Origin of the sequence: Aminipila butyrica (assembly GCF_010669305.1) — a bacterium.
Taxonomy (GTDB): Bacteria; Bacillota; Clostridia; order Peptostreptococcales; family Anaerovoracaceae; genus Aminipila; species Aminipila butyrica.
Genome location: NZ_CP048649.1, coordinates 1,899,886 through 1,957,556 on the forward strand (window position 1 = coordinate 1,899,886; position 57,671 = coordinate 1,957,556).

Consider the following 57,671-nt stretch of genomic DNA (forward strand, 5'->3'; position numbering starts at 1 on the left):
GATTCTGGTTTGCTTTAGCCTGACGAATAGCTTGACCTTCCGCCATCAGCGCCTGATGAAGGGTTTCGTCAAAGGCACGAGGAAGAGGAACATCTCCCAGACTGGTCAGCTGTTCCAGCATCTCCTGCAAAATTTTTACAGATTGCTGACAAGATGTACAGCCTTCTATATGACGTGCCATCTGTGCCATCTGTTCGGGATCTAACTGATGATCTACATAAGCAGATAACAATTCTTCTACTTCTAAACAAGTCATGGGATATCTCCTTTCCTTAAAAAATCTGTAATCTTTTTTAGTCTCTTATTTGTTAGACAACAAATAAACTTTTTTGTTCCCGCTTTAGCAAAATAATTTAGCCTAAACTATGTTTTGCCACTTATGTATACTTCTTTGAGCCGCTGACGAGCTCTGGACAAACGAGACTTCACCGTACCGATAGAACATTCCAGCGTATCGGCGATCTCTTCATAAGATAGCCCGGTGACATCCCGGAGAACAACAATCCGCTTGTGCTCTTCTGGAATTCGTTCTAAACATTGAAGCAGGTACGAACTGTGTTCTCGATTTAAGAGGACATCTTCTGGGAGGGGCTGGTTGTCAGGCAGCTCCAATTCGCCCCCTTCTTCTTCCTCTCGGATCGCCAGCGGTCTCTCCTGCTGCCTGCCTTTGTTCTTTCGCAGCGAATCGTAGCAGGTATTGACCACAATTCGGTAGACCCAAGTTTCAAACTTGCTGTCCTCCTTAAATTTGTCTAAATGGCGGAAGATCTTGATAAAGCTTTCTTGAAGTACGTCCAAAGCATCCTGCTCATCTTTCACATATCGAAGAGCTAAGTTGTAAGCCTTTCCCTTGCACGACAAAATAAGGGCTTCAAAACTGCCCTCATCTCCTTCCTTTGCTTTTTTTATCAGGTTTTGTTCTTCCTCAGAAATCATGTGTCCTGCTCTTTTCAACAATGCCGTTTTATGGTAAAATAAATAACTAAGATGAATGTTCATCAATCTTTTAATTGTAGCTGTTAATGAAAGAAATATTGGGCTTGCGCCCACATTTTCTCCATTATACCAAATACCCCATTGGGAACACAAGGAGATTATCAACATGTATGATTATCACACCCATTCTTTTTTCTCGGATGATTGCAACATCCCCCTGGAGCGTATGATTGCTTCTGCTATAGCAAAAGGGGTAAAAGAGCTGGCTGTCACCGACCATTACGACCCGGACTATCCAGATTCCGAATATCCTTTCATCCTTGATTTCGATGCCTATCATAAAGCACTGATTCAAGCCCAAGAGCAGTATAGTCCTCAGATTCAGATTATCAAGGGTCTGGAAATAGGCATTCAGCATGGGGAGACTATGAACGCCTGCCAATCTGCGGCCCAAGCCTTTCCCTATGATTTCATCTTAGGTTCCTTCCACTGTACCGATCACAAAGATTTATACCAAGGGTACTTCACAGCGGACACCGACATTCCCAAGGCTTTTGAACGATACTATGAATATGCCTACGAATGTTTAAAGGAATACCGAGACTTTGATGTTATGGGGCATATCAACGTGGTGGATCGCTATGTGCCCTTTGAGAAGATTCCCTCCTACAAGCCTTACATGGAACTGATCCGAGCGATTCTCCAGCTGCTCATTGAAAACGGCAAGGGCATTGAGTTCAATGCTTCCTGCTACCGCTATTTAAAAAATGGAAGGACCACCCCTACTAAAGAAATTTTACAAGCTTACAGGGAATTGGGTGGAGAAATTATTACTTTTGGCTCAGATGCCCACAACCCAGAGTCTATTGCCGACCATTATCAGGAGAGCCTAGAACTTCTTCGAACTGTAGGTTTTAAATATCTTTCCACCTTTAAAGAGAGACAAGTCCAATTTCTTTCTATATAATCACTAAAATTTATGAGATTTGGCATGCTATAGATAAATAGAAACAGCTGCCAATCATCCCAAGAATATGAAGGAGCATTGTTCATTTATGGTTTACTTGTTAAACATTATTATTATTATTTTCTTAGTTTACTTTAACGCTTTTTTTGTGGCTACAGAATTTGCCATGGTTAAGGTTCGTCGCTCTCGTATTGAGACTCTGGTTCGGGAGGGAAACAACAAGGCCAAACATACCCTCACCGTGGTGGACAACCTCAATGCCTACTTGTCCGCCTGCCAGCTGGGCATTACTTTGGCTTCTTTAGGACTGGGCTGGGTCGGAGAACCCGCCGTGGCTAAAATGCTGGAGCCGTTCTTTGAATGGCTAAATATATCAGGAGCTATGGTCCATTCCATCTCCTTTATTATAGGCTTTTCTCTCATTACGGCCGTTCATATCGTCCTGGGAGAGCTGGTGCCTAAGTCCCTGGCCATCATCAGTGCTGAAAAGCTGGCCCTGTATACAGCTTTGCCGCTGATTCTCTTCTACCGGGCTACGTATCCCATCATGTGGGCCTTCAACCACACCACAAACTTTATCCTGAAGATATTTGGACTGTCTCAGGCCAACGAGCACGAAGAGGCTCATACCGATCAGGAAATTAAGTTGCTGGTAGAGGAAAGCTACAAACACGGTCTGGTGGATAAGACGGAAATGGCACTAATCGATAACATCTTTGACTTTTCTGAAAAGACCGTTACCCATGTGATGATTCCCCGTACGGACATGGAGTGCATCTTTCTGGAAGACCCACTAGAGGAAATTCTGGCTTATGTGCTGGATAAGCAACGAACTCGTTACCCTGTATGCCGCAAGGATAAAGACCACGTGGTGGGATTCCTTCATGCTAAGGACCTATACAAGCAGGAACTCATCGGCAGCTCCCACCAGATCGATTCGATTATTCGGGATGTGCAGTTTGTGCCAGAATCCATGTCTATCAGTCAGCTATTAAAAATATTTAAGTTAAAAAAGACTCAACTGGCCGTCATTGTGGATGAATACGGCGGTACCTCTGGTCTGGTAACCTTGGAGGATATCTTAGAGGAAATTGTTGGCGATTTGCAGGACGAGTTCAATGTGGAAATGCCAGAAATCATCAATCAGGAGGATGGCAGCTATATCGTAGACGGTAAGGTTCATTTGGAAGAGCTGGAAGAACTGCTGGGCTTATCGTTGGAAGACGACAATGTCGATACCTTAGGTGGATGGATTTATTCCAGGCTGGAAGCAAATCCGAAAGCTGGAGATGAAATTTCTTACGAAGGTTATAAATTTGTTATTTACAGCTGTGATCAACGGCGGATTCGACAGGTTCACATCGAGGCCCTCTCTCCATCTCAGACTAGCACAGATAGTGAATAAAGACCAAATGCTTTCTAAACGCTGCTAAGCAAAGAGTTTACACACAAGCGTATCGTTATCAGAGGCGATACGCTTGTTTTCGTTTTCAAACCCTCTACTATAACACCAGACTTTTAGATCGTGTTATGATCGTGCAATAGAATGGCGGTGAAAAAATGAACACATATAAGACATCGGAAATTGCAGCTTGTATTGGAGTCCATCCCAATACCGTGCGGCTTTATGAAGAACTTAAACTAATCCCCAAACCAGCCCGTAAAGAAAATGGCTATCGTGTCTTTACAGATTTTCATTTGGAGCAGATTAAGTTTGCCAGAATGGCCCTAAAGGTTGAGGTCCTGCAAAATGGTCTGAGAAAACAGGCGATTACGATTATTAAAACTTCCGCCCAGGGAGATTTTAATCAAGCTATTTCTTTGACAGAGTCTTATCTGCAACAGATAAGACTGGAGCAGCGAAATGCTGAAGAAGCTATAACAATCACTGAAAGCCTTTTGTCCGGTGATAATCCGCAGACGGATACCATACTCTTAACCAGAAAAGAAACTGCTGATTCCTTACAAACCTCCATCGACTCCTTAAGAAACTGGGAAATGAACGGGTTGTTGACAGTAAAGCGGAAGCAAAATGGCTATCGCGTATATGCTGGGGAAGATATTCGACGGCTGAAAATCATCCGCTCCTTGCGTTGTGCCAATTACTCTCTTTCAGCAATTTTGCGCATGTTAAATGCCCTCTCGGCCAATCCCCAAGCAAATATTCGGCAAGTAATTGATACACCAAAGCCAAATGAAGATATTATTTCTGTATGTGATAAGCTGCGCTCATCACTGCATTGCGCTGAACAAAACGCCATGCATATGCTTACTCACCTTAAAAAGATGAAAAAACAATTCTAAGCAAACCCTACACTTTAACACCAGACTTTGTTCTGGTGTTATTCTTTTTATACAAAGAAAAGGAGGAATTTAAATTGATGGAAACAATGATTGAAGTAAAAAACCTATGCAAAGCTTATACCCAGATCAAAGCCATAGAGAATATCAATATCTCTCTTTGCCGCGGAGATGTGTTTGGCTTGTTAGGGGCAAATGGTGCAGGTAAAAGTACCACCATTGAATGTATTTTAGGAACAAAAAAGCAAGATAGCGGAACCGTATCTATTTTAGGCATGAACCCGCAAAAAGAGCGTAAAAAATTGTTTGAGCAAGTCGGGGTTCAATTTCAGGAAGCCAATTATCAAGATAAAATAATGGTATCTGAACTTTGTGAGATTACCGCTTCCCTTTATAATACCTGCTTGAATTACAACATACTTTTAAAACAATTTGGACTTTCTGACAAATTAAAAAGCTTCGTCAGTGACCTTTCAGGAGGTCAGAAGCAACGACTTTTTATCGTGCTGGCACTGATTCCAAATCCTAAAGTTGTTTTCTTGGATGAGCTAACCACTGGATTAGACACAAAGGCACGACGAGAGGTGTGGAGAAGTCTTCTTGAATTAAAAGCAAAAGGCATTACCATCTTTTTAACCTCGCATTTCATGGACGAAGTAGAAGCTCTTTGCAATAAAATTATGATTTTGAACAAAGGAAAAAATATTTTTTGTGGAACGGTACAAGAGGCAATCACTGCCAGTCCGTGTGAAAACTTTGAAGACGCCTATCTTTGGTATATAGACGAGGAGGATGAAAATGAAAGCATTTAGAACCTTGCTAAAGACAGAAATCCGCTTATCTCTCCGCGGATTGGACATGTTTATTTTTGCGATTTGTATGCCTATTGTTGTCATGATTCTATTGGGAACGTTGTTTGGCAACAAACCAGCCTTTGATGGTGCAGAATATACATTTTTAGAACAGTCTTTTGGCGCAGTATCCACCATTGCCATTTGTGCTGGAGGCGTGATGGGACTTCCTTTAGTCGTGTCGGATTACCGAAGCAGAAAAATATTAAAGCGCTTCAAAGTCACGCCCACCAGTCCTGCTCTTATCTTGGCCGTGCAGGTTACTATTTACGCACTTTATTCGGTTGTTTCCTTGGTCCTCCTCTATGTCACCGGTACCCTATTTTTTGGTTATCAGTTACATGGCTCATGGCTTCACTTTCTCGCAGCTTATTTACTGGTTATGCTGTCCATGTTCAGCATCGGTCTGCTGGTGGGAGGAATTGCACCAAACAGCAAAATAGCAAGTGCTGCTGCCAGTCTGCTGTATTTCCCAATGCTTATTTTCTCGGGAGCAACGCTGCCCTACGAAGTGATGCCGGTTGCACTGCAACATCTAGTGGAGATCTTACCCTTAACTCAAGGAATAAAGCTTCTCAAAACTGTTTCTCTCGGTCAGCCAATAGATGGGGTTTTTATTTCTCTCACGGTGATGCTTGGCATTGCATCAATATGTACCATCGTTTCTATCCGCTTTTTTAGGTGGGAGTAGCGTTTCCCAGTTCAGGGAGCTTCTGTCATGATAGCGGCGTGATGGGGCTTGTTGATTTTTATGCTCATGGATTCAAATGCTCTGGAATATAATATATATAGGAGGTGATTATTTGAAAATCAAATGGAAACTACTTTTAATTTGCATAGCCATTCCACTAATGGTAGGTGGTATTGCGGGGTTTATTTCACGAAACAGCATGAGTGCTTTTGAAGCTCTAAATAAACCACCCTTGTCCCCTCCCGGATGGGTCTTCCCCGTGGCATGGACCATCCTCTATATTCTAATGGGCATCGCTTCTTATCTCATCCTCACATCAGATGCACCACAAAAAAGGATTAATAAGGCTATGAAGTTATATGTTTTACAGCTTTTCTTTAATTTCCTTTGGACTTTTTGGTTTTTTAATTTAGAATTATATCTTTTCGCTTTCATTTGGCTGGTGGCTTTATGGCTCTTGATTTTAATAACAATCCTATCCTTTTCACGGATTTCAAAGCCAGCGGCCTATTTAATGGTTCCATATCTTCTGTGGGTAACCTTTGCCGGTTATCTAAACCTTGGTATAGCCCTTCTTAATTAAATCGCTGCCACCCGTAAAACGGGTGGTTCGATCCAGGCTATAAGCCTGTAATACTGGCCAGCGTCTCAAGGCGCTGGCTTTAACTACGTTCAAGCCACATTGCCCTTGCCCCTTTTGCTACCCCTCAAAGGGGCTATTTGAATGGGTCTGTATATTCCCTAATGCTTAATTTATCCATTGCCATATCATGCTTTTCCTGTTCTTGAATATATTTCTTTATTGTTGCTTCATTTAATCCTACAGTACTTACATAATATCCTTCTGCCCAAAAGTGTCTATTTCCAAATTTATATTTTAGATTTGCATGCCTTTCAAACATCATCAATGCGCTTTTTCCTTTGAGGTATCCCATGAAATTTGCTACACTTATTTTTGGCGGTATGGATACCAAAAGATGAACATGATCTGGCATCATATGACCTTCAACGATTGTCACCCCTTTATATTTACAAAGTAGCTTTATTATTTCTATCAGACTTTGACGATATTGATTATAGATCACTTTTCGTCTATACTTTGGAGTGAACACAATGTGGTACTTGCACATCCATCTTGTGTGCGCTAAGCTATTCACCTTAGCCGCCATAAAAATCACCTGCCTTTGCTATTTTGTGGCTTGAACAACCTTATTATAGCAAATAGGTGATTTTTTTGTATAACAGCTGACGCGTACCCGCATAGCGGGTAGTTTTATGTTTCGCTCACTTCGTGTGCTCAACAGGCTTATAAGCCCAAAATAAAATAAACGCCTGTACTGCGGCGATGCTCCCTATTTCATAATTGGGGAGCATCAATCAGCAGACAGGCGTTTTTATTGTATAAAAAGTGTCTTGATGAAGAGATTTCCTTTAGCAACCTTTCTCCAAGTCGCAGGCTGCTTTCAACCCGTAGGCGGGTTTAGCATGCCGAACGGCGTTATTGATCGCCTTAGCCATCACCCGAGCGGCTAACACGCCCAATGCCTCAAAAGAGGCGTCTACCTGGCCGGTAGCCATGGTGAAGATGGTGTCTCCATCTGCGGATGTGTGGACAGGACTGATGGTCCTAGCATACCCATCGTGACAGATAGAAGCCAGTTTGTTGGCTTGAGGTTTCGTCAGCTTGGCATTGGTGATAATGCAGCCGATGGTCGTATTTCCGCTGAACACGTTTCGGGAAGCTGCAATCTGATTCAGCATGATTTCCTCCGTACTGGCCAATCCAGTTCCGTCTTCGTTTAAGATACCCGCAATTGGCTTGCCTGTATCCAGGTCTAGCACATCACCCAGGGCGTTAACGGCAACTACCGCGGCACACTGCACATCGCCGGCCTGCAAGGCATAAATACCCAGACCGCTTTTCATCAGCCGATCCATACCGAGAAACTTCCCTACCGTAGCCCCTGTTCCGGCTCCCGCATTTCCCTGTTCCGGCTGATTCCGCTCAGAATCCACACAAGCCTTATAGCCCATATCCTTATCCGGACGACAGGTACTATCCCCTACGACCAAATCAAACAACGAAGCCCCGCACACAATCGGCACGACTCCGACCCCCACATCAAAGCCTACCCCCTTTTCTTCCAAATAAGCCATCACGCCAGAGCAAGCATCCAAACCATAGGCGCTGCCGCCGCTGAGCATAACCCCATGAATCTGCTGAACCATATTTTCTGACCGCAGCAAGTCCGTCTCTCTGGTAGCCGGGCCTCCTCCACGGACATCCACACCGGCCCAAGCCCCCTCCTTGCAGAGGATAGCCGTACAGCCTGTCCCTCCTTCTACGGACTGAGCATGGCCCACCTGAATTCCTTTTATGTCACTGAGGCTTATTTCTTTGATATCCATGTTTTTCATTCTCTTTTCCTCCAGGACGATGGCTTCGCCCGTTTTCCGCCAGCGGGCCAGACCCGCTCACTCTAAACTACTACATCTTCCTACTGCATCAGATTATATTAAGCAATGATGCGAATTGCTACAATTAAAGCGAGGATAACACCTACCACCGCTTCGCCGCCCAGCAGTCCTGAAGCGATAATAGAGCCGTTGCCCCTTTTCTCAAACTCAGGAAAAACCTTGTCTGTCAGCAGTCGAAGCATGCCGCCGATAAAAGCCGTAGCCGACAAATAAAATGGCAGATAAACGCCCAGACCTAAAGTCATTACCGGAAAGTTCAGGCAGTACAGAATCACTGCTGCCACCAGGCCGATGACAAAAGCCGGCACATGAGAAATACCACCCACCATGGCTGCCACGGCACTAGCCTGAGCTGCCGGAAACATTTCGGAACCAAAGACATCAGAACCGTAAGCGTTTACGATGACCAGCAATACAGCCACCGAAACGATAGCACCTACCAGAGAACCAATGGCTTCGGCAATCCACTGCGCCTTCGGGTCGGTCTTTAACACATGACCCGCTTTAAAGTCGTTCATGATATCGCCCACTAAACCGCAGGCTACAGCCACGGCTGCCGCCACGAAGAAGGCTTCCGTCTGTCCAATGGCAGACACCGCCTTAGCAGCCAAAAGAACGATGATACCGAAAATCTCCATAGGGTTGATACCAGACTGCCCTACGCACTGAGCCGACATGGCTGTGGCTACCCACACCCCCAGAATGGTGATAATGGAAGCCACTACCCCCAAGTGTGCAAATACCGTGAAAAGAAAGGCAATGATGACCATCGTAATAGGCGCCCAGCGCATATGGATAATACTGTCTCCTGTGCCGTCCTTTTTGAACATGGCACCGAAGATTTCCTTAGACTGTGGGAGGATACCTTTGACGATGATGCCAATGCCGGTTCCTACCATCAAGCCGATTCCCAGGGAAGCCTTGATAGAAGCCGCTGTAGCTCCATCCCAGATGCCAAAATACTGGCCCCCTATGAGAATGCCGAAATCACCTATCACCGCGCCTAAAAACCACATGCCGATGAACACCGGGCCGATTATGTAACCCACTGAAATCAGCATAGGAGAAAGCCAAATACCTCCTGAGGACCCATAGGCCATCATCTTTCCGCTCATAAAGGTAGCTGGAATCTTTTGGAATTGATCCCGCAGCAGGGTGAAAAGCGCACCAAAGCCCAGGGAGGCAAAGAGCATAACCGCCTTTTTTCCGCCAGCATCCCCTATGATGAGAGCTTCCGCTGCCGCTTGACCCATAGGATAAGGAAGTGCTTTGGTGATGACAAAATATTTACGAATCAGTGCTGTAAAAATCAAGCCCAGCAGCACGCCGCCTACGGTAATGACTACTAACGTTACTGGGCTCAACTCCGCATCCTTGTTCAGGATCCAGATTCCCGGCAGGGTGAAGGCCAAACCACCTGCCACCATGGCTCCCGCCGACATAGCTGTGTGGGTAACATTAATTTCATTGATGTTGGTATTGCCGCAGGCTTTCAAGGCAAACATGGAAACCAAGGCCACGAACATGATGGGCCAAGGCAGGGAACTGAGCTTTAAGGCCACGAACATGGAACTCATCGTTAAAATGATGGCTCCGATAACGCCGATAATCAGGCCTCTGGCTGTCAGCTGTTCCTTGAAAGAACTAGCGTACTTTACCTTGCTGTTGTTTGAAGACATTTTTTCCTCCTTAAATGTACAAATGTCCGCCTTTTCCTGTATTAGTTCCTTACTTAGTAAACTAAAAAAGCAGCCTTATTATATAAGCTGCCCATATTTTTGAAACTGAAAACACAAAAAACAAAAAGCTTTCTGCATCTTTTTTACTATCTCAGTCCCATTCCTTAGGATATAGGCTTTGTGGTGTAAAATTAAACAATAACGAATCCTGTGGTACAGTTAATCACTTATACTGTCCACGTTAGTCAATATAGCACAAATAAAAAGACAATTCAATACTTTCCAGCAAGAATTGTCCATCTTCTATCGATTATTTCCCGGCAAACGCCATTTTTTGCATGAAAAATCCCGACATGCCGTCAGGTGATAATTCACACCCTATCAGTTGATAGGGGGGTATCCTGCTCCCGCTTCTGCCTTCCACTGCAAAGGAGGCTTGACATCAGCTGCAGAGACTCGGATTCCCAAGGTCACAGTGTAGGTTGAATTATTCGACCTTAACGAACACTTCAGGATTTCTTGCATTTATATTATATGACTATTATACTATTTCATTCAGATTTTGCAAGAGTGAACCGTTAATATGTTTTGGAAAACCAAGAAAAATTTTGCTTTAAACCTTATAGACCAGCCAATATTTTCACGATGGCTGATACAATCAAGATGACAATCCAAATCATTTTACCTATATTAGCCGTATCCTGTTTTTCCGAACTGGCAACACGCTTTTGCGCAGTAGAAATACTGGACTTCTTTTGTTCTCTAGCTTTGGTATTCACCGTTCGAATCGGTTCATCTAGCTTGTTGAAGTAACCGCTGTATACATCTTGAAGCTTTTGCTTATTTACACCCAGAAGCTTTTCGAAGCCAGTCTGCTGGGTGGTAGAAGAATGCCAAGAACGGTTGTGCTGTTCTCCGCCTCTTGCAGCGGATAGGTTTGCCAACAGGTTGCGCCACTTTTCTCTCAGAGAAATTGCATCATAAATTTCACAGGCATAATGATTATACTCCCGTTTGGTAGGCCTCCCGCAGTTCGTGCAGAAGACTACATTTTTTCTTGTTTCTTTCCCACAGTGTATACAGTGCATAAGCCTTTCCCAATCTCCCTTTCTGTCCCTACATGCCAGAGAAGTTAAAATATGGTTTATTCAAACTCTTCCAGGTCTATAGAACAGTTGTGATGAACCTTCTGAACGTCATCGTTGTCCTCCAAAATATCAATCATCTTCTTGAGCTTCTTGATATCATGCTCATCCGATGGTGCGGACTCCATGGAAGGAACATACTCGATATCGGATTCCAGCAGTTCATACCCAGCAGCAGTCAAAGCACTGTGTACATCGGTGTAAACAGCAGGCTCTGTCTGAATTTCAAAAGCATCCTCATGAACGACCATGTCTTCAGCACCAGCTTCCAGAGCGGCCTCCATCAAAGTATCCTCATCAATTGCGTCAGTCTTTTCGATAATCAGCACGCCTTTTCTGGCAAACATATAAGATACGCAGCCTGGCGCTCCTAAATTTCCACCATATTTATCAAAAGTGGAACGAACAGCTGCCGTCGTTCTATTTTTATTGTCGGTTAGTGCTTCCACGATGACAGCCACGCCACCGATGCCATAACCTTCAAAGTTCAGCTCTTCATACGTCTCGCCTTCCAGCTCGCCCGTCCCCTTTTTTATAGCTCGGTTAATGTTATCGTTTGGCAAGTTAATGCTCTTCGCTTTTTCGATAGCCACCTTCAGAGCGGCGTTGTATTCTGGATCTCCACCGTTTTTAGCTGCTACTGTAATAGCTCTGGCGTATTTTGTAAATATGGCAGCTCGCTTTGAATCCTGTGATGCTTTGCGTCCTGCAATTGTGCCGTGTCTTCCCATGGAGACACCTCCTAACTTCTTTAAATTTCAACTCAAGTATTATACTACTTTTTCTTCGTCATTGCAATCGAACTTTTCCATATTTTTATAAGCAGTAGCCATCATCAGCTTAATTCGGTTCAACTGATTTACGTCGCTGGCGCCTGGATCGTAGTCCACCGCCACAATATTGGCGGAGGCATTGTACTTTCTCAAGGCTTTCATCATACCCTTTCCGGTAACGTGATTAGGTAGGCAGCCAAAAGGCTGGAGACAAATGATGTTGCCTACCCCACTGTCGATTAATTCCAGCATTTCTCCTGTCAGCAGCCAGCCTTCTCCGCATTGGTTTCCTAGGGAAATCAGCTGCTGGGCCTTTTTGGCCGTATCTTCGATGAAATGCGGTCCGCTGAATCGTTGGCTCTCCTCCAGCGCTTGTCTGGCCGGTTGACGGAAGCCCTCAATAAGTTGAATCGCTAACTTGTTTAAAACCATTGTACTGTACTTGCCGGACAGATGCTTAAAGTTAAACTCTTTGCTGTACATACCGTAGAGGAAGAAATCAATGAGGTCTGGAACGACCGCCTCTCCCCCTTCGTTTTCAATAATGCTGACAATGTCATTGTTAGCCGTCGGATGATATTTGACCAAAATCTCCCCGACGACACCAACCTTTGGCTTTTGAATGTCCAACAAAGGTAAGTTATCAAAATCATGAACCATCTGCTTTAGCAGGCTTTTAAAGTGAACAACGCTGCCCCCGCGAATGTTTTTTATGGCAATATGTGTCCATTTCTTGTAGAGACGTTCCGCAGAGCCCGCCTCTTCTTCATAAGGTCTCGTGGCATAGAGCATGCGCATGAGGACATCTCCATAAACGGCACCCATGAGCACCCGCTTAATTAGAGGGAATGTCAGTTTAAAGCCACTATTTTTCTCCAGACCCACGATATTAAAGGAAATGACCGGCACCTGTTCCATCTTTAGATCAATCAGCGCTTTTCGCAGCATGGCCACGTAATTACTGGCCCGGCAGCCCCCTCCGGTCTGGGACATGAAGACGGCCGTTTTATCCAAGTCGTATTTGCCGGATTTCAGTTCAGAAATAACCTGACCTAGAGTTACGATGGTGGGATAGCAAGCATCGTTATTGATATAGCGGAGCCCTTCATCCACTGCATGTTTATCTACCGACGGCAGCAGGCGCACGTTATACCCGCTTTTTTCCAGTGCCGGGGAAATAAACTGAAAGTGAATCGGCGACATCTGCGGAATCAAGATGGTGTAATTCTTCCGCATCTCCTTGGTAAAGGCCTTTCGCAGGAAGGTGTGCTCCCCTTCCACATAGGAAATATTGTTCTTATCCCGTTCTTCAATAGCCGCTTTTAAAGACCGAATACGGATTTTAGCCGCGCCTAAGTTAGTTCCTTCGTCGATTTTAAGGACAGTATACATATTGTTGCTGGCCTTCATAATCTCTTCCACCTGGTCGGTAGTTACTGCATCCAGGCCACAGCCAAAGGAGTTCAGTTGCACCAGTTCCATGTCGTCATCTCGGCTGGCAACCAAGGCCGCTTTATAAAGTCTGGAATGATACATCCACTGGTCCAGTACCCGGATAGGCCGCTTCATTTTAGCCAGATGCGCCACCGAGTCCTCTGTGAGCACGACCATGTCAAAGGAATTAATCAACTTATCGAGGCCATGATTAATCTCTGGATCTAAATGGTAGGGTCTTCCCGAAAGAATAATGCACTTTTTCTTATTCTTCTTCGCATAGCGAATGGCGTTAGCCCCTTGCTTCTTAATGTCATCCTTAAAGTGCTTATCCTCTGCCCGCCCTTTCTTGACGGCCTTGACCACCTCTTGATAAGAAACGCCCAGTCCTTTGAGCCGGCTGTACAACTCCTTGATTAAGCTCGGGTCATTATCATACGGCAGGAATGGATGGCTGAAGGTGACACCATTTTCTGCAAAGATTTCGTCCATGTTGTTGCCGATAACCTCCGGATAAGTGGCTACTACAGGGCAGTTGTAATGGTTAGGTGCACTTTCATCTTCATTGAGTTCATAATTGATGCTTGGATAGAATATCCACTTCACCCCCTGATCCACCAGCCATTTAATGTGCCCGTGAACCATCTTGGCCGGATAGCAGGCCGTATCGGAGGAAATAGTCTCCATCCCCCGCTCATACAGAAGTTTAGAAGACGGCGGTGAAAGTACCACCCGAAAGCCCAACTCGGTAAAGAAAGTAAACCAGAAAGGATAGTTTTCATACATGTTCAGGACTCTCGGCAGACCTACTACGCCGTGCTTGGCATAGGCATCTGCGGTAGGTTCATAGGAGAACAGCCGCTTATACTTGTACTCGTACAAGTTAGGCAATTCCTCTCGGTCGCTTTCCCGTCCAACTCCCTTTTCACAGCGGTTGCCAGTTATAAACTTCTCGCCACTATTGAACTTGTTGATGGTAAGCAAACACTGGTTTTCACACTTTTTACATCTGGTGTGAGAGTTCATCACGGTGAACAGCTCCATGTCCTCCAGCTTAATGATGGAAGACTCCGTTCCCTCTACATAACGTTCCTTGGCAATCAACGCTGCGCCGTAGGCACCCATGATACCTGAAATATCTGGCCGGACTACATTCTTTCCCAGAATGAGTTCAATGCTCCGAAGAATGGCATCATTTAAGAAGGTTCCCCCTTGGACCACAATCTTCTCTCCAGTTTCATCGGCATTTCTCAATTTTATAACTTTATAAAGCGCATTTTTTATGACGGAAAAAGACAATCCCGCAGAAATATCACCAATAGTAGCCCCTTCTTTTTGGGACTGCTTTACTTTGGAATTCATAAATACCGTGCATCTGGTACCTAAATCTACCGGAGTCTTAGCAAAAAGAGCTTCTTTGGCAAAGCTTTTCACGTCCATGTTGACCGATTTGGCGTAAGTTTCAATGAAAGAGCCGCAGCCAGAAGAACAAGCTTCGTTGAGCATAATATTATAAATCGCCCCATCTCGAATCTTCATGCACTTCATATCCTGTCCGCCGATATCCAAAATGAACTCTACTCCCGGCAGAAAGGCTTCCGCCGCTTTATAATGGGCGATGGTTTCAATCTCGCCTAAATCTACCTTGAAGGCGGCACGAAGCAAGCCTTCTCCATATCCAGTAGCCGTAGCATTAGCGATAGCCAGGTTGTCTGGCATCAAGCCATACAACTCCTTCAGCATAGCCATAGTCGCTTCCAGCGGTTTTCCCTCATTGCTCCGATAAAAAGAATAGAGCAAATTATTTTCGCTGTCAATCAGTGCTGCCTTGGTGGTGGTAGAGCCAGCATCAATACCTAAAAATAATGGTCCTCTGGCTTTTCGGATATCCTTCCGCCTTATTTTATCTCTGCTATGCCGCTGTTGAAATTCTGTGTAGTCATTGAAATCTTTGAAAAGAGGATTTGTGTGCTTGGTTTCAGATAGAGCAGAAGGGTTGGCGTTCTTCAAGGATTGAAAAACGTCGTGGATATATTTCATATCGTACTTTTGTGCAATCAGAGCAGCTCCGATTGCCACAAAATATTGAGAATCCTTAGGAAAGATAATATTTTCCGGCTTCAGCTTCAAGGTTTCGATAAACCGTGCCCGGAGTTCTGAAAGAAAGAAAAGGGGTCCCCCCAGAAAAGCCACATTACCTTTAATGCTTCTGCCGCAGGCCAATCCGCTGATTGTCTGATTGACCACCGCCTGAAAAATAGAGGCAGACAAGTCCTGAATGCTGGCCCCTTCGTTGATTAGAGGCTGAATGTCCGTTTTGGCGAAAACGCCGCAGCGCGCCGCTATGGGATAGATTAACGTATGTTCCTTGGCCGCTTCGTTAAGGCCCGAAGCATCTGTGTTCAACAGCACCGCCATCTGGTCGATAAAGGCTCCCGTGCCCCCAGCACAAGTCCCATTCATCCGTTGCTCTACGGTAGCCCCAAAGAAGGTAATCTTGGCATCCTCACCTCCTAGCTCAATAGCTACCTCGGTCTCCGGAACCATGGTTTCAACCGCCTTGCTGCAAGCTACTACCTCCTGCTCGAAAGGAATGTCCAGCAACTGAGACAAAGCCAGGCCCCCTGAGCCGGTAATCGTCATGTGTACCTGTTCATTGCCTACCTGCGCATAAAGTTCTTCCATCAGTTGAGATACTTTTTCAAAGATATTGGACATGTGTCGTTCATATCTCTTAAATATTATATTGTTATTTTCATTCATCAGCACGACCTTTACGGTGGTCGAGCCCACATCAATACCTAATTTCATATAAGCAATCCCCTCCTCGGTTTTTGTTTATTATGGAGTTTGCGAAAACATGCAGGACATATGCCTGGCGGAAGGTAACCCCCTAGGGGCAACCTTCATTCCGTCGGGCAGGCTGTGCCTGCATGTAATCCGATTATTTTATCCAAATGAATATGTCTGGGCCGCTAGGCCGCTTTATATATGTACCCATTGTATCATATATTCTATCTCATAAGAACAAACAATTTTTATCAAATTGTATTTATAACTGGTAAACCACTTGGTAATTCACGCCTGCAGCCTCCCGGTCCTGGGAGTCCATTTCCACCAAATCAAAGATTAAGGTGTCTCGAATCAGATGCTTCCACACCGTATAGGTAGCTTGAATAAAGGAGGCGTTCAATGCCCTTTTTTCTGTGATTAGAGGACAGGAATAAGGCAGTTCCGACGTGGACCAAATCAGCTGTAACCGACCTTCCTCAGACAAATGGGGGGCCAGCGGAAAAAATCGGCATTGCAAGGGCCGGCTTTCCCTTGGGCAAACGGGCGGAGTCTTGCAACGGACAAAGTAGACTTTACCGAACCAGGAATCTGGAAAATCGTAATCTTCCGCATATTCCACGCTCCACTTCAGCCATTCTTCCTTCATGGTAAACAGCTTTTCCTCTCCTGGCAGGAGATAAATGCCTAAATCGTAGTCTAGGCCTTCTTCCTCCTGACTGTCTCCGCCGCAGGTGCAGCAAGCTGCCCCGCAGAGAGCTCCACAATCTTCCGTAATAGGTGATACCCGGTCCAGCAGCCGATAGATGGCTTGATATGTTTTTTTCTTAATATTACTCTTCATATTGCCTTCCTAATGGTTCAATTTCTTTCTTATACAGCCGCTTTACAAATATTACAGAGTAGATAAGGCCTAGGACCTCCGCCATAGGCCAAGCCCACCATACCATGGTAAGCCCCCCTATTTTCAGCATCAGCCAAGCTAGAGGGACAATGCCGATTAATTGGCGAATCAGCGCCTGCCACATGCTCAGCATACCGTTTCCCGTAGCTTGAAAGATGGTGGAAGTTAAAATACCAAAAGCAGCTGGCAAAAAGCACAGGCAGATGATTCGAAGTGCTGGCACACCAATCTCCAGCATCTGCTCCGATGCGCTGAACAAGCCTAAAAGCTGTGCTGGAAGGGTCAAAAACACCACCATTCCCACGAACATAATGACCAGCGCTACCAGAATACCAAACTTGTAGGTCTTCATGAGCCGCTCCTTGTTACGCGCGCCGTAATTGTAACCCATGATAGGCAAAGCCCCCTGATTCAAGCCGAATACTGGCATGAAGATAAAGGACTGCAACCGAAAATAGCTGCCCAGCACCGCCACTGCTGTAGCGGAAAAGGCCAGTAATCCATTGATGAAAAACAACATCACCGACCCGATGGACTGCATCAGCATGGCTGGAAATCCGACGTTATAGATGGCCTTTATGATATCCTTTTCAAACTTAAACCCCTTCACCTGTACACTCACCTGATGTTTTTTCTTAAACAGCAGATACAAGCCCATGCACATAGCTATAAACTGACCGATGGAGGTAGCGATGGCCGCTCCCGGCACCCCCAGCTTTGGAAAACCGCCAAACCCTAAAATTAAAAATGGATCTAGGACGATGTTGATGATGGCACCGGTCAAACTGCATGCCATCGGTAAAAGCATGCTGCCGGTAGCTTGAAGCACCTTTTCCGTGTTAACCTGTATGAACACGAACAGGGAGCAAACCATAGTAATCATCAGAAACAGCGAACCATTTTCCACGATATATGCGGAATCCGAATAAGCAGATATGTACATCTTCGATAGGAACAGTCCTAGTATAGCAAATACTGCCCAGTTGATAAAGGCAATGCGGAATCCGTGACTAGCTGCTTTATTGGCTTCCTCAAACCTTTTAGCTCCCAGTCTTCTGGCTATAAGAGAATTCACCCCTACGCCGGTACCCACCGCCACCGATACCAGCAGCATCTGGATGGGAAAGACTAAGGTTACCGCCGTCAAAGAGGCTTCATCAATCATGGCCACAAAGATGCTGTCGATGACGTTGTACAGCGCCTGTATCATCATGGATAGCATGGCCGGCCAGGCCATGCCCATCATTAATCTTCCTACGGGCATCGTGCCCATTTTGTTTTCTTCTGTCATACTTTACCCCTCATCTCTTCTACAGTCAAACAATGTTTATAATAGCATGCAAACAATGTTCATTATAACATCATAGGGAACGATAAAAATCGTCCCCTATCATTTGAAAATTATTATGTTTTAGGTAAACCTATAAGCCGGGTTCTGTATTTGACAATCATCTATCTAGGCGCACCATTGCTGATACGCTCAAGCGACCTACCTACCGGGCAGCGACGGGCCGCCGCCTTTTACGCCCTATTTGGTCTTGCTCCGAGTGGGGTTTACACGGCCGCCATGTCTCCATGACGCCGGTGAGCTCTTACCTCACCATTTCAACCTTACCACAGCCTAACTGTTTCGGCGGAATGTTTCTGTTGCACTTTCCCTATAGTTACCTACGCCAGACGTTATCTGGCACCCTTGCCCTACGGAGCCCGGACTTTCCTCGTGCAGCTGCACGCGACTGCCTGGCTTACCCAAAACATGCTTTAACATTATACCATAATTCTAAATAAAGTCAAATGGATTTCCGTCTACTTCTGTAACAAAGATTTCCACCTTGTTCTCCAGCAGCTCTTTTAGCTGAGCTGCCATATTCTCCGAAAAGATTTTCTCGGTGCCATAATGACCGCCATCGATAACTGCCATGCCCATTTCTCTAGCTTTCACCGCATCGTGATACTTCACATCCCCGGTAATCAGCAGCTGACAACCGCTGAGGGCCGCCGCCGGCAGCATATCCATGCCTGCGCCAGTACAAAGACCCACCTTGCTGATTTGCCGCTGGGGATCACCCACTAGGCGAATGTCTTCCTGACGGATTCCTAGAAGCCCAGCCAACTCTTCTGCTATCCCCTTCAACGTCCGCCCCTGAGGCAGTTGACCCAAAAGTCCCATATACCCTTGTCCAAAATCCTCAAAGTCCTCTATATCCTCCAGCTTCAATAGGCTGGCCAGATAAGCATTGTTCCCCCTGGGTGCCCGGTCAAAGTTGGTATGAGCTGAAAAAACAGAAATATGGTTTTGAATCAGATCTATTGTATAGTTTCCGATAATATTATTACTGTCAATATTTTTAAGGGAAGAAAAATATAAAGGATGATGGGCCACAATAAAATCGGCGCCCTTGTGGACTGCTTCTTTAATAACCGCACCGGTTACTTCCAGAGTCACAAGAATTCTCTCCACCTGATTTCCCGGCAGATTCAATTGTAGACCGGAATTATCCCAGTCCTCCGCCAGTTCTCTTGGTGCAATCCGTTCCAACGTTTCAATCAGTTCCCACTTCGAAATACTCATATCAAATCCCCCTATCTTTTGCATTTTTCAATAAGTTTTCCAGGTAATTTACTCGTTCTTCCGTCTGAATCAGCCGTTCTTGATTTATAATGGCGGCTTTTTTCATCTGAATTAGTATATCTTTCTCTTTTTTCAGCTTCTTTTCTGCAAATTCTCGAGCCAATGAACCATTAGTCATAAGTATTGATTCAGAAATCTCATATTTTATATGTTCGGCTTCCTTTTTTGCCTCTAACCTTTGGTCGTCAGAAAGCGAATCCAGCTGCCCTTCGCCGTTCCTTGGCTGTTTATCTGCTCCCCCTGAATCAACGCTTACTTGGGCGCAGATAATCTCACAGATATACCGCCCTTCTCGCACCAGCTTCTCTTCTTTGATGACAAAGCCGTTGTGCAGCAGCCACCAGCGGAGCTTTCCTGGATTATTGCGGGGCTGAAAAATAAAGGTCTTCACACTTCTGGTCTTTTCCATATCCTGTGCCAGGATATCACACATGAGAAGCCCTCCCATACCAGCCAGTACTACCGTATCTACTTCTCCATCTGCCAGCACCTGAATCCCATCTCCCAGCCTAAAATCAAAGTGTTCTTTCAGCACCTCCGGGGAATAGTCTTGTCTGTAAACATTGTCCCTAGCTTTTTGTAGAGATCCCTTGCTGATGTCCGCCAAGATAACCCGGGGACTTTTCTTGCTTTCCCATAGATAAATCGGCAAAAAACCGTGGTCAGTACCAACGTCAGCCACGGTTTCTCCCTGTTCTATAAGGTCGGCAATGGTCTGTAATCGATCAGATAATTTCATCTTTTATACCTCAGCCCGCCTTTTCTTCTATATACACGATTCTTTATTCCAGGTAATCTTTCAGCTTTTTACTCCTGGACGGATGACGCAGCTTTCTCAGAGCCTTGGCTTCAATCTGCCGAATCCGCTCTCTGGTCACATCAAAACGCTTGCCTACCTCCTCCAGGGTTCTAGCCCGGCCATCTTCCAGACCAAATCTCAATTTCAATACCTTCTGCTCTCGATCGGTCAAGGTGTCCAGCACTTCCACCAGTTGTTCCTTCAACATGGAGAAGGCGGCAGCCTCTGCCGGTGCCGGCACATCATCATCCGGGATAAAGTCTCCTAAATGGCTGTCCTCTTCTTCTCCGATAGGAGTTTCCAAAGACACGGGCTCTTGAGCAATTTTTAAAATTTCTCGAACCTTTTCCTCGGAAATATCCATCTCCTTGGCAATTTCCTCTGGAGACGGCTCTCTGCCATATTCCTGAAGAAGCTGTCTGGAAATTCGAATCAGCTTGTTAATCGTCTCCACCATGTGCACAGGGATACGGATGGTTCTGGCCTGATCGGCAATGGACCGAGTGATAGCCTGACGAATCCACCAAGTGGCATAGGTGCTGAACTTATAACCTTTTCTCCAGTCAAACTTATCTACGGCCTTAATCAGACCTAGATTACCCTCCTGAATCAAGTCGAGAAACAGCATGCCTCGTCCTACATAGCGCTTGGCAATGCTGACTACCAGCCGCAAATTGGCCTCACAAAGCCGCTTTTTAGCTTCTTCGTCACCTTGTTCCATCTTCTTGGCCAGTTCGATTTCCTCATCAGCAGAAAGCAGCGGTACCTTACCGATTTCTTTTAAATACATTCGTACCGGATCGTCTACAGCGATGCCTTTTGGCAAGGTCGCCTCCAGATCAATCTCGCTGGAGTCTTCCGATGCCGGAATAATCTCCACATCGTCATTTTCATCCTGTTCAATAGAAAGAAGTTCAAAATCTTCCGGATCCACCTCTGAAACAATTTCAATCCCCATAGCGGTGAGTGAATCATAGATTTCATCCATCTGATCCTTGTTTAAGTCAATCCCCTCCAAATAGTCGGCTACTTCTCTAAAAGATATGGAGCCCTTTGCTTTCGCTTTATCTGCCAGGGCTTGGACAAAGTCCCTCTTTTCCATAGCATTTCCTTCCTCAAAGCTCATTTATTTACCCCTTTCCATTTTCTCTCGCTGTAAATTCATCCATTCCTCTGTCAATACTTGTATCGTTTCCTGATTTTCTTCTTCATCTGCCATGGAAAGTCTCATCAATAAGGAGTTTTCCCTTTCCTGTAGATTTTCTATCTCAATTTTATTTAAAGATTCCTCCAAAACCTGTTCTTCTTTATCTGCCAGCTGTACGCTGTCCAAAATATCCGACAATCCGCGACTTTCTTCTGGCTCCAGGCCATCTCGCAGCTTCATCATGTCTAATTCTCCGGCTTCCTTGTACAACGAACCGGCCAGAGAAAAAATCTTTTGGCCGTAAGCGGATTTAAAGGCATACCCATAAGGCGCAATCCGTTGAAAGTATTCCCGGTCGGTGAGCATCAGTTTCAGCAGATTCTTTTCCACCAGAGGTAGCTCCGGCAGACTGTCCGCCTGGGGATGTTCCTCTCGATACGGGTGAATGTGAGGATCTTCCTGTGTAGTATTGCCATTAATTTCTAGTCTTATTGCATTTTCTGATATTTTAATTTCACTAGCCAGCTTTTTTATATAAACATCGGCTTCAATGGGGCTCAAACTCCTCAAAACAGCAGCAGCTTCCTTTAAAAAATCCACACTTTCTTCGTAGGAATCCAAATTGTACCGCTGCCGGAGCATCGAGAACTTATAGTCCACAAAGCCTAAGGCATTATCCACCAATGTTTTAAAAGCTTCTTTGCCGTGCTTCTTCACAAATTCATCAGGGTCCTTGCCGTCCGTCACGTGAAGAACCTTAGGCCGGCAATCCTCTTTAAACAGAATATCAATCCCCCTTAAGGCCGCTGCTTGTCCAGCACTGTCTGCGTCGTAGGAAAGAATAACATTCTTCGTATATCGCCGAAGCATCTTGGCCTGGCTCTCTGTTAAGGCCGTACCCAGGGACGCACCAACATGGCGAATACCGCTCTGATAAAGAGAAATGACATCCATGTACCCTTCCACCAAAATGGCACAGTTCTCTTTACTTATATCCTGTCTGCTGAGATTTAAACCGTATAAGTTGTTTTTTTTCAAAAACACGGGGCTTTCCGGCGAATTTAAGTACTTAGGCGATGCATCGTCAATGGCCCGGCCACCGAAGCCAATAACCTTTCCTCTCGTGTTAATGATAGGAAACATGACTCGATTTCGGAACTTGTCGTAATACCGCCCTTTTGATTCAGAGACCAGCCCAAGTTCCTGCAAAAGCTTCACATCTACCTTCTTGTCCATAAAATGCCGATAGAGGCTGTCCCACTGGCCGTCAGCATAACCGATGCCAAACTTTTTCAAGGTCACCGGTTGAATCCCCCGCTTGAGCATGTAGGTCAATCCGGGGTTAGAAGTCTGACAGAAAGCCTTTAAGTAGAAAATGGCTGCCTCTTTGTTAATCTGATAATACAGCTCCTTTTTGCCGTCTTCTCGAGAATGATTCACATATTCCACGCCGTAATCCTTGGCCAGCCGCTCCACGGTTCCAGGGAAATCCAAGTTATAATATTTCTTGACAAACTCGAAGACGTCGCCAGTAGCTCCACAGCCAAAGCAGGTAAAGATTTGTTTTGGTTCAGAGACAACAAAAGAAGGCGTCTTTTCGTTGTGAAAGGGACAAACCCCTTTAAAGTTGCTTCCCATGCGTTTAAGGGAAACGACTTGTCCGATGACATCAACTATATTACACCTGCTTTTTATTTCTTCTATTACATTGTCGTTAAAAGATCCACTCAATACTATCACCGCTCATTAAAGATACTGCATATGGTTATATACGACATATTTAAGCAAATCCTTTTTTTATTTTTGATTTTTTTGCTATATTTTTTTTATTTGGCTATTTCCAGCCCTTGGGAATAAAAATTTCATTGTAAAGATTTAAGGCATAACGGTCTGTCATCCCCGCCACATGGTCTTTGACAATTTCAGCAATCCCATGCTCTGCGATCAGTTCCTGCCTTTCTTTTGGCAACTGATCCGGATGATCCAAGTAGTAATCATACAAAGAATTGATAATAATTTCTACCCGGTGTAGATCCTCATGTCTTTTCACCTTTTCATTGTGATAGACATTTTTAAACATGTAAGCCCGCAGCTTATCCATATGCTTCTGACAGGAGTCGCTCATAACAATGACTGGCTGCCCGTCGCTGTTTACAATCACATCCATGACCAGGGTATCAATTCGCTGCCGATGGGTATTTCCCAGCACCGCTAGGCAGTCCTCGGGCAAATCCTCCATCTTGATGACCCCGCTTCGCAAGGCATCGTCAATATCATGATTGATGTAGGCAATACGGTCGCTGAAGCGGACAATCTGCCCTTCCAAGGTAAAAGGCTTTGTTGGCCCCGTGTGATTGACAATGCCGTCCTTCACTTCGGCAGTGAGGTTCATGCCAGCCTTTCCTTTGCTCCCTTCCAGCACTTCCACCACCCGCAGACTCTGCACATTGTGCTGAAAGCCGCCGGGATGAATATTGTTGAGGATGGTTTCGCCGCTATGTCCGAAGGGCGTATGCCCTAAGTCATGTCCTAAAGCGATAGCTTCGGTCAGGTCTTCATTGAGAGCCAGTCCCCTGGCAATGGTTCTGGCAATCTGGGACACCTCTATGGTGTGAGTCAATCTGGTTCGGAAGTGATCTCCTTCTGGGGCTAAAAAGACTTGTGTCTTGTGCATCAGCCGCCGAAAGGACTTGGAGTGAATGATGCGATCCCGATCCCGCTGATACTCCGTGCGGACTTGAGATTTTTCTTCTTCCATAACCCTTCCTCTGGATTCTGCCGACTTAGCGGCTAGAGGCGATAAGTATTCAAATTCCTTCTTTTCCAGATCTTCTCTCGTAATCATAATTTAACCCTCTACGCTACAAATTTTTCAATAATGAAGGCAGCCATTCCACCTAAGAACATGGTGATAGGCAGAGTGATTACCCAAGCTGTAACGATACTTTCTGCAATGGCCCACTTGACAGCAGACAGTCTCTTCACGCTACCGGCGCCCATAATGGCCGTCGTGATTACGTGAGTCGTGCTGACCGGAGCGCCAAAGAAAGACATCCCTTCGATGACCAGAGCCGCTCCCGTCTGGGCTGCGAATCCGCTGGCAGGCTGTAGCTTTGTTACGCCGCCGCCCATGGTTTTCATGATTTTCCAGCCTCCAAGAGAGGTTCCCGCCGCCATAGTGGTGGCACAGGCAATCTTTATCCATAGAGGTATGCCGCTGTGGCTGTCCAACAATCCGCCGGTCATCAGCGCCAGTGTCATGATACCCATAGTCTTCTGGGCGTCATTGTTGCCATGAGAATAGGCAATCAGTGCCGCCGACAGAATTTGCAGCTTTAAAAATAGTTTGTTCACCCTTCCTTGAGACCAGCCAGCAAAAGCGATGAATATCAGCTTCATAAAGAAAAATCCGAAGATAAAGCCGATAACTGGGGAAGTAAACAGAGGAATAATAACCTTTTCAAGTACTCCGGACCAGACGATGTGCTTAACGGACATCGTATAGACGATGGTAGCACCAATCAGTCCGCCAATCAGCGCATGAGAAGAGCTGCTGGGTATGCCCTTCCACCAGGTAATCAGGTTCCAGATGATGGCGCCTATCAGAGCAGAAAGAATAACATACTGCTCCAACTCTACATCAACCAGCCCCTTAGAGATGGTCAAGGCAACTTTTTCGCTGACCAAAGCACCGCAGAAGTTCATCACGGCCGCCAGCATGATAGCGTTTTTCGCCGATAGGGCTCTAGTGTACACCGAAGTGGCGATGGCGTTTGCCGTATCGTGAAAGCCATTGATAAATTCAAATAACAGGGCAACTACCAATACCCATAACAGGATTGTACTAGGCATATTTCATTACCACACCTTCCAGAATATTTGCTACATTTTCGCAGGAATCCAGGCTGGCTTCCAGCTGTTCAAACAAGTGCTTCCACTTAATCAGCTCAATCGGGTCTTTTTCCTCCCGGAACAACTTGGACAGCGCCTTTCTGTAGATTACGTCCCCTTCATTTTCAATGCGGTTCACTTCAATAATCTGCTCCCGCACAATCTGGTTCTTCTTCATTTCGGAAAGGTGTTTAAAGAGTATGTTTAATTCTCGAATGCTCTGCATAATCAGATCAGCCATGTATACCGCCTCCTGACGAACAACATGTACATCAAAAACTAAAAATCGGTTGGCCACTTCCTCTAGGGTATCTACAATATCATCCATCTCTCTGGTGACAGAATAGATATCTTCCCGGTCAAAAGGTGTGACAAAGGAGCCGTTTAACGCCTTCAATATCTTGTGGGCTTCCATATCACACTCCGTCTCTAAAACTTTAATAGCTGCTACCTTGTCCTCTACGTTCTCATAGTTTTTTACTAGATCGCTGAAGGCTTCTCCAGACTTGACGATTTTTTCAGCATATTCTATAAATAAATTATAAAAAATATCCTCTTTTTTCTTTGCGCTAAGCATGGTTTCCTCTCTTTCATTTCTTTCATTATTCGGATTAGATTTGTCGTCAACATATTCAAATTGCGCTCTGTTCTCATTATACGCCAAAAAGTGTCGTTTCTGTTAAGGAAATGTTAAATAACTGTAAAAAGCATGTAAACTCGTATTTTTTGTGTGAACTTTTTGAAATCTAGGAAATATCAGAATTCTATTAATATTTCCTAGATTATAAATCAAGCCCTTGAGACCTCATTTACAAATCCTTTTGCCACGCTCCAAAGCTACAACTGCTTCTGAATGGCAGTACCTAGCTCCAGATTCACCGACTTTAAGCAGTCCACCATCTTTTCTTGTACCTGGCCATCCAGGAACATAAGGCTTTCCACCAAGTTGTGAACCAGGGCGTCCCGATCCGCCGGACTAAAGGCCTTCAAGCTGTCGTTGGCCTGCTGATAGATTAGGTCCATCTTCCTACCTCCTTCTGTTCCGCCATTCGTCGTCTAAGGCGAAGCACATAAGAGCCAACAATTCATCTTCCGGGAGTTCAATTCCCGGCACCCGATTGGACGGGCTGAAATAACACATTTCCACCTCTTGGTGAAAATCTGATGGCAGCCTGTTCAGAGTCAGCCGCCCCACCTTCACGTGGGGATAGGACCGTTCCGGCCAGACAAAAGTCTTATTAAAAATATCAAAAGGGAATTCTCTGGCTGCATGCTCTGGAATAATCTGCACCACCAGCTCGTATTCTGGATACCGACCTTCCTCGATAGCCCTGTACAAATCGCTAGTCAGCGCATCCGGGTCGTAACCCGCCAGAAATTCGGCTTCATGGGCAGAAATATTCTTTGTTCCACCTAGCGGGAGCCAGTGGTAGCGAACGTAAAAAGCCTTACCTTTTTCATTGCGCCATCTGTAAGTATGTACGCTGAAGGCCTCCATGTGTCGGTAGCTCTTAATGGTTCCCTTGTTGGAATACAGCCATAGGATTAGGTGCAGCGCTTCCGGATTCTCCGCCACAAACTGCCAAAAGCTTTCCTTGTCGTGAGACAATCCGTTCCGCGGACGCAGTGCCTCATACAGTCGGGGAAACTTTTTTGCTTCATTAATAAAGAATACAGGCATGTTCTGGCACAGCAGGTCATAGTCGCCCGCTTCTGTGTAGAACTTTACCGACATGCCACGAATGTCTCTGGCTGTTTCCGCAGAACCCCTTCGGCCCAATGCCCTGGAAAAGCGCACAAAGACCTCTGTAGTCTGCTCTGTATCCTTTAAAAAAGTGGCTTCTGTATAATCTGAAAACGGCATATACAGCGAAAACTCACCATATGCGCCCACACCTTTTTCGTGAAATAACCGTTCTGGCGTCATGTTTCGATTCATTTCAGCCAGTTTATTGAATAAGAGAAAGTCTGTCACAATACCACCCCACTATGTAATAGTATATGCAGCAGACTTTCTTTTGTTTATACGGACCTATCCCAATTTACACAGTAAATTGCTAAAATGCTTCATGCTAGTTGCGAATTTTACAGCTGTCCGTCCCGCATCATGTAGAGGATAGCATTGCAGATTGCCGCCGCTACATTGCTGCCTCCCTTTCTTCCTGCTGCCACAATGTGGGGCATGGTTGAAGAAAGAATCAGCTCTTTGGACTCTACCACGTTGACGAAGCCTACCGGAACACCAATTACCGCCTGCGGATTCAGCTTTCCCTCGCTGAAAAGTTCATAAATCCGTACCAGTGCCGTAGGTGCATTGCCGATGGCAAAAATCACCGGCCGATCCAGCTGGGCCGCCTTCTCAATCGAAGCCGTAGCCCTGGTCGTGCCATTTTCCTTTGCCGCTTTAGCCACATCTTCATCTGCCATAAAACAGAAGACCTCTCCACCAAAGGTTTCCAGAAGCTTCTTGTTGATACCCGCCTTGGCCATTTGGGTATCGGTAACAATACAGGCACCCGCTCTCAACGCTTCGGCAATCCGCTTGGCTACTGCCGGAGAAAACTTCATATTCTCATAGTAGTCAAAATCCGCCGAGGTATGGATGACCCGCTTGACGATAGGCGCCAATTCTTCTGGTATGATTCGCTCTCCCAGCTCCTCTGTAATCATTTCAAAGCTTCGCTTTTCTATATCTGCCGGTAATACTTTCTGTAATTCAATTTTCATCTTACACTCCTTCCTGCAATATCTGATATATCCGTTCCATGTCCATGTTGCTCCGCAGGCCGTCAGCCAGCAAATCATACTGCTTTTCCTTGTAGGCCTTTACATCCAAACCCGCTACTGCCGATTCATCCAAGCCTTTATTTTTCAGCAGGACAGAAACGATGGTCTTGACTACGTTCTCCTTGTCAAATATTCCGTGAACGTAGGACCCATAAATGTTATCCTGGAAAAGTCCAGCCATTTGATTCGCTTTAACAGAGGAGATTTCCGTGATGTGAGTCAAGTCATTGACCTTATTCAAATCCGCTTCATCTACTACAGACTGTCCCATATGGATTTCATAGCCTTCTACGTCCACCCCGTCCAGAGCTGCAAAATACCCTTTGCCGCCCGTGACAAAATGAGCCTTAATTTGCGTCCTGGTCTTCTCACGCTCAAAGACCGTCGTCGTCGGCAGCAAGCCCATTCCTTTCATGGTACCGCCATGCTCCACATTGTAAGGGTCTTTCAGTTCTCTGCCCAACATTTGGAAACCACCGCAAATGCCAAACATTGGCTTTCCTTGTGCTCCATACTTGATAAGGGCCGCTTCCAGCCCACACTGCCGCATCCACAGAAGGTCCTCCATGGTATTCTTCGTCCCTGGTATAATAATTAAATCCGGATTCCCCAGCTGCCCTACCGAATCCACGTAGCGGAGACTCACCGCCTCAGAATATTCGAAGACGTTGAAGTCTGTAAAGTTAGAGATTCTAGGCAGACGGATAACCGCTATATCGATAAGAGCTACTTTGTTCTTGCGAGTAAACTTTTCTGTCAAGCTGTCTTCGTCGTCAATGTCTACGTGAAGATAAGGAACCACTCCTACCGTAGGCACGTGAATCCGTTCTTCCAACATATCCAGTCCCGGCTGTAAAATAGTCTTATCTCCCCGAAATTTGTTGATGATAGTGCCTTTTACCATAGCCCGGTCTTCCTCTGTGAATAAAGCCATGGTACCTACCAGCGAAGCAAAGACTCCGCCCCGGTCAATATCTCCCGCCAAAAGCACCGGGGCCTTGGCCAGCTTGGCCATATACATGTTTACAATATCATTTTCCTGTAAATTAATTTCAGCCGGGCTGCCCGCTCCTTCCAGTACAATAATATCGTACTGAGAAGCCAGCTGGTCATAAGCTTTTTTTATCTCAGGAACCATGTCCCGCTTATGCTGATAATAGGTCTTTGCATCCATGTTGGCATAGACCTCTCCGTTGACGATGACCTGAGAGGCCATGTCATTCGTCGGCTTCAGCAGGATGGGATTCATCAGCACCGAAGGCTCAATGCCTGCCGCCTCAGCCTGAACCACCTGTGCCCTGCCCATTTCCAAGCCTTCTTTCGTAATAAAAGAGTTCAACGCCATATTCTGAGACTTAAAAGGAGCCACAGAATACCCGTCCTGTTTAAACACTCTACATAATCCTGCAACAAGTAAACTCTTGCCCGCATTGGACATCGTTCCTTGAATCATTATCGCCTTTGCCATAAAAACCTCCATCTTTCTTTATTTGATTCATCCTGTGGGAATCCCCGTAAAAAGCCTGTTTCTCTGGCTTTTGCATCATATGGATTTCAACGCTGCTATAAGACGTTCATTGGCTTGATGGGACTTGACGGCGATTCGGTAATAGCCTTCTTCCAACCCCACATAGTTGCTGCAATCCCGAATGATTATTCCCTGTTGCAGAAGCTTCTCTTTAAAGTCAGAGAGGCAGTATCGCTCATGATCTCTGATATTGAACAAGATATAGTTGGCGGCCGGATGGTAATTTTTTATCCGCAACTCATTAAGTTCCGACACTAAAAAGGCCTTTTCCTCCCGGATTTCTTTCAAGGAGGTATTGAGATACTCCTTTTCTTTCAAGGCTTGGATTCCTGCCAGCTGGGCCGGTATCGATACCGACCAAGGCTGTCCAATATGGGTCATGCCTTTCATCAGCTTCTGGTTGCTGGACAGACCGTAACCCAGCCTCAATCCCGGCATCGCATAGCTTTTAGTGAAAGCCTTTAAAATCATCAAGTTTTCGTTTGTCTTTATGTATTCCTTCATGGTACAGGATTCATAGTCTTCAACAAATTCAATAAAACATTCATCTAGTACCATCATAATCTGCTTTTCGGTGCAGACCTGAAGAATCTTCTCCAGCAATGTCTTTGAGATCAACTGCCCCGTCGGGTTGTTGGGGTTGCATAAGAAGATAACATCATAAGAAGAATCTAAGGCATTTAGATAGTTTTCTGTCAGCACAAAGTCTTCTTCTTCTTTCAAGCTGTAATGGACTGTTTCACAACCCACCGTATGTAAAGCTTGTTCGTATTCTGCAAAAGTAGGTGCCAGCACTAAAGCCTTTTTTGGTTTCCAAGCCAGAACAAAGCGAAAAATGATATCCGCTGCGCCATTTCCGCAAAGAATCGCGTCTTTATCAAGTCCTTCAAAGGCCGAAATTCCAGCAATGAGCTCCCGGCAAAGAGGATCTGGATAGTTCACACAAGAATCCAGTCCATCTATGATAGCCTGTTTAACCTGAGGAGGCAGTCCCCTCGGGTTAATATTGGCCGAGAAATCAACAATATCTGCTATACCCTTTTCCTGCGCACTATAGATGTCGCCGCCGTGTACTAAATTAGCCATCTTACTGTTACCATTCCTATCATACAAATTATTAAAGCAATCCAAGCCGTTCCATAGAGCAGCCGGTTGGCCAAAACAATATCTCTCTTGTCTATCGGCCGGTTGTCATCTCCTATTGTTTTCTTTTCGTAGAGTTTGCCGAAATAATAGGCATTTCCCGCTAGTTGAACGTTAAGGGCTCCAGCGCAAACTGCTTCTGTGTGGGCGCTGTTGGGGCTGGCGTGATTTTGTCTGTCCCGCTTATATATTTTGGCGGCATTTTTAAAATCCAATCCGCAGAAAGCGGAAGCGACAATCATCAACAGGCCGGACAGTCTAGCGGGTATGTAGTTAAGCACATCATCCAGCTTAGCCGCAAACCGGCCAAAGTACAGATACCTGTTGTTTTTATAGCCAATCATCGAATCCAGGGTATTCACCGCCTTGTATAGAAAGCCCAAGGGGGCTCCTCCAATGGCCAGAAACAACAGGGGGGCTACGGTACCGTCCGACGTGTTTTCCGCCACCGTCTCCACCGCAGCCTTAATGATTCCTTCCTGGTCCAGGCTGGCTGTATCTCTGCCGACAATCATGGCCACCTTTTGCCTGGCCCCTTCCAGATCACCTTTTTCCAGTTCTGTATAGACCTTCATGCTTTCCGTTTTTAACGCTTTTACGGCTAAGATCTGATAACACATAACGGTTTCAACCGTCAAGCCTAAAATTAAGTGAAGTTTATAAGCTACCCACAGCACGACCACAGGCACCGCAAAGGATAAAGCGATGATGCAGACCGCCATCATCATCCCTGCCCCCAACTCTCCACTCTTACTCTTGGGAAACAGGTGCCGAAACACCGGTTCCAACTTTTCAATAGCTTTGCCAATCAGGCGGATGGGATGAGGCCAGTTGTAAGGATCCCCGATGAGTAAATCTAAAAGAAATCCCAGAAACAGAGGCAGCACGGTTATCATTGCGCCAAGAGCCACATTATTCATCTACCTTCTCCTGAACTTCCCGATACCCCCTCGGGGTTACCATCTTACCATGGAAGTTCTTGGTCTGGGAGTTACCGATGAACACGGTGGTAAACATATCCACCTTGGTATCTCTCAGAGTCTTTAAATCCATAACCACGCCAACTTCACCTTCTCGTCCGATATTCTGCACATAACCTGCCACATTTTCAGCAGCTCGATGCTTCAGTAGAATATCACAGGCCTTTTGTAAGTAGTCATGGCGTTTTACACTGGACGGATTATATAGGCAGATGGCGAAATCTCCCACCGCTGCACATTCCAGCCGTTTTTCAATCAACTCCCAAGGAGTTAACAAATCGCTCAAACTAATGACGGTAAAATCGTGAATCAGCGGCGCCCCTAAAACAGCTGCTCCGCTGCAAGCCGCCGTAATTCCCGGAATCACTTCAATTTCTATATCCTGCTCTAAGTCTCTGGCATGAAGAATTTCATACATCAATCCAGCCATGCCGTAAACTCCCGCATCTCCGCTGCACACCATGGACACCGTCTTTCCCAGCACCGCCTGGTCTACAGCCAGATTACACCGATCTGCTTCTTTCTTCATGGCTGTTGAAATCAACTCTTTATCGGCAAACTGGTCCTTGATTAAATCCACATAGACCGTATACCCGGCGATGACCTGACTTTCCCGAAGGGCATCCAGTGCCCTCCCCGTAGTCTGACTCAGTTCCCCTGGGCCCAATCCTACAACAAATATCTTTTTCATTATTTAGACGCCTCCCTGAATTCATGTGTAAAGCCCGGATCATACAATTTCGAGCGCTCATAGCTGCTTCCAAGGAATCCGCCCACCACAATCATGGCCGTCTTGGTAATGTTATTTTCTTTTGCGGTTTCCGGCAATCTGCCTACCGTGCACCGGAATACCTTCTCTTCTGGCCAAGTAGCCTTGTAGACAATCGCCGCCGGCGTATCTTCTTCATAACCGCCAGCTAACAACTTCTCTTTTAAAGGCTCCAACAGTCCGGTAGAGAGGAAGATCGCCATCGTGGCTCCATGGGAAGCCATCAGCGACATCTCTTCTTTTTCAGGAACCGGCGTCCGACCTTCCATTCTAGTAATAATCACCGACTGAGACACATTAGGAAGCGTGTATTCAGCATTCAGCGCGGAGGCTACCCCACAGAAAGAACTAACCCCTGGGGTGACTTTAAAGGAGATATTCTTCGGTTCCAGCAAATCCATCTGCTCGCGAATAGCTCCGTATAAGCTGGGATCCCCCGTATGCAGCCGGACGGTCATTTTACCTTCCGCTTCCGCCTCTTCCATCACGGCGATGACATCCTCCAACGTCATGCTGGCACTGTTATGAATGCGACAAGCTGGCTTTGCCAGCTTTAACAGCTCCGGATTGACCAAGGAACCGGCATAAATAATGACATCGGCCTCCTGTAGCAGCTTCTGTCCTCTAACGGTAATCAAATCAGGTGCTCCCGGACCTGCTCCAACAAAATTAATCATGTTCAACGATACCTTTCTACATTTATTTATTTTCTGCTAAACTGCTCTCTATTTTTTCAAGAATGGCGTCTACTTGAGAGGTCTTTCCCAAGTAGCCGTGCTTGTTGGAAAACATAACTGCACCAATCTCCATCTGTTGATGGGTGCGACTCTTTAAATGAAATTCAATTTTATCCATCAGGGCTTGCAGCACCCGGTCTTTCAGCTCTGGGCTGTAGGCTTCCAGCAACTCGTAGGCGCTGTCCGTGGTCACTGCATTCATCATTCCTTCAATAAGCTCTGCTTCGGCACCTAACCTGGCCGCATGGGCAGACAAAATCTCCATTCGAGCATCGGCGTATTTGGAGTGGGTGTTCATGATGCCACCTGCTACTTTTACCAACTTGCCTATATGGCCCACAAAGAGGATGCCTTTAAACCCGCACCCTTCTGCGTAATCCAAGCTGTCACCAATAAAATTACTGCACTTAACGGAATATACCTCCCCTTGGAGAAAGTGTTCTTTTAAAAATTTCTCGCCATAATTCCCTGGGGTAATAACCAGATATTCCGCTCCCAAGGCCTTCTGTACGTCCATCTCCACCTTAATGGTATCAATAAGGGCCTGCTCACTCATGGGCTCCACAATACCGCTGGTACCCAAGACCGATAACCCGCCTTCTATGCCCAGACGAGGGTTGTAGGTTCGTCTAGCCAATTCCTCCCCCTTTGGAATGGAAATGGTTACCTTGGCTCCTCCTTCATACCCCAGTTCGTCAAAAGCCTGAGACACCATCTGGCCAATCATTTTTCTTGGCACCGGGTTAATGGCAGCCTGTCCTAAGTCACAGGCCAGCCCCGGCAGAGTCACCCGGCCTACGCCCGTTCCTCCGTCGATAAGAATGGGTCCCGGCTGATCTAACAGCTCCACTTCACCATAAACCAAAATCCCATGGGTTATATCTGGATCGTCTCCGCTGTCTTTTTGAATCGCACAAGATGCCTTTTTCTGACCGACTTGAATGTCCTGTAGCATCAGAGTCAAGGGAATTCCTTTCGGCGTATCTACCTGTATGTTCTTTATTTTTTCTCCCAGAGCTAACATGGCTGCTGCCTTAGCCGCCGCCGCCGCACAGGTGCCGGTCGTGTACCCCCTGCGCAGTTGACCTGCCTTGGGATTTAACTGCTTGTTTTGCTCTTCCTGCATGTATCCACAAACCTTTCTGCTCCTTGGAGGTTGGAATAAAAATGCACATGGGGGTAGCCCGCATAAAGCTGCTCATTTCCAATGACACACTTCCAGTTCCGCTTTCGGCGAGGCTTCTGGGCGTGAAAACAGTCTCCAGCATTGCTGCTGTCCCAGTAGTGAAATTCATGGCCTCTCAGACTCATCCCTTCTGCGCAAAGCAAATTGCTTTTTTCTGCTGTCATCTGGATATAGCCAAAGCGCACTAACTTTCCCACGTAATAGCTTTCTCCCTCAATCGCCCCCACCATAGAATAGGGTTGGCCCTGCTGGTCCTGCACCCTCTGGTGGAGATACATAAACCCGCCGCATTCAGCCATACAAGGCACTCCCGCCTCCAGAACTTGTTTTATATGCTCCCGGATGCTGATATTTTTTTCTAACTCTTTCAGATATAGCTCTGGATAACCTCCGCCAAAGTAGAGGCCCTGTAAACCCTCCGGCAGCTTTTCATCTGTCAGCGGGCTGAAATAGCAGAGTTCTGCCCCCATCTCCTCCAGCAAGTCCAAGTTATCCTGATAGTAAAAACAAAAAGCCTTATCTCTGGCTACGCCGATGCGTACCTTTGCCCCGCTGACAATAGTTGGCCGATTAAAGGAAATTGGCTGGGCAGATTCTGCCAGCTCCAGAAGCCCTTCTAAATCAATGGTCTCCGCCGCCTGTCTAGCTAATGTGTCCAGTATTTTTTTCAGGTTGCCGATTTCCTGAGCTGTAATCAGCCCTAGGTGACGACTTTCCAGGGAACATTCTTTCAGCGTCGGCATATAGCCTAGCACCTTCACCCCCGCCCGTTCTTCTAAGAGCGGTTTAATCTCCTCATAGATAATCGGAGAGATACGGTTGAGAATAACCCCCTTAATCTGACTGTCCGCTTCTAACTCCTTAAAGCCCTTGAGTTCCGCCAGCATGGAAATGGCCTTCCCCTTACAATCTAAAATCAATACGGCGGGGGTTTCCGTCCGCTTGGCCAGATCATAAGAACTGGCTTCGTAGGAGGTTCCCGTCATACCATCATAATAGCCCATGACCCCCTCAATAATCGCGATATCGCCTGAATCAGCATTTTTAGCCAACAGGTAGCGAATCGTCTCAATATCATTGAAAAACAAGTCCAGATTTCTGGAACTCAATCCCAAAGCTTCTTTGTGAAACATGGGATCGATATAATCTGGCCCGCATTTAAAGGATGCCACGTGCTTTTTTTTGTTCAGTAGCGCCTGGAGAATAGCGCAGACCACCGTGGTCTTTCCGCTGCCGCTGCCCGGCGCTCCCATGATAACTCTTGGTAAAATCTTCGTTTCCATTATACTGCCTCTGAACTTTTCTGTACTGCAATAATATATACAGGATTCTGTCCCATCATCAAATTATAGCTGCCCAGTGTCTTGGCCTTAGCCACGTTAAGCTGAGTGATATCCACTTGCTGAAAACCGTATTTCTTGATACAAGACATCGCTTCTCCTAGAGATTCCAAGGCTACCACATTGATAATGATCCGCACATGGGAATTTTTCAGCAGCAGGTTCTGGATGATTTCGTCCAGGTTTCCCTTGGAGCCGCCTATAAAAGCTTTGTCCGGTGGGGGCAACCCCTCTAAAGCTGCCGGAGCCATGCCTGACACCACGTGAAGATTCCTTGCACCGAAGGCTTCCTTATTCTGGCGAATCAGTTCCAGGCCTTCCTGGTTCGTTTCCACTGCATAGACAGCGCCCATAGAACAAGCTAAAGCCAGTTCCACCGATACCGAACCGGTACCGGCACCAATATCGTATACCACATCGCCCTTGCGTAAATTCATCTTCGATACAGTAACCGTGCGCACTTCTTCCTTGGTCATGGGCACATTGCCTCGGATAAATTCCTCATCACCAATACCCAAGGTGCACTTCTCCCGCTGAGAAACCTCTGGGTTCAACACCATCATCACGCTCAGCGGTTCAAACTCCTTCTTCCCCAGCTCTAAGGCCGTTCCTTTGGTAATTTGCTCCTCCACATAGGAAAGCCGCTCTCCCACAAAGACCTCGGCATCGCCTAAACCGGCTTCTACCAGCCTGTTGCAGATAGCCTGCACCGTGTTCTCCGTGCCATCGGTCAGAAAAAACGTCTTCGGGTGATTAAAAACCGCTTGCACAGCAGATTTCTCTTGGCGGCCGTGGAGACTCACCAGTTCGGCATCTTCCCAAGACAAGCCAATCGCACAGGCAAAATAGCCTAGGGAACTGATACCCGGTATATATTCAAAAGCAATTTGCTCATTGCCGAACACAGAACCATACCGCTCCTTAATCAAACGGCGAAGTTTCTTTGCGCCGCTGAAAAATCCGATATCTCCAGAAAGAAGTACCGACCCCCACAGGATATCCGGATGTTCCTCTAACCAAGTCAAAATATTCTCCGGGCTGATGGCGTATGCGGTCTGCTGATCCGTCTTTGCCAGACTGTCCACCATCCGCCGAGCGCCAATCAAAGCCTGGCTTTTCTCTATTAAATGTTTTCCTTTTACGGTCAGGGTATCCGGATTACCCATGCCTATACCAATTATGTAAATCTTCTTCATACATCACTCTCCGTAAATTTTAAGACCACATCCCGTCGGACCCCAGCGATAGTCACGCCGTTCAACGACTGTTTTCTCAACAAGAAGCTCCCTCCGGAACCAGCCAAAGCTGCTCGTTCACACACATTTTCCACGCCAGTTACCTGACGCACAAAAGAAGAGGACGTAAATTCGCCCTGTATTTCCATCAGTGTCTCCCCAGAATAGGTAATAAAAGGAACTTGCAACTTTTCCGCCAAGCGAATCAGCGCTTTTTCATCTTTTTTCAAATCGATGGAAGCGAGGCCGCAGATTGCTTCTCGACGGATATTCAACTGTGAAATCGTCTGTTCCAACAGCTCAGAAGCCGCCTTAAAAGGCGTATTTTTCTTACAGCCCATGCCGATAGAAATGTTTTTAGGTACCAGCTGGAGTACAAAACGGTCTCTGCCTTTCAGCGAATCCAAGACTTTTTCTGTAACCACAATACAGGTTTCTCCACCATGGATTTTACTCTTTAAGGTAACTGCATCCACCAGTTCCAGTCCTTTGGGCAAGCTGCCTTCTAAACGGCCTTCCCAGTAAAAATAAACGGTCTTTCCGTTTAATATATCTGCCGATACTTGCTTGGCCGCCTTTAAATTGACAATACTCAGCTGTTGACTTTGAGCCCATACATCCACGGCGAACCGTTTGTTGATATCGGTGGCCGTAGTGATAACCGGAGTTGCCTCTATTTCATCAGCGATAACAGAAGCCAGCCGATTAGCCCCTCCCAGATGCCCCGATAATAGCGAAATCACATACTGCCCTCGCTCATCCACAGCAATAACCGCCGGGTCCTGGTCCTTTCCTTTTAAGTACGGTGCAATGGCTCGCACCGCTATCCCTGTAGCGCCAACAAAAACCAAGGCTTGGCTGGTTTCAAAAGCCTCTTTAGCCCATTTGGTCAAAGGCTTGTCCAAAGGAATCAGCCCTTGATCGGCAGCCCGATCCTTCGTGCCGTAGGCCAGACACATTTCTCCCTGGAGAGACAGCTTCTCTGCTATTAATTTACAGATTGTTCCTCCCTTTTCCGTGAAGGAAATCAGCGCAATTCTCATATGTCCCCCTTGTTGTCCGTGCTGCCAAAGCCGCCTGTTCGCTGCCCGCCGGCTTCATCACCTTCCGCCAGGCCAAAAGGCAGAAATATGCCTTGAGCAAACCCCTGTCCAGCTTCCAAAACTAAGGTCTTACCCTCCTTGGAATCATTGGTCAGCTGAATCTGAATATGTCCTTCATTTTCAGCATTAAAATAATCCTCGTCAATAACTCCCACCGTGTTGTCCAGCTGTAGACGGTATTTAAAGCCCAGCCCCGACCGAGGAAAGCACAGGAGCACCCAGCCCGCCCTCATTTGAGCCCGTATTCCCGTAGGAATCCGCACTGTTTCCCCTGGACCCAGTTTTAAATCTCCAGGCAGAACAAAATCATAACCAGCGGAACCAAAAGTAGCCCGTCGGGGTAGCGGAATTCCGCTGTAAATATCCCTGACAGGCTGTCCTGCACCAAATGCTTCTACCCAGTCCCGCTCAAACTGCTGCAAACTCACCTTGTGAAACTTGGCCACCTTCTGCATTGATTCACCTTCTTTTCATCTTTTTCTCTAGTTCTACGTTTTTATGGCCTGTCATTTCCTCTTTTATGCCTGCATCAGCTGTTTTAAATCCCACTCTTTGTTGGTAACCATCACAGCAGAATAGTTCTCAATGTTGTGAATCAAACTAGAAGCCTTCTTCATGTCTTCCATTGTGACCCGATCGATTTCCCCGATAACCTCCTCCGGCGTATAAATCCGATCCAGCAAAATACTATTTTTGCCAGTGGAGAACATTCTGCCGTTGACATTTTCCTGCCCAAAGATGTAGCTGGCTTTCAACTGTTCCTTGGCCACATGCAGTTCATCTTCCGTAATACCTTGGGTTTTCAAAAGCTCCAGCTCTTCCTTGATGCCCTGGATTGCTTCCGCAATCTTGTCATGGCTTACTCCAGCGTAAATGTTATAGTAACCCGACTTTACATAAGAACTAGCGTGGGAATATACCGAATACGCCAAGCCCTTCTGTTCCCGGATGTTCTGGAAAAGCCGCGAGCTCATGCTGCCACCCATAATGTTGCTCAGCAGGGCCAGCGCATAATAATTCTCGTCTTCTAAAGGAAGTCCTCTGGTTCCCATACAGATGTGTGTCTGCTCGATTTCTTTAACCTTTACCTGAAAACGAGGCTCATAAGCCTGATCCCGATAAGGCTTATGGGCTTTTTCCGCTTTTAAATGCTTTAATCTGCCCTCAAAAAACTGGCACATCTTATCCATCTCCACATTTCCTGCTATGGAAATGACAATGCTGTCCCGAGTGTATTCCTGATCCACATATTGCTTTAAAATAGACCGAGATATGCCTTTAAGGGTATCCCGGGTGCCAATGATAGAATTCTCATAGATGCTGCCTTTAAAAATCAAATCACTGATCATCTCGTGGGCATAATCATCTGGAGTATCTTCAATCATCTTCATTTCTTCATAGATGACCTTTTTTTCCTTATTCATCTCTTCTTCATCGAAGGTGGAGTTTAAGAACATATCCAGCAGGATTTCGGCCGCTTCTTCTGCATTGGAACTCAAGGTCTTCATGTAGTAACAGGTGGCCTCTCTTCCGGTGAATGCATTTATCTGTCCGCCTATACGATCCACATCTTCTGCAATTTTTTTTGCACTTCTTTGATTGGTTCCTTTAAACATCATGTGTTCAATGAAGTGAGAAATGCCGGAAATGTTCGTTGTTTCATCAACAGAGCCAGCTTTTACCCAAATGCCCAGTGCAACCGACTGAACATGGGGAATTTGCTCCATCACAATGCGTATACCGCAGTCCAACTTTTTCGTTTCAATCATATCCTCACCGTTTTTCTTTCATTATTTTCTAGCAGTAGGTTTCTACAAATCATGGACTTGTGAAACATCTTATTCCTCTGCCGTCCAATTATTTTATAATTGGAACAAGCTATTATTAGATAGTCATATCTATTTATTATACATTTATACAGGCATTCTGTAAAGTGGGACAATCCTGCAACCTTGTGCATTTATTTGTTCGATTAAATCCGGTAAAGCCTTTAGAGTCTCCGGCTTAGGGTGCATGAGGATGATGGCTCCATCCAGGGGCTTCGCCATAATTCGTTGGGTAATAACATCTGCCGAAGAGCCTTCCCGCCAGTCGATGGTATCTGAACTCCACAGGACCACTTTGTAGCCAAGCCGCTCAGCAATCTCCAGCGTGCGTTCATCGTAGTCTCCGGCAGCCGGGGCAAAATAATTAGGTTTTATGTTGATGGCGTCGATAATGGCCAACTCTGTCTTCTCAATCTCTTCTTCAACCTTCTCTGAAGAAATATCACTGCACAAGGCATGGCTATAACCGTGACTTTGAATTTCATGACCAGCATCATACATTTCTTTCAACAGTTCCGGATTATTTTCTGCCCATCGACCCGTAACGAAAAAAGTTACGCGGACATTTTTTTCCTTAAAAACCTCTAACATGCCGGGCAAAATATCTTCTCCCCAGTCCACATTGCAGGCAAAGGTACAGAGGTTATTCCCCGGCAGACCGCTGCGAATGATTCGACTCTCGGCCTCTTTGTCAACAGATGTTAAGGCTGCCGGATTTGACGTACCCCTTCCATCTGTGGCCACAGGCGCGCTGGCCGCATCGACCCCATCCGATTTTATCGTCTCCTCTTGTCGGTCATATATTGCGTTCCAAGCCTCAGCTGTCTGATTAGCTAAGATGCGGTCCAAGTACGTAAACCCTTGCACCCCGGTGGCTGCCACCGCAAATATAGCAATAGCTACAGGACCCCAGATTTTCTTTTTCATAAAAAAACACCCCCACTAACCTTATGCGTGGAGGTGCCTTTTTTATGTGTCGGATTCCCTGAAATTTTCACAGAAATCCCTTTTAAATTGTACAACAGTTACGAATATAGGAGATTACTTATTAACTCCGTCTCGAACGTTCAGATACACGTAAACCACCTTGGCTGCCTGAGCCCGAGTAGCCAAACCCTGCGGCTGGAAGTTTCCTTCCGGCTGTCCATTGATGATTCCTGCACCAACAACAGTATTCACGTAGTTGACCGCCCAATCACTAATGGCTGCCTGATCCGTAAAGCTAATAGCCGAAGCGTTCTGCGGCAGCTGTAAGCCTTGGCTGGTAGCAAATTTGCAAAGCATAATCGACATCTGCTCTCTGGTGATATTTGTATTCGGCTCAAAGGTCGTCTGACTCATACCGCTGACGATGCCGTTCTCATAGCCCCAGTTTACATAGTTGTAGTACCACTCACTGGATGGCACATCGGTAAATCCGGCTGGATTAGACTTGCTTATGTCTACATTATCCAGAGTCTTGGCCAGCAGGGCCAGGAATTGAGCTCTAGTCAGCTGAGCATCTGGCAAGTACAGGTTATCTCCCATACCATTTGCGATACCTCTGGCGGCCAGAGAACCGATGTAGGTCTTCGCCCAATGATCGGTGGTATCCTTGAAGTCCACCGTCATGGATCCAACCTGTACTGGTATGGTGATGGCATAGCCGTTATAGGCCGCATAGATGTTGCCGGTGACACCATTTTTACTTCCCGCCTGAAAGAGGCCATTTTCATCAATGGTGCCGATGGCCGCATCGCAAGACCAGGTAAAGGTTTTATCACTGGAAACCACATTGATTGGGCCGCTCTTGACGGACAAGTTGATGTCTGAACTCTGTCCAGCATTTAAGTATAAGTTCGTCACAGACGGCGTAATGGTAAGATTATTCTTCACTACTTCCACCTGTGTACTACCCGACATGCTGCCGGAAGTACCAACGATATTCACTTTGCCTTCCGTGTCTCCCGCCGTATACAAGCCATTACTGGTGATACTGCCGTTGCCGCCTTCCACCTCATAATTGATGGCCGATGGCAGCGCTACTTTCTCAAACTGGCTGTTGGAGGCATAACTGTTAATCTGCACGCTAGCCCCCGGCATAGCCAAAGTCAACGATGGATACAGATTTAAGTTCTGAGCAGTACTGTCTCCACTTCCTGCCTTATAAACGAACAGTAAACCGTTGGCCACCTTTCGCTCAGAGCCCTCAGAGGGAACATTTTTAATGCTTACGGCATTTTCCAGACCGGGAAGCCTGGAGTATAATGCCGTAGACCCTCCGCCATCCATGTTAAAGGCATAGGTACAACCTAAAGCCTTCATGTGGCTGGCCACTTGGACCAGATTCAAACCCTTGGAATTGGTCTGCCTGCCGTCTACCACATAGAGGACAACAGTTCCATCACTCTTGATGCCAACTGCCGTCCTTGGATTCAATCCCGTGCCAGAGGTGACAATGTTGCCATTTTCCAACAGGGAATAATAGATACCGATGGCTTCTACGGCGTTGGCCAATCCAGTACCGCCGTTATCACTGACGCCAATCTCCACTTCGCTGCCCACCACCATGCTATACAGCTGAGATGCAGAAGCCGATCCAGAGACCGTAGACAGAACCACTTCATTGGCTCCTATCGGTGTATTGTGGGCATCTACATTGACTGACTTGACCGTACCCTTGATGGTCTTTCCAATCTGCATTTGGATGTTATCTGCACTTCCGCAGTCCACCACCACCTCAATACAGCTGCCAGCTGTTTTGGTGCTGGAGGCATAATGGCGGTTAAACAGATGCAGACCCTTAGCCGCTCCGTGAGGTACATTATAGTAGTCGATGTTAGATGAAAACGGTGCTTGTACCTGCTGCACCACACCAGTGGAATTGTCCTCATAAGAAAGGGTTCCCTTCAGCGTATAGCTGAGGTTGGCATATTGCAAGGAGGCCCGCCCTTGGCTGTCGAAGGCGATGACCCGATCCGGTGCGTAACCGGAGGTGACAATATTGCCGTTATGTATGACTAAGCCCTTGGGTGTACCAGTAGAGGTGTCGTACAAGTCTCCATTGATAGCAGCCAGCACCTTATAGCCTTGTTCTTCCGCATACTTAGCCATGGTCCCCACCGTAGCCACACTTCTCACCTCGCCATTAAAGACCAGTGGCTGGACCTTTCCAGACAAGGTATCTGCTTGGACGAAAAAGGCCTTCTCCATGCCGTTTGTGCTGCTGACCCCAATCTGTTCGTGATAGGTGACCCCATCAAAGATCTTCTTTTCTGAGTCCAGGTAAACGTTTCCGAAGCCATCGTAATAGGTGAAGCCTGAAAAGCTTGCGGCAATTACTGAAATAGCTAAGGAAACAGCTAAAAATTTCGTTCTTTTCCTCATGTTTTCCCCCTTATGCGAACTTTTGCGTCGGCAAGTTCTCTTTTTCTACCAGCCGACACTTTATATTTTAACATGGACCTCCGAAACTTCAAGTTACGGTTCCATTACGTAAAGTCAAACATTTCCTCATTAAAGGTATCCCCGTTATACAAAAGAATCACTACATCCGGCTGGTTTTCCACCGCGTACTTGGCCACCGAGCGGTCAAAGAGCCGTAAGTCCAAGGCTCTCAGCTCATGGATACCCAGGGATAAAAAGGAATACACCGGTAGACCGAAGGAATCTTTAATCATCATCACCTTGCCACCATTTACCAGATTATTTTCAAAGACTAGCTCCTCATTGTCCCCATGGTAAACGGCATACCGGTTCAAATCCACAGGAGCATCTTTCACCAGGTATTTCTTGTCCAGTATGGCGTTGTAAAAAGAGCCGTTATATATTTTTTCTGCACCATAGTCGAACTCATGCAAGGTATAACTAGTCTTAAAAGCCGGGGTTATCAGGGTGAAGTCATCCAGACCGGAATAAAGTTGACCCGTCCGCCGCCCCATGGAACCCAGATAACAGTTCTTCCAAGTAGTGAGTTTATAGTTCTTTAAATCCTGATATTGGCTGTCAATGTTAAAACCGTAATCCTTATTTAGTTCATCCATGATGTGGCCGGTAGCTTCAAAAGCCGTCTCAATCCGCCAGTGGTGATCCGTGTTAAAGAACAGTTGATTTTGGGTCTTCGCTCCATCTCGCAGCAACGGCCGCAAATCCAGATAGTCGATATTTCGCTCGTCCAGACCCTTTAAGAACAAATTTACATTGTAATCCGCGTAATCCTTTTTGTTAGCTGGCAGTTGCTGTTCATCATCGGACAACTTAAAAGGCGCTTGTACATACAAAAATGGTATGCCAGCTTCGTCCAATTTAGACTTTAATTCTTCTACCGCATCCAAAGAGCGCATCACCCGAAAGTTTTTTTTGCTGACCTTGAAAATAATCTGGTCATATTTTGTCTTGTAAATCTCGCCATATCCCGCATCAGCTACAATGTGCTTGCCGATAATCCGTTGGATTAAGCCATAATATGTATTGGATTCTTCCTTGAGAAAAGTCTCCTCGTAGACCGTATCTTCCGCAATCTTAACCGCCTCTTCCACCCGTTCCAAGACAGGCGTTCCCGGAAGAACCTTGACTCTGTATTCCAATAAGAAATCGTTGATGGGGTCATTATCTTTGTAGGTCAGTAAGCCAATCAGCATGACCGCTAAAATGCCGAAGAAAAGAATAGCCGTAACGTGCTCTTTCTTTATTTTCACAGCCTTCCTCCTTAAAAATTAAAATAGATGAACGGATTATAGGCACTTTTCAGCATATAAGCGATACAGGCCAAGAATAATACCATTACAGCAGCAACATATAATATTTGAGCCGGTTTTGTCTGAGCAGCCTTCGTCTTGGCCAGCTTTTTGGCAAAAGGCCGGGCAAAGAGAAAGCCAAAAAACAGAAAGACTATATATTCCTTCGTGCACACCATGGCCTCTGCATCAATCCATCCCGCTCCGCCGGGCACAAACATGGTCTTCAAATATAAAAGGGCTTCACCGATATTGTCTGCTCGGAAAAGCACCCAGCCGAACATGACCAATAGCATGGTGTAAACGTGGCGAAGGACGTTATGGGATTGCATCTTATCCACCCCAAGAGCCTTTTCGGCCGATATGGAGACAAAGTACAATAATCCCCAGCAGATAAAGGTCCAGTTCGCACCATGCCACAACCCCGTTAACGCCCATACCGCAAACGTGTTAAACAAAAGCCGATACCGACCCTCTACCCGGTTGCCTCCCAGTGGAATATAAACGTAATCCCGAAACCAGGAGCCCAAGGAAATATGCCACCTTCGCCAAAACTCTGTAGTGGACTTAGATATGTAGGGATAGTTGAAGTTTTCCGCTGTGCGAAAACCAAACATACGCCCCAGGCCAATAGCCATATCAGAATAGCCAGAAAAGTCATAGTAAATCTGAAGCGTATAGCAGATTGCTCCTAACCAAGCCATAGCCAATGACAGGTCATCGGTGCCCAACAGCTTAAAAGCCTTGTCTGCCACCAGGGCCAAGTTGTTAGCTAGAAGCACCTTTTTACACAGCCCCACCAGGAAGCGGCAGACTCCTTCAGACACGTCATCAAAACTGGCATGCCGCTCTTCAATCTGCTCCGCAAAGTCCTCGTAACGAGCAATCGGCCCAGCTAAAAGCTGTGGAAAAAAGGTAATATAGAGGCCCACGTTGAGCGGATCTTTTTGTACCTTGGCCTTTTCCCGGTATATGTCCACCACATAAGAAATTGCTTTAAAGGTAAAGAAAGAAATGCCGATGGGCAATGCAATTTTAGGAATAGTAAAGTCCAGGCCAGTGACAACCTGAATATTCTTCATTGTAAACATTAAGTACTTAAATGCGAAAATGATGCCTAGATTGTAAACCAGCATGAGCGCTATAGTAATCCGGGATTTGATCTTATCCAGACGGACCCGATCGATAAGCAAACCAAATCCCCAGTTGACTAGCACCGAAAGCAACAGCACCAGAACGAACTTTGGCGCTCCCCAGGCATAAAACCCCAAGCTGATAATCAATAAGAAAATATTTTGCACCCGGCGGCTAAAACGGAATAAGGTGTAATAGAGAAGCAACACCACCGGTAGAAAACAGCTAATAAAAATAATTGATGAAAATACCATGTTTATATCTCCGTAGATTCTAATACTTTTTGTTGACGTAATTATCGATTTTAGACCGTTTTCGCACCTCTTCGAAAACTCCTTCTCGCTTCAGCTCCTCCACGATGCCCCCATTAATCGTGTGCAGAATGACATCCTCATAGTCTAAAAGGACGATTTCAATCAGCCGATTGTTGAGATATTCAGACTTTGATTTGATGTAATAAGCCTCCACGTTCTCAAAATCCAGATACCGCAGCAATCGGATAATGGATTCATCTTTTTTATTGTAGTGGTATTTGACTTTATTTTCAATCTCTCGGACTAAATCTGGGTGCTTTTCCAGGAGCTTTTTGTCCCTGGCCCGCAACGTATTATATTTAGCTATAGCATTGTGATATTGGTAATTGTATATGCCCTTTTCAAAGGAATCAATCCGCTGAAAAGGCCTTAAGTTCAGCCGGATAATGAAAAAATAATGCTCTTCAATAAATTCTTTTTTAGTCAAATCTCCTTTTTGATATTTATAAATCAGCGCCTTCCTGTTATCAAAAAACTCGTCAAAGGTCGTCTTTCGTATGCCTGCTGCCATGATTCTCTCTCCTAACACATAATCTCTAATTATATATGAAAGCGCTTGAAAATGCAAATTCCAGTAACACACTATTTCAAACTTTCATATACTAACGCATAAAGACTATCATGCCACATGAAGGAGGGAAATATATGAGTTGTTTCGGCAACAAAGTATCGCCGGACCTCTATCAGAATTGCTGCAATGCAAATACGCTCTGTGAGTTTAGCGGTAATATGGACGATGTAATAACAGAACCTCTCTATGTTCAAAAAGTATATGACGCCATACTGTTTAATCTCCAGGGAATGAAAACTGTTCAAAACCAGCGCTTCACACCTAATTTACCCCGAGGCCATAGAGTTCGAAGAGTTTTAGACATACGCTGTAAGAGGTTCTTTAACCCAGGTAACATAGACGATCCAAGAAATCTAAGTTTAAACCTGAACACCACCATTTCCGGCGCGACTTTTTTACACAACAGTCAGGGCAACCCTATTGAGGTAGTAGGACCTGACGGAACGTTCTCAGAAAAAATATTATATGCAGACACCAGCGAATGCGATGAAAATTGCATGGGAACACCTGTTTTTGGTACCCAGACCATCGAAGTTACCGGCAATGTGCAGGTATTTATCGACTTGCTGCTCTTGGACAGAAACAATAATGAGGTGGTATTTACCATCTGTGCAGATGTGAATATTGCCACCAATGCTCAACCATTAGTACTTACAAACTTTTTCGAGATCTGTATGCCTTCTACCATTGATACCGCTTTTCTTCCTCGGTTCACCGAATTCTGCAACGCCGCTTGTGAGACTAGACTAGCTACGAATAACTGCGGCAGAGACTTGACCATCGGCGCCAACGGAGAGGTATCTGCAAATCTCATCATTGCGATCTGCATTACTTGTGTAAAGCCATGTATTATAAGATTTTTTATATTCGCCAAGAAACGGCCTACATATCAGAAGTTCCAAGCAATCTGAATGACTCGCTGATTTTTCTTTCGATCTTCCTTGCCTACATAAATGATATCAATGAGCTCCAGCACAATGTTTCTATCCAGCCTTTCTATGTCTTTGTATTTTAAAATAATTTCCATAAGGTTTTCTTCTTTACTCTGCTCCCTAGACAGCCCTTCCCTCTCCCTCATTACCTTCTTCAGAGCACTTTCTGCAATCCGCCCGCTTTCCGCCAGCTGCTCGCTAATTTGTACGAATTGCTTTTCCATTAGCAGCCCCTTTACTTTGTCTAAATAGAGGGTGGTAACTGCTAGTTTGTTTTCTTCCAGCAAACGTTTCAACCGGAACTCTTCCTGCTTCATCCCCTCCAAGGTTTCTTGCCTGCCATCAGTCACCGTCAGCTGATCCTGTATGATACATTCGTCAAAATACAGCTCCGATAGCTTTTTCAATTCGTCAATTATGTACTTTTCCAAGCTTGCCATGGAGATACCAGTAGCAGGACAAGCCTCCTTATTCATCATCTTCTTCGAACAGCGAAAGGTGGTGTTAAATTCCGTTTTAGATTTCCGACCGTTAATCTGCCTGGGATAAGTAACAGCATACATGAGTTCCTTGCATTCCAAACAGCGAATTTTTCCGCTGAACATGCTGACGATACCGTCTCTCCTAGGCTTAATTCGAGATTTGCGAATACTTCGCACTCGCTCCCAGGTGTTCCGGTCTATGATAGGCGGATGCTTGCTCTCCGCAATGATCCATTCCTCTTCCGGCTGGCGAACAAGCTTTTTACTCTTATAGCTGACCTTTTTCAGTTTGCCCTGGACCATATCGCCTATGTACATCTGATTATCCAATATTCGCCCGATGGTGTCATTTCGCCAGAGGAAGGACTTGGAGGTCATACGGCTTTTGGCGCCAATTTTCATGCCTGCATCCCGCTTATATTTCAAAGGATTAGGAATGCTGCGCTGGTTTAAGCTGTTTGCGATCCGCTGTAAGCCATTTCCAGCTAAGTACATCTGATAGATAGACCGGACAACCTCTGCGGCTACTGGATCGACAATCAGCCTATTCTTGTCATCAGGGCTCTTCAGATAGCCATACAGAGGCCACGAGGCAATATACTCCCCTTTCTTCCGCTTGATGTCCAGTACATCGGAAATATTGTGAGATAAATCCTCTAGATACCAGGTATCGGTCAAGCCATGAAGCTGAGAAATTTTTTTGGATGAGCTGTTCATGTTAGCCGTATCAATATGGTCTTCTATGGTAACAAAACGGATGTTTTCCTCCATAAACACACCGTGGATGTATTTTTCAATCAGCTCAATATCCCTGGCAAAACGGGATTGAGTCTTGCATATAATTACTTGGAATTTGTGAGCATACATATCCGATATAAGCCGATTAAACTCTGGCCTGCTGCGGTCAGAGCCTTTGTAGTCATCATCGCTGTAGATTTCTACCAGCTGCCAACCTTTTTTCTCCGCATAATCCCGAATCAGGTAATGCTGATTTTTTATGCTCTCGCTGTCGTTATCCCAGCCTTGCTTGTTTACATCTTCTTTACTTAATCGACTATAGCCTACCGCTATTATTGTCATTCCCAGCCTCCCCTCCGTTTAATTGTTCACGGAGCTGCCGGTTGGAATGATTCTAAGGTTTTTTTCACTGCGAGCGATGGTTTTAGTCATGGTGTCCAAAAATAAGCTCTTACGTTGTTCTTCTGGGTTTTTAAATATATTTACTACCATAACTTCTACAGGCTTACCCTTTTTACTTGACATGGCATACTCTCCCTTCTATTTAATAACATTGATACACTATATTATTTTAGCCGCTACTTTATGCGGATAGGGGTTCATCGCAGCGGTCCCCATATGCGCCTTCTGGCACGAATAACAACACACTGGTACGCAGTTACTTTCATTCTGGTTCTAGTCACCTTTCCATATTTGCCCCTGAACTAGAAACAATCTTAATCATTCTGTGCCCTAATTGACTATATCCTGCAGAATCAGCATAATAGCATACCCTCGAACATTCAGAAAACTTTCTTTTTTCTAGCAACTTTGATTGAATATCACCTAAAATTAACGAAAGCTAAAAATTACGTGTAATAATTTCTTGTTTATGCTAAAATTAAATTAATTGGTTGAGATGAGGCGCAATAAGATGAAGATAAAATAGTTACGAGAAGCAAAACATATTTCTTCAATGAAATTAGCTAAGATGGTTGAAATATTAAGGAATAAATGCTGTGTTCTTCGGAAAGTTGTAATTCAATATGAAGTTATTTTTTTATAGTAATAGTAAAGGATAATATAAGATTATATATTATTGGAGGGAATGTGAGTAATCAACTTGAACATAAATTTGCAATTAAATCTGTCTCTAGAGCCTCAGATACTGATTACTTAAAGGCTTTAAAAATATATGTTGAAACGACGCCTTTTGAAATCAGAACAAAAAGTAACGAAATTTCCTATTGGTTGGAAAATTCAACTGGTAGAACTGATTTTCAGGTATATGCTTTTGTTTTATATCTGAATGGTGAAGTTATTGGCTTTTCAATGACAACCTATATCAACAGAACAAAAATTGTTATTGACGAATATCTTGCAGTTCTAGAGAACTATAGAAATCAAACGATTTTTCTAGTATATGAAAGCTTAATTGAAAGTTTCTACAGTGAGAATGGCATTGAAATTTCATATTATATTACAGAAATAAGTAACAAAGGATCCGGAACTGAAATAGACAGAGAAAGTCAGATTGCACTGAAGATATTATGTCTGAAAGAATACGGGAAAATTGAAGCCTTATATTATGCATTGCCACTAGGGATTGATAACCATGAAAGCAATTTTCAAGCATACTTATATATAAAAGAGGGTACGGGGCAATCCAAAAGCCTTAATAAAGATACCTACCTCAATATTATTTATTCTATGTATTATGATTACTGGTATAATTGGTATACTCCTTTTCTGGAGTCAGCACAATTTGAAGAATACAAAATTACTATTGATAAGTGCTGGACATCAATCAAAGAGAGTTTTCTTAATGAAATATCACCACTACCAATAGTTTATAGCAATTGTTCTCAAATCGATAATGGTGCTCAAGTTTCTATGAAGCCAATTCCAATAAAAAGGCAAAAGAAAAGTCGTATTTGGTGGATGGTTGTTCCAACTATAATAATCATGCCAATAGTACTTCTATTTTTGTATAGTAAAGCTTTAGATATTTTGGATATATCTTTAACAACTACAAACAATAATTTATTAGGAACTCTAATAACTGCAACGATCCCAGCACTTATCACTTTTATTATTGCAAAAAAAAGTGATAGCTAAGATTTCTTTAAGCAATGCAATATAACATTATTTCCATGTTGATTTAAAAGTGGTATTTCTTTTATGATTTTATCAATAAAGTTCAATGAAACTGCCATTTTATCTACAAAAACTTTGGATAGCAAGCCATCTATAATATGAAATGTTTGCTTGTCAATGATTTGAAAATCATAAGATTTTAAGATACTATAAATGTATTTATGTGAATATAACCATTGGGTGTGTTTTTCTTCAATATACTCAGTGGTTATAATACTCGCTTCTTTTTTATACACTTGTTGTCCTAAATATTCAAACCCCCAGCTACTTTCAAATTCTATGATAAGATTACCGTTGTCTTTCAAAACCCTATATAGTTCAGATATAGCTGCTACAGCATCACAATAGTTTAATACACTTCCAACACAAATAATATTATCAAAGCTGTTGTTCTCGAAAGGTAGATTTTCAATACTGGCTACAACTGAATTTTCTAACCCCTGAATTTTCTTGTCTGCAATATCAACATGGAACATCTGCCTACAAGCTATGCCGTAGCTATTTCCAGCTGAACCAGCGTTAAGAATAACCGTGTTTTTAAGAACATCCCTTTTTGATTTTAAGTAGTGAGAGATAGCTTTATTTGAATATTGATGCCAAGCATCATTCTCATCCCAAATCTTATCTATGTTATTATAGAAATCTTTTATTTGATTCTGATTAATATTATGCATCTCATTCCTCTTCTCTCAAAATATCTAAAGGATAATCTTATATTATCCTTTATTCATGAGACAAAAAGGCACTCTTCCCCTTATCAAAAGGTAATTTTATTTCTGGGGTGCTTGGTTGTGAGTATCTCCCGCTGTTTGCTCAATGCCACATGAGTATAAATTTGCGTTGTCAAGATGGAACTATGCCCCAAAATTTGCTGGATGTAACGAATATCCACATCTTCTTCTAGAAGCATCGTGGCAAAAGTGTGCCTGAACATGTGTGGTGTGACTTTCTCGGCAATTCCTGCTTGCTCTGCATACCTTTTTATCATAAAGCGTATCGACTGCTCTGATAGCCGTTTTCCTATTCGATTGACAAAGAGATACTGACTGTTCTTTAAATCGGTCGAAAAAGCCTTGCAATAAGCAGATAACGCCTTTAAAACTTGCACATTAGTAATTTGTATCATCCGTTCTTTTGATCCCTTTCCCTGTATAAGAATTTTACCCTGGTTTAAGTCAAAATCGGCCAACGTAATAAAACTCAGCTCTGATACACGTATTCCAGTGGCAAAGAGCAGTTCCAGCACAGCTATATCCCGTATTCTTGACTTATTAGAAGGCGTCCCTACTGCCTCTAATTCTTGCTCATGATAGGCACTGTAAAACAGTTTTTGCAAATTCTCTACAGAAATAGTTTTAGGAAGCAATGATGGTTCCCTAAATTTAACTTTTATTTTTGAAAAAGGATTTTCTTGGATAACTTCCTCATACTCCAGGTAAGCAAAAAAAGCTTTTAATGCGGCTATTTTCCGCTTGGTGGTCTTGGGTTTAAAACGCTTATGTAAACCTGTTATAAAATTTGATAAATATACCCTATTTATGACTTGTCCAGTATCTTCTGCATATATTTGAAATTGATTTAAATCAATACGATATGCTTTTATGGTTTTGTCGCTAAGTTTTTTTTGGTACTGGCAATATTCCAAATAAGTAATGATAGCCTTTTCTAAATCAAACATGTCTTTATCCTCCTGATGTTAAAGTAACAAACTTATTATGGAGGATAACTGCTTATTTGTCTAAGTTTACTAAATTCTTAGGAAAACAAAAACCCCCTAACAACATCGCTAAGGGGTTTTTAATTTGACATGTTTATTCTATTTCTTATTTGCAAGTCTAGGCCTCTAGCCTTTAATTCTTCAAATAAATTTACATACACCCAGTGATTTCAAATTAGTATTTGTGATAAGACACAGTATTAGCTGCATTTCAACTGCTCGGCACGTGCAAGCGCATCATCTGTATGGGGCAGGAAGTTATTTAATCCTATTAACTGATCAAATCCAGCTTTTTTCATAACAGACATGGGCTGATTTTGCACATGGGCAAATAGCAGTGTTATGCCCTGCTTTTTACAGGTTTTATGGATTTTTTGGATGGAACGAAGAGCCGTTACATCCATAGAGGGGACACTTCTCATCCTTATAATCAAAACGTTCTTTTTTACTTTTCCTTCAACTGTAATATCTATAAATTTGTGGGCCGCAGCAAAGAACATCGGTCCGCTAATTTCGTATACCATAGCATTTTGGGGCACTTTTTTATACTTAATATTCTCAATGTCATTTATATAATCTTCATCTGTTAAATCTTCAACATACTTCCAGCCATTTACTTCCGTTACTTCTGACATACGTTTCATAAAAAGAAAAGAGGATAGCACAACCCCAACTTCAATGGCAATTACCAGATCAAAGAATACCGTCAGAAGAAAAGTGGCCACTAAGACAATAATATCACTTTTAGGTGAAGTTTTTAGCAATTCAACAAATTGTCTCCATCCGCTCATATTATAAGCCACCATCATTAGCACTGCTGCCAGCACAGACAAAGGTATTAATGCTGCCAGAGGCATTAATACCAGCAAAATTAATAATAGTGTAATGGCGTGAATTATTCCAGCAATTGGCGTACGTCCACCATTTTTTACGTTAGCCGCAGTTCTAGCAATCGCACCAGTCGCCGGAATCCCACCAAAAAGTCCAGAAAAGACATTTCCGATACCTTGACCAATTAATTCCATATTGGAGCGGTGTTTACCGCCTATCATACCATCTGATACGACGCAAGATAATAAAGATTCTATTCCGGCAAGAATGGCAATGGTAAAGGCTGGCTGAATTAATTGCAATATAGTTTTAAAGTCTGCTTCGGGTATGTGAAATGAAGGTAAACTGGCAGAGATTTCTCCATAAACACTACCAATCGTATCAATTTGCAAATTTAAACTTTTAACAAGCAATACGGAAACAATGATAGCTATTAAAGAACCGGGAATCTTATCTGTAATCTTAGGCCAGAAAATTAATATCCCTAAAGATATAGCACCTATTAGCAATGCTGATAAATCAATTGTATGTAAGCTCTCTGAATATATTTTTATTTTTTCAATAAATCCGGAGGGAACAGCACCCATATCAAGTCCCAAAAATTCTTTTATCTGACCAGCAACTATACCTACTGCTATGCCACCTGTGAATCCTGTAGTTATAGTATACGGAATAAATTTAATTAAACTTCCAAATCGTAAAAATCCCATGGCGATTAAAATAATTCCTGCCATTATGGTTGCAATTACAAGTCCATCAAACCCATGCGTCTGAATTATCCCATATACTATAACTACAAATGCAGCAGTTGGTCCACCAATTTGAACTCGGCTACCTCCAAAAAATGATACTAAAAACCCAGCGATAATTGCCGTATAGAGTCCCCTTTCCGGACTAACTCCTGATGCAATAGCAAGTGCAATCGAAAGTGGTAATGCTATAATTGCAACGATAATACCCGCAGTTACATCTTTTATAAATTGTTGCCCATTATAACTTTCCATGACCGAAAAAAGTTTCGGTTTTAATTTTTCCATTATATTTCTCCCTAATAATTTCTGTTATTTTTTCAAAAAATTGTTTTTTCCTTTCTTTATTAAATGCTTTAGCACAGTTAGTGAACTGATTATATTTTTACTACACATGTCAGCACACTTTTTGCATGAAGCACTACAAGAATAATAACGATTCAGACAACCTAAAATCTTATACAAAACAGAAACCTCAGAGGTGTAACCGACTGAGGTTTGCGTTAGCTATGCTCAATAATAAATTTAATAAGTTTCTGCTTCTTCTTTAATCTTTTCATTTAGCAAGTCCATTAAATGTTGAAAAATGCCGCTTTACAATATTTTGACCGAGTTCTTGCACCGTTGCGTTATCGGCAAACTCGTCATTTTGAAATTGGCTGTATTCCAAAAGCACATACCGGGGGGTATTGTTTTTCAAGATAATCGCTATGCCATTTGTGTCAACAAGTCTTGCAACCTTTGAAAAGTTTTGATTAGCTTCTGTGATGGAAACTAGGCTGTCTGTATTTATTTGCATAACTAATTCCTCCCTTCTAGGTTCTGTTTATTAATATCATATGCCGATTATAGGATAAATACAACCTATTTTATTCAATAAACAGATAAAAGGCATCCTTCGGCGGTAGGATATTAATGTAGATAGTAACAATAAGTTCCTCATTCTATCCCATTAGGATTTCACGAACAGCGTCGATTAGTGCATAATATAAAAAACAGTCTTTGGTTCTTGAAGCTGGATGGGCAAAGGCTATAATAATTCTGTCGGTGACTGTATACCAGATTCCTCTGGAAGTACGTTTCCATTCTATATGGCTGTCCTCATAGATACATTCCAAAAATGGCTTTTCCGTTCCACAACAAACTACAATGTCTGCATTATAGAAAGAAAATTGCTGCTTTAAATAATTGCGGCCTGTTTGAGCTGCTAAGGCTACTATTTTATGGTCAGCGGTATAGCTACCTGATGTTTTTTTCAGATTAAGAGCACAGATTTTTTTCAGATAAGTGTTTCGTCTTTGCTCATTATTTTGCTCCAAATCCTCCCATTGGATATTCTGCTCCAAATTCAACAGCCCTTCTGTCCATCGAGCCACATTATCCCATGTTTGAGAACGCCCTCCGCCGCGCAGGAATTCTCTTAAGTCCCAATTCTCCCCGCCGTTTACTTCTTTCAATACAAATACAATTTTATACTTCGCAAGCAGATAGGAGCTTTCCTCTACCACGCCATCTGTAACGAGTTTAGGTTCAACCGCCTTCATTGTTTTAAAAAGCATATCTTCTTGCTCTCTGATACTCATTTTCACACTACCTCTCTACGTTTAATAAAAATTATTATAGCCTATTAAATCTACAATTTCTATAAGATTTCACACAATATACTTCATGATATTGTAAAGAGATAAGAGTCTCCTAGTGTTACTTTTTCCTATAAAAAAATAATCCAGAAGAAATCTCTGGATTATTTTCTGCCTTTGTTATCTTTCATATGAAGCTTCGGATTGCTATCAACAGAATCAGTATTCCGCTTATTAGGGTTCCAAATTGACCTAACTGAAATGGTCCGATCTGGATGTCTGCAACTTTTTGTCCTGCTTTAATTCCAAGCTGCACCATCAAAAAACTGCCAATAGCTGCTGTAAGAGAAATAGCCATAGGCGTGTAACCCAGCAGTCCAGCACTTAAACCATTCGTCAGTGCATTGGTTGAAAGTGCAACCCCAAGCACGAGTGCTTCAATAATTCCAATATCCTTTGATTTATCAAAGTCAGCACATTCAGGGTTTTTCAGAATTGAAGAAAGTCCTTTTATCTCACAAACTTCCTTTTCTTCTGCTTGTTGTTTGTGGGATAATGACAACCATATAATTCGTAAACCAATAGCAGATAAGAGAATTACACTCAAAAGCACGGGAAGTATGCCAGGAATTACGGTAGAAACCCATTTCCCGAACAAAATCCCTAAGAAACTAAACAAAAAGCATATAATGCTAATAATGGTATTTGAAAAGACACTAATTCGGATTTTTCTTATTCCATAAGTAATGCCTACGCCTAAGTTATCAAGACTTGATGATAATGCAAAGCCGAGTATAAATAGCCAAGTCATAAGGTCTCCTCTCACATAATATGATTCGTGATTATTTTATGCAATATTGAGGAACTGTGTTACATACCATGAATTATAGGCAAGAACCAATAAAAAATGGCCTTGCGTATAAATTACTATCCAAACCTTGGCTTATGTACCTTCTTTGTAGATCAACTCTCTTCCGATTCATTAACTGGGTCAATTGATTCAGCAGTATCAGCTGTATCAACAGATTCAACAGGTTCTGGTGTTTCTTCAACAATTGCTTTTGTCAGTGTTTTTTCATCTAAAAATTTGTCTTTAAGGACTGTCGCTGTTCCTGCGAAAGCCGCTGTCTTTTCCTCATCTGTCAGCACATCAAGATTAAAGTTAATATTCTGATCCGTTTTTCCAGCATAAGTATTCGCTTTCATCACCTCTGTCATGTCAAATCCCAAGACATCTTTCATTCCTTCCGTGATAGCAGTTAAACTACCAAGAGCCATCTTCGTTACATCTGTTGCACTGCCACCAGCGCCGTCTCCGCCACCAATAATCGTAATCTTGTCAATTTTGCTCATTGGTTCTGCAATTGCTCTTGCTATTTCTGGAAGTTTATCAATAACTATGTCAATAATAGCAGCATCACCATATTTAGCGTATGCATCTGCCTTCTTTTCCATAGCTTCTGCTTCTGCCAGCCCTTTCAGTTTAATTGCCTCCGCTGTAGCTTCTCCTGTTTTCTTAATCATTGCAGCTTCAGCTTCCGCATTTAGTTTCTTGGCTTCTGCATCCGCTTCTGCCGCCTTAACAGTCTTAATCTTATCGGCTTCTGCTTGTAACTCTACTTTTTGCTTTTCAGCTGCAGCAGGGTTTACAACTGTTTCAAGTAGTTCCTTTTGTTTACGCTCCGCTTTTCTCTCTGCAAGTTCGGTGCTTTTAATTGCA

General features: G+C 44.3%; 53 protein-coding genes and 2 other RNA genes (2 of these 55 only partly in view). 8 read left to right on the forward strand and 47 right to left on the reverse strand.

What is annotated here, in order from left to right:
• Positions 1 to 256: the beginning of an anti-sigma factor family protein gene (locus Ami103574_RS09020; RefSeq protein WP_163066708.1), read on the reverse strand. It extends 641 nt beyond the left edge of the window; only the first 256 of its 897 coding nucleotides appear in the window; the start codon lies at positions 254 to 256; its stop codon lies beyond the left edge, outside the window.
• Positions 257 to 363: 107 nt separating this feature from the next.
• Positions 364 to 936 (reverse strand): RNA polymerase sigma factor, encoded by a 573-nt coding sequence (locus Ami103574_RS09025; RefSeq protein ID WP_163066709.1) that lies wholly within the window; start codon positions 934 to 936, stop codon positions 364 to 366.
• 166 nt (positions 937 to 1,102) lie between these two features.
• On the opposite strand from Ami103574_RS09025, the gene Ami103574_RS09030 reads away from it, so the two are divergent.
• The 6 genes from Ami103574_RS09030 (at position 1,103) to Ami103574_RS09055 (ending at position 6,329) form a co-directional block, all read left to right on the forward strand.
• Positions 1,103 to 1,903: a histidinol-phosphatase HisJ family protein gene (locus tag Ami103574_RS09030; RefSeq protein ID WP_163066710.1), complete on the forward strand. Its 801-nt coding sequence runs from the start codon at positions 1,103 to 1,105 to the stop codon at positions 1,901 to 1,903.
• Between the two features lie 88 nt (positions 1,904 to 1,991).
• A complete protein-coding gene (locus Ami103574_RS09035; RefSeq protein ID WP_163066711.1) occupies positions 1,992 to 3,308 on the forward strand; it encodes a hemolysin family protein in 1,317 nt (438 codons plus the stop codon).
• A 155-nt stretch (positions 3,309 to 3,463) separates the two neighbouring features.
• A complete protein-coding gene (locus tag Ami103574_RS09040) occupies positions 3,464 to 4,207 on the forward strand; it encodes a MerR family transcriptional regulator (RefSeq protein ID WP_163066712.1) in 744 nt (247 codons plus the stop codon).
• 77 nt (positions 4,208 to 4,284) lie between these two features.
• Positions 4,285 to 5,016 (forward strand): ABC transporter ATP-binding protein, encoded by a 732-nt coding sequence (locus Ami103574_RS09045; protein ID WP_163066713.1) that lies wholly within the window; start codon positions 4,285 to 4,287, stop codon positions 5,014 to 5,016.
• Positions 5,003 to 5,746 (forward strand): ABC transporter permease, encoded by a 744-nt coding sequence (locus Ami103574_RS09050; RefSeq protein WP_163066714.1) that lies wholly within the window; start codon positions 5,003 to 5,005, stop codon positions 5,744 to 5,746. Before Ami103574_RS09045 ends, Ami103574_RS09050 begins: the two co-directional genes overlap by 14 nt.
• A gap of 112 nt (positions 5,747 to 5,858) precedes the next feature.
• Positions 5,859 to 6,329, forward strand: coding sequence for a TspO/MBR family protein (locus Ami103574_RS09055; RefSeq protein ID WP_207710488.1), 471 nt, complete (start codon positions 5,859 to 5,861; stop codon positions 6,327 to 6,329).
• Positions 6,330 to 6,462: 133 nt separating this feature from the next.
• On the opposite strand, the gene tnpA is transcribed toward Ami103574_RS09055, so the two are convergent.
• From tnpA to Ami103574_RS09235, 36 genes are all read right to left on the reverse strand, one after another.
• On the reverse strand, positions 6,463 to 6,915 hold the full coding sequence (tnpA, locus tag Ami103574_RS09060) for an IS200/IS605 family transposase (RefSeq protein ID WP_163066716.1): 453 nt from the start codon (positions 6,913 to 6,915) through the stop codon (positions 6,463 to 6,465).
• A 262-nt stretch (positions 6,916 to 7,177) separates the two neighbouring features.
• Positions 7,178 to 8,164 carry a P1 family peptidase gene (locus Ami103574_RS09065; RefSeq protein WP_330586986.1) on the reverse strand — a complete coding sequence of 329 codons (987 nt, stop codon included), beginning with the start codon at positions 8,162 to 8,164 and terminating at the stop codon, positions 7,178 to 7,180.
• 98 nt (positions 8,165 to 8,262) lie between these two features.
• Positions 8,263 to 9,903, reverse strand: coding sequence for an OPT/YSL family transporter (locus Ami103574_RS09070; protein WP_163066717.1), 1,641 nt, complete (start codon positions 9,901 to 9,903; stop codon positions 8,263 to 8,265).
• A gap of 341 nt (positions 9,904 to 10,244) precedes the next feature.
• A non-coding RNA gene (gene ssrS, locus Ami103574_RS09075) (6S RNA) lies at positions 10,245 to 10,422 on the reverse strand.
• 101 nt (positions 10,423 to 10,523) lie between these two features.
• Positions 10,524 to 10,991: a zinc ribbon domain-containing protein gene (locus Ami103574_RS09080; protein ID WP_163066718.1), complete on the reverse strand. Its 468-nt coding sequence runs from the start codon at positions 10,989 to 10,991 to the stop codon at positions 10,524 to 10,526.
• Positions 10,992 to 11,047: 56 nt separating this feature from the next.
• On the reverse strand, positions 11,048 to 11,779 hold the full coding sequence (locus Ami103574_RS09085) for a YebC/PmpR family DNA-binding transcriptional regulator (protein ID WP_163066719.1): 732 nt from the start codon (positions 11,777 to 11,779) through the stop codon (positions 11,048 to 11,050).
• A 39-nt stretch (positions 11,780 to 11,818) separates the two neighbouring features.
• Positions 11,819 to 16,066, reverse strand: coding sequence for a 2-hydroxyacyl-CoA dehydratase (locus Ami103574_RS09090; RefSeq protein WP_207710489.1), 4,248 nt, complete (start codon positions 16,064 to 16,066; stop codon positions 11,819 to 11,821).
• A 241-nt stretch (positions 16,067 to 16,307) separates the two neighbouring features.
• Complete coding sequence (locus tag Ami103574_RS09095) at positions 16,308 to 16,889, reverse strand: hypothetical protein (protein ID WP_163066720.1); 582 nt, start codon at positions 16,887 to 16,889, stop codon at positions 16,308 to 16,310.
• Entirely contained in the window at positions 16,879 to 18,240 is a 1,362-nt protein-coding gene (locus Ami103574_RS09100; protein ID WP_163066721.1) for an MATE family efflux transporter, read from the reverse strand. The genes Ami103574_RS09095 and Ami103574_RS09100 overlap by 11 nt, the downstream gene beginning before the upstream one ends.
• A gap of 117 nt (positions 18,241 to 18,357) precedes the next feature.
• Positions 18,358 to 18,701: RNase P RNA component class A (rnpB, locus tag Ami103574_RS09105), an RNA gene on the reverse strand.
• Positions 18,702 to 18,729: 28 nt separating this feature from the next.
• A complete protein-coding gene (locus Ami103574_RS09110; RefSeq protein ID WP_163066722.1) occupies positions 18,730 to 19,521 on the reverse strand; it encodes a Nif3-like dinuclear metal center hexameric protein in 792 nt (263 codons plus the stop codon).
• Position 19,522: 1 nt separating this feature from the next.
• Positions 19,523 to 20,320 (reverse strand): tRNA (adenine(22)-N(1))-methyltransferase, encoded by a 798-nt coding sequence (locus tag Ami103574_RS09115; RefSeq protein WP_163066723.1) that lies wholly within the window; start codon positions 20,318 to 20,320, stop codon positions 19,523 to 19,525.
• Between the two features lie 43 nt (positions 20,321 to 20,363).
• Positions 20,364 to 21,482: an RNA polymerase sigma factor RpoD gene (rpoD, locus tag Ami103574_RS09120; RefSeq protein ID WP_246213118.1), complete on the reverse strand. Its 1,119-nt coding sequence runs from the start codon at positions 21,480 to 21,482 to the stop codon at positions 20,364 to 20,366.
• 24 nt (positions 21,483 to 21,506) lie between these two features.
• Positions 21,507 to 23,258, reverse strand: a complete 1,752-nt coding sequence (dnaG, locus tag Ami103574_RS09125) for a DNA primase (protein ID WP_163066725.1) — start codon at positions 23,256 to 23,258, stop codon at positions 21,507 to 21,509.
• A 103-nt stretch (positions 23,259 to 23,361) separates the two neighbouring features.
• A complete protein-coding gene (locus tag Ami103574_RS09130) occupies positions 23,362 to 24,372 on the reverse strand; it encodes a deoxyguanosinetriphosphate triphosphohydrolase (protein WP_163066726.1) in 1,011 nt (336 codons plus the stop codon).
• 11 nt (positions 24,373 to 24,383) lie between these two features.
• Complete coding sequence (locus tag Ami103574_RS09135; RefSeq protein WP_163066727.1) at positions 24,384 to 25,379, reverse strand: inorganic phosphate transporter; 996 nt, start codon at positions 25,377 to 25,379, stop codon at positions 24,384 to 24,386.
• Positions 25,372 to 25,995 carry a DUF47 domain-containing protein gene (locus Ami103574_RS09140; RefSeq protein ID WP_163066728.1) on the reverse strand — a complete coding sequence of 208 codons (624 nt, stop codon included), beginning with the start codon at positions 25,993 to 25,995 and terminating at the stop codon, positions 25,372 to 25,374. The genes Ami103574_RS09135 and Ami103574_RS09140 overlap by 8 nt, the downstream gene beginning before the upstream one ends.
• 260 nt (positions 25,996 to 26,255) lie before the next feature.
• A complete protein-coding gene (locus Ami103574_RS09145) occupies positions 26,256 to 26,441 on the reverse strand; it encodes a catalase-related domain-containing protein (protein WP_163066729.1) in 186 nt (61 codons plus the stop codon).
• Positions 26,442 to 26,445: 4 nt separating this feature from the next.
• The gene (locus Ami103574_RS09150) at positions 26,446 to 27,393 is read right to left on the reverse strand and encodes a catalase (protein ID WP_163066730.1); all 948 of its coding nucleotides are present in this window, start codon (positions 27,391 to 27,393) and stop codon (positions 26,446 to 26,448) included.
• Positions 27,394 to 27,503: 110 nt separating this feature from the next.
• Positions 27,504 to 28,145, reverse strand: coding sequence for a precorrin-8X methylmutase (locus Ami103574_RS09155; protein ID WP_163066731.1), 642 nt, complete (start codon positions 28,143 to 28,145; stop codon positions 27,504 to 27,506).
• Position 28,146: 1 nt separating this feature from the next.
• A complete protein-coding gene (locus tag Ami103574_RS09160) occupies positions 28,147 to 29,673 on the reverse strand; it encodes a cobyric acid synthase (RefSeq protein ID WP_163066732.1) in 1,527 nt (508 codons plus the stop codon).
• Positions 29,674 to 29,748: 75 nt separating this feature from the next.
• Entirely contained in the window at positions 29,749 to 30,819 is a 1,071-nt protein-coding gene (locus Ami103574_RS09165; protein ID WP_163066733.1) for a pyridoxal phosphate-dependent aminotransferase, read from the reverse strand.
• Positions 30,807 to 31,796, reverse strand: coding sequence for an adenosylcobinamide-phosphate synthase CbiB (gene cbiB, locus Ami103574_RS09170; RefSeq protein ID WP_330586987.1), 990 nt, complete (start codon positions 31,794 to 31,796; stop codon positions 30,807 to 30,809). The genes Ami103574_RS09165 and cbiB overlap by 13 nt, the downstream gene beginning before the upstream one ends.
• Positions 31,789 to 32,547: a precorrin-3B C(17)-methyltransferase gene (gene cobJ, locus Ami103574_RS09175; protein WP_163066734.1), complete on the reverse strand. Its 759-nt coding sequence runs from the start codon at positions 32,545 to 32,547 to the stop codon at positions 31,789 to 31,791. The genes cbiB and cobJ overlap by 8 nt, the downstream gene beginning before the upstream one ends.
• Positions 32,547 to 33,302, reverse strand: coding sequence for a precorrin-4 C(11)-methyltransferase (gene cobM, locus Ami103574_RS09180; protein ID WP_163066735.1), 756 nt, complete (start codon positions 33,300 to 33,302; stop codon positions 32,547 to 32,549). Before cobM ends, cobJ begins: the two co-directional genes overlap by 1 nt.
• 22 nt (positions 33,303 to 33,324) lie before the next feature.
• Complete coding sequence (cbiD, locus tag Ami103574_RS09185; protein WP_163066736.1) at positions 33,325 to 34,488, reverse strand: cobalt-precorrin-5B (C(1))-methyltransferase CbiD; 1,164 nt, start codon at positions 34,486 to 34,488, stop codon at positions 33,325 to 33,327.
• Complete coding sequence (locus tag Ami103574_RS09190) at positions 34,461 to 35,831, reverse strand: cobyrinate a,c-diamide synthase (protein WP_163066737.1); 1,371 nt, start codon at positions 35,829 to 35,831, stop codon at positions 34,461 to 34,463. Before Ami103574_RS09190 ends, cbiD begins: the two co-directional genes overlap by 28 nt.
• On the reverse strand, positions 35,831 to 37,084 hold the full coding sequence (gene cbiE / locus Ami103574_RS09195; protein WP_163066738.1) for a precorrin-6y C5,15-methyltransferase (decarboxylating) subunit CbiE: 1,254 nt from the start codon (positions 37,082 to 37,084) through the stop codon (positions 35,831 to 35,833). The genes Ami103574_RS09190 and cbiE overlap by 1 nt, the downstream gene beginning before the upstream one ends.
• Positions 37,081 to 38,166, reverse strand: coding sequence for a cobalt-precorrin 5A hydrolase (locus Ami103574_RS09200; protein WP_163066739.1), 1,086 nt, complete (start codon positions 38,164 to 38,166; stop codon positions 37,081 to 37,083). The genes cbiE and Ami103574_RS09200 overlap by 4 nt, the downstream gene beginning before the upstream one ends.
• The gene (locus Ami103574_RS09205) at positions 38,163 to 38,681 is read right to left on the reverse strand and encodes a dCTP deaminase/dUTPase family protein (RefSeq protein WP_163066740.1); all 519 of its coding nucleotides are present in this window, start codon (positions 38,679 to 38,681) and stop codon (positions 38,163 to 38,165) included. Before Ami103574_RS09205 ends, Ami103574_RS09200 begins: the two co-directional genes overlap by 4 nt.
• A 63-nt stretch (positions 38,682 to 38,744) precedes the next feature.
• Complete coding sequence (locus Ami103574_RS09210) at positions 38,745 to 39,995, reverse strand: M16 family metallopeptidase (protein WP_163066741.1); 1,251 nt, start codon at positions 39,993 to 39,995, stop codon at positions 38,745 to 38,747.
• 144 nt (positions 39,996 to 40,139) lie between these two features.
• Entirely contained in the window at positions 40,140 to 40,979 is an 840-nt protein-coding gene (locus Ami103574_RS09215; protein ID WP_163066742.1) for a polysaccharide deacetylase family protein, read from the reverse strand.
• A gap of 114 nt (positions 40,980 to 41,093) precedes the next feature.
• Positions 41,094 to 43,418, reverse strand: a complete 2,325-nt coding sequence (locus tag Ami103574_RS09220; protein ID WP_163066743.1) for an S-layer homology domain-containing protein — start codon at positions 43,416 to 43,418, stop codon at positions 41,094 to 41,096.
• Positions 43,419 to 43,522: 104 nt separating this feature from the next.
• Entirely contained in the window at positions 43,523 to 44,728 is a 1,206-nt protein-coding gene (locus Ami103574_RS09225; RefSeq protein WP_163066744.1) for an alginate O-acetyltransferase AlgX-related protein, read from the reverse strand.
• An 11-nt stretch (positions 44,729 to 44,739) separates the two neighbouring features.
• Positions 44,740 to 46,155, reverse strand: a complete 1,416-nt coding sequence (locus Ami103574_RS09230) for an MBOAT family O-acyltransferase (RefSeq protein ID WP_163066745.1) — start codon at positions 46,153 to 46,155, stop codon at positions 44,740 to 44,742.
• A gap of 19 nt (positions 46,156 to 46,174) precedes the next feature.
• Positions 46,175 to 46,726, reverse strand: coding sequence for a DUF6648 family protein (locus Ami103574_RS09235; protein ID WP_163066746.1), 552 nt, complete (start codon positions 46,724 to 46,726; stop codon positions 46,175 to 46,177).
• Positions 46,727 to 46,860: 134 nt separating this feature from the next.
• Between Ami103574_RS09235 and Ami103574_RS09240 the strand changes: the two genes are divergently transcribed.
• On the forward strand, positions 46,861 to 47,697 hold the full coding sequence (locus Ami103574_RS09240; RefSeq protein ID WP_163066747.1) for a hypothetical protein: 837 nt from the start codon (positions 46,861 to 46,863) through the stop codon (positions 47,695 to 47,697).
• On the opposite strand, the gene Ami103574_RS09245 is transcribed toward Ami103574_RS09240, so the two are convergent.
• Together Ami103574_RS09245 and Ami103574_RS09250 are read right to left on the reverse strand one after the other, a co-directional pair.
• On the reverse strand, positions 47,676 to 49,280 hold the full coding sequence (locus Ami103574_RS09245) for a recombinase family protein (RefSeq protein WP_163066748.1): 1,605 nt from the start codon (positions 49,278 to 49,280) through the stop codon (positions 47,676 to 47,678). The genes Ami103574_RS09240 and Ami103574_RS09245 overlap by 22 nt on opposite strands.
• Before the next feature lie 18 nt (positions 49,281 to 49,298).
• On the reverse strand, positions 49,299 to 49,463 hold the full coding sequence (locus tag Ami103574_RS09250) for a hypothetical protein (protein ID WP_163066749.1): 165 nt from the start codon (positions 49,461 to 49,463) through the stop codon (positions 49,299 to 49,301).
• 564 nt (positions 49,464 to 50,027) lie between these two features.
• Here Ami103574_RS09250 and Ami103574_RS09255 point away from each other — a divergent pair.
• A complete protein-coding gene (locus Ami103574_RS09255; protein ID WP_163066750.1) occupies positions 50,028 to 51,035 on the forward strand; it encodes a GNAT family N-acetyltransferase in 1,008 nt (335 codons plus the stop codon).
• Here Ami103574_RS09255 and Ami103574_RS09260 read toward each other — a convergent pair.
• From Ami103574_RS09260 to Ami103574_RS09290, 7 genes are all read right to left on the reverse strand, one after another.
• A complete protein-coding gene (locus tag Ami103574_RS09260) occupies positions 51,032 to 51,748 on the reverse strand; it encodes a class I SAM-dependent methyltransferase (RefSeq protein WP_163066751.1) in 717 nt (238 codons plus the stop codon). The genes Ami103574_RS09255 and Ami103574_RS09260 overlap by 4 nt on opposite strands.
• An 83-nt stretch (positions 51,749 to 51,831) precedes the next feature.
• Complete coding sequence (locus Ami103574_RS09265; protein WP_163066752.1) at positions 51,832 to 52,752, reverse strand: tyrosine-type recombinase/integrase; 921 nt, start codon at positions 52,750 to 52,752, stop codon at positions 51,832 to 51,834.
• Positions 52,753 to 52,991: 239 nt separating this feature from the next.
• The gene (locus Ami103574_RS09270; protein ID WP_163066753.1) at positions 52,992 to 54,659 is read right to left on the reverse strand and encodes a SulP family inorganic anion transporter; all 1,668 of its coding nucleotides are present in this window, start codon (positions 54,657 to 54,659) and stop codon (positions 52,992 to 52,994) included.
• Between the two features lie 268 nt (positions 54,660 to 54,927).
• Entirely contained in the window at positions 54,928 to 55,170 is a 243-nt protein-coding gene (locus tag Ami103574_RS09275; RefSeq protein ID WP_163066754.1) for a type II toxin-antitoxin system Phd/YefM family antitoxin, read from the reverse strand.
• 145 nt (positions 55,171 to 55,315) lie between these two features.
• Complete coding sequence (locus Ami103574_RS09280; RefSeq protein WP_163066755.1) at positions 55,316 to 55,954, reverse strand: hypothetical protein; 639 nt, start codon at positions 55,952 to 55,954, stop codon at positions 55,316 to 55,318.
• A gap of 184 nt (positions 55,955 to 56,138) precedes the next feature.
• A complete protein-coding gene (ytaF, locus tag Ami103574_RS09285; protein WP_163066756.1) occupies positions 56,139 to 56,762 on the reverse strand; it encodes a sporulation membrane protein YtaF in 624 nt (207 codons plus the stop codon).
• Between the two features lie 152 nt (positions 56,763 to 56,914).
• Positions 56,915 to 57,671, reverse strand: partial view of a flotillin family protein gene (locus Ami103574_RS09290; RefSeq protein ID WP_163066757.1) — the end only. 911 nt of this gene lie beyond the right edge of the window; the window shows 757 of its 1,668 coding nt (coding positions 912-1,668); its start codon lies beyond the right edge, outside the window — the gene reads right to left on this strand; the stop codon is at positions 56,915 to 56,917.

Excerpts from the sequence above, each read along its gene's own strand:
- Ami103574_RS09025 (WP_163066709.1), bottom strand. The coding sequence starts at position 936 with ATGATTTCTGAGGAAGAACAAAACCTGATAAAAAAAGCAAAGGAAGGA.
- Ami103574_RS09030 (WP_163066710.1), top strand. The coding sequence starts at position 1,103 with ATGTATGATTATCACACCCATTCTTTTTTCTCGGATGATTGCAACATC.
- Ami103574_RS09035 (WP_163066711.1), top strand. The coding sequence starts at position 1,992 with ATGGTTTACTTGTTAAACATTATTATTATTATTTTCTTAGTTTACTTT.
- Ami103574_RS09040 (WP_163066712.1), top strand. The coding sequence starts at position 3,464 with ATGAACACATATAAGACATCGGAAATTGCAGCTTGTATTGGAGTCCAT.
- Ami103574_RS09045 (WP_163066713.1), top strand. The coding sequence starts at position 4,285 with ATGGAAACAATGATTGAAGTAAAAAACCTATGCAAAGCTTATACCCAG.
- Ami103574_RS09050 (WP_163066714.1), top strand. The coding sequence starts at position 5,003 with ATGAAAGCATTTAGAACCTTGCTAAAGACAGAAATCCGCTTATCTCTC.
- tnpA (WP_163066716.1), bottom strand. The coding sequence starts at position 6,915 with ATGGCGGCTAAGGTGAATAGCTTAGCGCACACAAGATGGATGTGCAAG.
- Ami103574_RS09065 (WP_330586986.1), bottom strand. The coding sequence starts at position 8,164 with ATGAAAAACATGGATATCAAAGAAATAAGCCTCAGTGACATAAAAGGA.
- Ami103574_RS09070 (WP_163066717.1), bottom strand. The coding sequence starts at position 9,903 with ATGTCTTCAAACAACAGCAAGGTAAAGTACGCTAGTTCTTTCAAGGAA.
- Ami103574_RS09080 (WP_163066718.1), bottom strand. The coding sequence starts at position 10,991 with ATGCACTGTATACACTGTGGGAAAGAAACAAGAAAAAATGTAGTCTTC.
- Ami103574_RS09085 (WP_163066719.1), bottom strand. The coding sequence starts at position 11,779 with ATGGGAAGACACGGCACAATTGCAGGACGCAAAGCATCACAGGATTCA.
- Ami103574_RS09090 (WP_207710489.1), bottom strand. The coding sequence starts at position 16,066 with ATGAAATTAGGTATTGATGTGGGCTCGACCACCGTAAAGGTCGTGCTG.
- Ami103574_RS09095 (WP_163066720.1), bottom strand. The coding sequence starts at position 16,889 with ATGAAGAGTAATATTAAGAAAAAAACATATCAAGCCATCTATCGGCTG.
- Ami103574_RS09100 (WP_163066721.1), bottom strand. The coding sequence starts at position 18,240 with ATGACAGAAGAAAACAAAATGGGCACGATGCCCGTAGGAAGATTAATG.
- Ami103574_RS09110 (WP_163066722.1), bottom strand. The coding sequence starts at position 19,521 with ATGAGTATTTCGAAGTGGGAACTGATTGAAACGTTGGAACGGATTGCA.
- Ami103574_RS09115 (WP_163066723.1), bottom strand. The coding sequence starts at position 20,320 with ATGAAATTATCTGATCGATTACAGACCATTGCCGACCTTATAGAACAG.
- rpoD (WP_246213118.1), bottom strand. The coding sequence starts at position 21,482 with ATGGAAAAGAGGGACTTTGTCCAAGCCCTGGCAGATAAAGCGAAAGCA.
- Ami103574_RS09130 (WP_163066726.1), bottom strand. The coding sequence starts at position 24,372 with ATGATTACGAGAGAAGATCTGGAAAAGAAGGAATTTGAATACTTATCG.
- Ami103574_RS09135 (WP_163066727.1), bottom strand. The coding sequence starts at position 25,379 with ATGCCTAGTACAATCCTGTTATGGGTATTGGTAGTTGCCCTGTTATTT.
- Ami103574_RS09140 (WP_163066728.1), bottom strand. The coding sequence starts at position 25,995 with ATGCTTAGCGCAAAGAAAAAAGAGGATATTTTTTATAATTTATTTATA.
- Ami103574_RS09145 (WP_163066729.1), bottom strand. The coding sequence starts at position 26,441 with ATGGACCTAATCTATCAGCAGGCCAACGACAGCTTGAAGGCCTTTAGT.
- Ami103574_RS09155 (WP_163066731.1), bottom strand. The coding sequence starts at position 28,145 with ATGAAAATTGAATTACAGAAAGTATTACCGGCAGATATAGAAAAGCGA.
- Ami103574_RS09160 (WP_163066732.1), bottom strand. The coding sequence starts at position 29,673 with ATGGCAAAGGCGATAATGATTCAAGGAACGATGTCCAATGCGGGCAAG.
- Ami103574_RS09165 (WP_163066733.1), bottom strand. The coding sequence starts at position 30,819 with ATGGCTAATTTAGTACACGGCGGCGACATCTATAGTGCGCAGGAAAAG.
- cbiB (WP_330586987.1), bottom strand. The coding sequence starts at position 31,796 with ATGAATAATGTGGCTCTTGGCGCAATGATAACCGTGCTGCCTCTGTTT.
- cobJ (WP_163066734.1), bottom strand. The coding sequence starts at position 32,547 with ATGAAAAAGATATTTGTTGTAGGATTGGGCCCAGGGGAACTGAGTCAG.
- cobM (WP_163066735.1), bottom strand. The coding sequence starts at position 33,302 with ATGATTAATTTTGTTGGAGCAGGTCCGGGAGCACCTGATTTGATTACC.
- cbiD (WP_163066736.1), bottom strand. The coding sequence starts at position 34,488 with ATGCAGGAAGAGCAAAACAAGCAGTTAAATCCCAAGGCAGGTCAACTG.
- Ami103574_RS09190 (WP_163066737.1), bottom strand. The coding sequence starts at position 35,831 with ATGGAAACGAAGATTTTACCAAGAGTTATCATGGGAGCGCCGGGCAGC.
- cbiE (WP_163066738.1), bottom strand. The coding sequence starts at position 37,084 with ATGAAGAAGATTTACATAATTGGTATAGGCATGGGTAATCCGGATACC.
- Ami103574_RS09200 (WP_163066739.1), bottom strand. The coding sequence starts at position 38,166 with ATGAGAATTGCGCTGATTTCCTTCACGGAAAAGGGAGGAACAATCTGT.
- Ami103574_RS09205 (WP_163066740.1), bottom strand. The coding sequence starts at position 38,681 with ATGCAGAAGGTGGCCAAGTTTCACAAGGTGAGTTTGCAGCAGTTTGAG.
- Ami103574_RS09210 (WP_163066741.1), bottom strand. The coding sequence starts at position 39,995 with ATGATTGAAACGAAAAAGTTGGACTGCGGTATACGCATTGTGATGGAG.
- Ami103574_RS09215 (WP_163066742.1), bottom strand. The coding sequence starts at position 40,979 with ATGAAAAAGAAAATCTGGGGTCCTGTAGCTATTGCTATATTTGCGGTG.
- Ami103574_RS09220 (WP_163066743.1), bottom strand. The coding sequence starts at position 43,418 with ATGAGGAAAAGAACGAAATTTTTAGCTGTTTCCTTAGCTATTTCAGTA.
- Ami103574_RS09230 (WP_163066745.1), bottom strand. The coding sequence starts at position 46,155 with ATGGTATTTTCATCAATTATTTTTATTAGCTGTTTTCTACCGGTGGTG.
- Ami103574_RS09235 (WP_163066746.1), bottom strand. The coding sequence starts at position 46,726 with ATGGCAGCAGGCATACGAAAGACGACCTTTGACGAGTTTTTTGATAAC.
- Ami103574_RS09240 (WP_163066747.1), top strand. The coding sequence starts at position 46,861 with ATGAGTTGTTTCGGCAACAAAGTATCGCCGGACCTCTATCAGAATTGC.
- Ami103574_RS09245 (WP_163066748.1), bottom strand. The coding sequence starts at position 49,280 with ATGACAATAATAGCGGTAGGCTATAGTCGATTAAGTAAAGAAGATGTA.
- Ami103574_RS09250 (WP_163066749.1), bottom strand. The coding sequence starts at position 49,463 with ATGTCAAGTAAAAAGGGTAAGCCTGTAGAAGTTATGGTAGTAAATATA.
- Ami103574_RS09260 (WP_163066751.1), bottom strand. The coding sequence starts at position 51,748 with ATGCATAATATTAATCAGAATCAAATAAAAGATTTCTATAATAACATA.
- Ami103574_RS09265 (WP_163066752.1), bottom strand. The coding sequence starts at position 52,752 with ATGTTTGATTTAGAAAAGGCTATCATTACTTATTTGGAATATTGCCAG.
- Ami103574_RS09270 (WP_163066753.1), bottom strand. The coding sequence starts at position 54,659 with ATGGAAAAATTAAAACCGAAACTTTTTTCGGTCATGGAAAGTTATAAT.
- Ami103574_RS09275 (WP_163066754.1), bottom strand. The coding sequence starts at position 55,170 with ATGCAAATAAATACAGACAGCCTAGTTTCCATCACAGAAGCTAATCAA.
- Ami103574_RS09280 (WP_163066755.1), bottom strand. The coding sequence starts at position 55,954 with ATGAGTATCAGAGAGCAAGAAGATATGCTTTTTAAAACAATGAAGGCG.
- ytaF (WP_163066756.1), bottom strand. The coding sequence starts at position 56,762 with ATGACTTGGCTATTTATACTCGGCTTTGCATTATCATCAAGTCTTGAT.